This window comes from Sphingomonas glacialis (assembly GCF_014653575.1).
GTDB classification, from domain to species: Bacteria; Pseudomonadota; Alphaproteobacteria; order Sphingomonadales; family Sphingomonadaceae; genus Sphingomonas; species Sphingomonas glacialis.
In genome coordinates this window covers 223789-280308 of sequence record NZ_BNAQ01000005.1, presented here as the reverse complement: position 1 = coordinate 280308, position 56520 = coordinate 223789, and the positions used below count along the sequence as shown (strand labels likewise).

55 protein-coding genes (2 of these 55 cut by a window edge) are annotated in these 56520 nt (G+C 66.8%); 36 read left to right on the top strand and 19 right to left on the bottom strand.

The window, feature by feature from the left end:
• The 5 genes from queA to IE187_RS16685 all read right to left on the bottom strand — a co-directional run.
• Nucleotides 1-867 carry the 5' portion of a tRNA preQ1(34) S-adenosylmethionine ribosyltransferase-isomerase QueA gene (gene queA, locus IE187_RS16705; protein WP_189677156.1) on the bottom strand. 177 nt of this gene lie to the left of the window's left edge, so only the first 867 of its 1044 coding nucleotides appear in the window; the start codon lies at nucleotides 865-867; its stop codon lies beyond the left edge, outside the window.
• A gap of 32 nt (nucleotides 868-899) precedes the next feature.
• Complete coding sequence (locus tag IE187_RS16700; protein WP_133190235.1) at nucleotides 900-1664, bottom strand: peptidylprolyl isomerase; 765 nt, start codon at nucleotides 1662-1664, stop codon at nucleotides 900-902.
• A 92-nt stretch (nucleotides 1665-1756) separates the two neighbouring features.
• Entirely contained in the window at nucleotides 1757-2266 is a 510-nt protein-coding gene (coaD, locus tag IE187_RS16695; RefSeq protein WP_133190243.1) for a pantetheine-phosphate adenylyltransferase, read from the bottom strand.
• Nucleotides 2263-3162 (bottom strand): polyprenyl synthetase family protein, encoded by a 900-nt coding sequence (locus tag IE187_RS16690; RefSeq protein ID WP_133190245.1) that lies wholly within the window; start codon nucleotides 3160-3162, stop codon nucleotides 2263-2265. Before IE187_RS16690 ends, coaD begins: the two co-directional genes overlap by 4 nt.
• Before the next feature lie 4 nt (nucleotides 3163-3166).
• The gene (locus tag IE187_RS16685; protein ID WP_010185119.1) at nucleotides 3167-3406 is read right to left on the bottom strand and encodes an exodeoxyribonuclease VII small subunit; all 240 of its coding nucleotides are present in this window, start codon (nucleotides 3404-3406) and stop codon (nucleotides 3167-3169) included.
• 9 nt (nucleotides 3407-3415) lie between these two features.
• Here IE187_RS16685 and IE187_RS16680 point away from each other — a divergent pair, with 9 nt between their 5' ends.
• Nucleotides 3416-4843: an NAD-dependent succinate-semialdehyde dehydrogenase gene (locus IE187_RS16680; protein ID WP_268249523.1), complete on the top strand. Its 1428-nt coding sequence runs from the start codon at nucleotides 3416-3418 to the stop codon at nucleotides 4841-4843.
• Nucleotides 4844-5026: 183 nt separating this feature from the next.
• Here the strand turns inward: IE187_RS16680 and IE187_RS16675 are convergent, their stop codons facing one another.
• Nucleotides 5027-6007 carry an NAD(P)H-quinone oxidoreductase gene (locus IE187_RS16675; RefSeq protein ID WP_229839458.1) on the bottom strand — a complete coding sequence of 327 codons (981 nt, stop codon included), beginning with the start codon at nucleotides 6005-6007 and terminating at the stop codon, nucleotides 5027-5029.
• Nucleotides 6008-6096: 89 nt separating this feature from the next.
• On the opposite strand from IE187_RS16675, the gene IE187_RS16670 reads away from it, so the two are divergent.
• The 15 genes from IE187_RS16670 to IE187_RS16600 all read left to right on the top strand — a co-directional run bounded on the left by IE187_RS16670 (nucleotide 6097) and on the right by IE187_RS16600 (nucleotide 22162).
• Entirely contained in the window at nucleotides 6097-6294 is a 198-nt protein-coding gene (locus tag IE187_RS16670; RefSeq protein WP_133190251.1) for a DUF1192 domain-containing protein, read from the top strand.
• A gap of 141 nt (nucleotides 6295-6435) precedes the next feature.
• On the top strand, nucleotides 6436-8763 hold the full coding sequence (gene clpA / locus IE187_RS16665) for an ATP-dependent Clp protease ATP-binding subunit ClpA (RefSeq protein ID WP_133190253.1): 2328 nt from the start codon (nucleotides 6436-6438) through the stop codon (nucleotides 8761-8763).
• Between the two features lie 182 nt (nucleotides 8764-8945).
• Nucleotides 8946-10631 (top strand): GGDEF domain-containing protein, encoded by a 1686-nt coding sequence (locus IE187_RS16660; protein WP_189677153.1) that lies wholly within the window; start codon nucleotides 8946-8948, stop codon nucleotides 10629-10631.
• A 56-nt stretch (nucleotides 10632-10687) separates the two neighbouring features.
• Nucleotides 10688-10882 carry a hypothetical protein gene (locus IE187_RS16655; RefSeq protein WP_133190257.1) on the top strand — a complete coding sequence of 65 codons (195 nt, stop codon included), beginning with the start codon at nucleotides 10688-10690 and terminating at the stop codon, nucleotides 10880-10882.
• A 68-nt stretch (nucleotides 10883-10950) separates the two neighbouring features.
• Entirely contained in the window at nucleotides 10951-12645 is a 1695-nt protein-coding gene (locus IE187_RS16650; protein ID WP_189677152.1) for an AMP-binding protein, read from the top strand.
• Between the two features lie 76 nt (nucleotides 12646-12721).
• A complete protein-coding gene (locus IE187_RS16645; RefSeq protein WP_308435291.1) occupies nucleotides 12722-13084 on the top strand; it encodes a GIY-YIG nuclease family protein in 363 nt (120 codons plus the stop codon).
• 83 nt (nucleotides 13085-13167) lie between these two features.
• On the top strand, nucleotides 13168-14067 hold the full coding sequence (locus IE187_RS16640; RefSeq protein ID WP_189677151.1) for a UDP-2,3-diacylglucosamine diphosphatase: 900 nt from the start codon (nucleotides 13168-13170) through the stop codon (nucleotides 14065-14067).
• Between the two features lie 5 nt (nucleotides 14068-14072).
• Entirely contained in the window at nucleotides 14073-15110 is a 1038-nt protein-coding gene (locus IE187_RS16635; RefSeq protein WP_189677150.1) for a glycosyltransferase family 4 protein, read from the top strand.
• Nucleotides 15111-15161: 51 nt separating this feature from the next.
• On the top strand, nucleotides 15162-15407 hold the full coding sequence (locus IE187_RS16630; RefSeq protein ID WP_189677149.1) for a type II toxin-antitoxin system ParD family antitoxin: 246 nt from the start codon (nucleotides 15162-15164) through the stop codon (nucleotides 15405-15407).
• On the top strand, nucleotides 15407-15721 hold the full coding sequence (locus IE187_RS16625) for a type II toxin-antitoxin system RelE/ParE family toxin (RefSeq protein WP_189677148.1): 315 nt from the start codon (nucleotides 15407-15409) through the stop codon (nucleotides 15719-15721). The genes IE187_RS16630 and IE187_RS16625 overlap by 1 nt, the downstream gene beginning before the upstream one ends.
• Nucleotides 15722-15828: 107 nt before the next feature.
• A complete protein-coding gene (locus IE187_RS16620; RefSeq protein ID WP_133190267.1) occupies nucleotides 15829-16512 on the top strand; it encodes a DUF1013 domain-containing protein in 684 nt (227 codons plus the stop codon).
• A 112-nt stretch (nucleotides 16513-16624) separates the two neighbouring features.
• Nucleotides 16625-17782, top strand: a complete 1158-nt coding sequence (gene tgt / locus IE187_RS16615) for a tRNA guanosine(34) transglycosylase Tgt (protein ID WP_189677147.1) — start codon at nucleotides 16625-16627, stop codon at nucleotides 17780-17782.
• On the top strand, nucleotides 17782-17964 hold the full coding sequence (locus tag IE187_RS16610) for a hypothetical protein (RefSeq protein ID WP_133190271.1): 183 nt from the start codon (nucleotides 17782-17784) through the stop codon (nucleotides 17962-17964). Before tgt ends, IE187_RS16610 begins: the two co-directional genes overlap by 1 nt.
• Before the next feature lie 203 nt (nucleotides 17965-18167).
• The gene (locus tag IE187_RS16605) at nucleotides 18168-20999 is read left to right on the top strand and encodes a M16 family metallopeptidase (protein WP_189677146.1); all 2832 of its coding nucleotides are present in this window, start codon (nucleotides 18168-18170) and stop codon (nucleotides 20997-20999) included.
• 131 nt (nucleotides 21000-21130) lie between these two features.
• A complete protein-coding gene (locus tag IE187_RS16600) occupies nucleotides 21131-22162 on the top strand; it encodes a cell wall hydrolase (RefSeq protein WP_189677145.1) in 1032 nt (343 codons plus the stop codon).
• Nucleotides 22163-22316: 154 nt separating this feature from the next.
• Here IE187_RS16600 and IE187_RS16595 read toward each other — a convergent pair whose 3' ends face one another.
• Both IE187_RS16595 and IE187_RS16590 read right to left on the bottom strand, forming a co-directional pair.
• Nucleotides 22317-24215 carry a S9 family peptidase gene (locus IE187_RS16595; protein WP_189677144.1) on the bottom strand — a complete coding sequence of 633 codons (1899 nt, stop codon included), beginning with the start codon at nucleotides 24213-24215 and terminating at the stop codon, nucleotides 22317-22319.
• A 78-nt stretch (nucleotides 24216-24293) separates the two neighbouring features.
• Nucleotides 24294-27539, bottom strand: a complete 3246-nt coding sequence (locus IE187_RS16590) for a S41 family peptidase (protein WP_189677143.1) — start codon at nucleotides 27537-27539, stop codon at nucleotides 24294-24296.
• Nucleotides 27540-27670: 131 nt separating this feature from the next.
• Here IE187_RS16590 and IE187_RS16585 point away from each other — a divergent pair, with 131 nt between their 5' ends.
• Both IE187_RS16585 and IE187_RS16580 read left to right on the top strand, forming a co-directional pair.
• Nucleotides 27671-29050: a hypothetical protein gene (locus IE187_RS16585; RefSeq protein ID WP_229839457.1), complete on the top strand. Its 1380-nt coding sequence runs from the start codon at nucleotides 27671-27673 to the stop codon at nucleotides 29048-29050.
• Between the two features lie 49 nt (nucleotides 29051-29099).
• Nucleotides 29100-29783, top strand: coding sequence for an ATP12 family chaperone protein (locus IE187_RS16580; RefSeq protein WP_189677142.1), 684 nt, complete (start codon nucleotides 29100-29102; stop codon nucleotides 29781-29783).
• 134 nt (nucleotides 29784-29917) lie between these two features.
• Here the strand turns inward: IE187_RS16580 and gmk are convergent, their stop codons facing one another.
• The 4 genes from gmk to IE187_RS16560 form a co-directional block, all read right to left on the bottom strand.
• The gene (gene gmk, locus IE187_RS16575) at nucleotides 29918-30574 is read right to left on the bottom strand and encodes a guanylate kinase (RefSeq protein ID WP_189677141.1); all 657 of its coding nucleotides are present in this window, start codon (nucleotides 30572-30574) and stop codon (nucleotides 29918-29920) included.
• Between the two features lie 48 nt (nucleotides 30575-30622).
• Nucleotides 30623-30844: a hypothetical protein gene (locus IE187_RS16570; RefSeq protein ID WP_133190281.1), complete on the bottom strand. Its 222-nt coding sequence runs from the start codon at nucleotides 30842-30844 to the stop codon at nucleotides 30623-30625.
• Nucleotides 30845-30901: 57 nt separating this feature from the next.
• The gene (gene fumC, locus IE187_RS16565; protein ID WP_189677140.1) at nucleotides 30902-32290 is read right to left on the bottom strand and encodes a class II fumarate hydratase; all 1389 of its coding nucleotides are present in this window, start codon (nucleotides 32288-32290) and stop codon (nucleotides 30902-30904) included.
• 234 nt (nucleotides 32291-32524) lie between these two features.
• A complete protein-coding gene (locus tag IE187_RS16560) occupies nucleotides 32525-33007 on the bottom strand; it encodes an SspB family protein (RefSeq protein ID WP_133190285.1) in 483 nt (160 codons plus the stop codon).
• 71 nt (nucleotides 33008-33078) lie between these two features.
• Between IE187_RS16560 and hisB the strand changes: the two genes are divergently transcribed.
• The 8 genes from hisB to IE187_RS16520 all read left to right on the top strand — a co-directional run bounded on the left by hisB (nucleotide 33079) and on the right by IE187_RS16520 (nucleotide 38984).
• On the top strand, nucleotides 33079-33666 hold the full coding sequence (gene hisB / locus IE187_RS16555; protein ID WP_133190287.1) for an imidazoleglycerol-phosphate dehydratase HisB: 588 nt from the start codon (nucleotides 33079-33081) through the stop codon (nucleotides 33664-33666).
• Between the two features lie 109 nt (nucleotides 33667-33775).
• On the top strand, nucleotides 33776-34381 hold the full coding sequence (gene hisH / locus IE187_RS16550; protein WP_189677139.1) for an imidazole glycerol phosphate synthase subunit HisH: 606 nt from the start codon (nucleotides 33776-33778) through the stop codon (nucleotides 34379-34381).
• Nucleotides 34369-35106 carry a 1-(5-phosphoribosyl)-5-[(5-phosphoribosylamino)methylideneamino]imidazole-4-carboxamide isomerase gene (gene hisA, locus IE187_RS16545; RefSeq protein ID WP_189677138.1) on the top strand — a complete coding sequence of 246 codons (738 nt, stop codon included), beginning with the start codon at nucleotides 34369-34371 and terminating at the stop codon, nucleotides 35104-35106. Before hisH ends, hisA begins: the two co-directional genes overlap by 13 nt.
• A gap of 190 nt (nucleotides 35107-35296) precedes the next feature.
• Nucleotides 35297-36067, top strand: a complete 771-nt coding sequence (gene hisF / locus IE187_RS16540) for an imidazole glycerol phosphate synthase subunit HisF (RefSeq protein ID WP_133190293.1) — start codon at nucleotides 35297-35299, stop codon at nucleotides 36065-36067.
• Between the two features lie 208 nt (nucleotides 36068-36275).
• Complete coding sequence (locus tag IE187_RS16535) at nucleotides 36276-36464, top strand: hypothetical protein (protein WP_133190295.1); 189 nt, start codon at nucleotides 36276-36278, stop codon at nucleotides 36462-36464.
• A 31-nt stretch (nucleotides 36465-36495) separates the two neighbouring features.
• Nucleotides 36496-36819 (top strand): phosphoribosyl-ATP diphosphatase, encoded by a 324-nt coding sequence (locus IE187_RS16530; RefSeq protein WP_133190297.1) that lies wholly within the window; start codon nucleotides 36496-36498, stop codon nucleotides 36817-36819.
• Nucleotides 36820-36943: 124 nt separating this feature from the next.
• Nucleotides 36944-37321: an HIT domain-containing protein gene (locus tag IE187_RS16525; RefSeq protein WP_189677137.1), complete on the top strand. Its 378-nt coding sequence runs from the start codon at nucleotides 36944-36946 to the stop codon at nucleotides 37319-37321.
• Between the two features lie 124 nt (nucleotides 37322-37445).
• A complete protein-coding gene (locus tag IE187_RS16520) occupies nucleotides 37446-38984 on the top strand; it encodes an amino acid permease (RefSeq protein ID WP_133190301.1) in 1539 nt (512 codons plus the stop codon).
• 179 nt (nucleotides 38985-39163) lie between these two features.
• Here IE187_RS16520 and IE187_RS16515 read toward each other — a convergent pair whose 3' ends face one another.
• Nucleotides 39164-40162, bottom strand: coding sequence for an adenosine kinase (locus tag IE187_RS16515; protein WP_189677136.1), 999 nt, complete (start codon nucleotides 40160-40162; stop codon nucleotides 39164-39166).
• A 128-nt stretch (nucleotides 40163-40290) separates the two neighbouring features.
• On the opposite strand from IE187_RS16515, the gene IE187_RS16510 reads away from it, so the two are divergent.
• Together IE187_RS16510 and IE187_RS16505 are read left to right on the top strand one after the other, a co-directional pair.
• Nucleotides 40291-40971, top strand: a complete 681-nt coding sequence (locus IE187_RS16510; protein ID WP_189677135.1) for an EI24 domain-containing protein — start codon at nucleotides 40291-40293, stop codon at nucleotides 40969-40971.
• Nucleotides 40968-41333, top strand: a complete 366-nt coding sequence (locus IE187_RS16505; RefSeq protein WP_133190307.1) for a hypothetical protein — start codon at nucleotides 40968-40970, stop codon at nucleotides 41331-41333. The genes IE187_RS16510 and IE187_RS16505 overlap by 4 nt, the downstream gene beginning before the upstream one ends.
• A 183-nt stretch (nucleotides 41334-41516) precedes the next feature.
• Here the strand turns inward: IE187_RS16505 and queG are convergent, their stop codons facing one another.
• On the bottom strand, nucleotides 41517-42581 hold the full coding sequence (queG, locus tag IE187_RS16500; protein WP_229839456.1) for a tRNA epoxyqueuosine(34) reductase QueG: 1065 nt from the start codon (nucleotides 42579-42581) through the stop codon (nucleotides 41517-41519).
• 104 nt (nucleotides 42582-42685) lie between these two features.
• Between queG and IE187_RS16495 the strand changes: the two genes are divergently transcribed.
• Genes IE187_RS16495 through IE187_RS16485 form a run of 3 tightly spaced genes read left to right on the top strand, consistent with a single transcriptional unit; the run spans nucleotide 42686 to nucleotide 46133 of the window.
• Nucleotides 42686-43621 carry an ABC transporter ATP-binding protein gene (locus IE187_RS16495; RefSeq protein ID WP_189677133.1) on the top strand — a complete coding sequence of 312 codons (936 nt, stop codon included), beginning with the start codon at nucleotides 42686-42688 and terminating at the stop codon, nucleotides 43619-43621.
• Nucleotides 43618-44874 (top strand): ABC transporter permease, encoded by a 1257-nt coding sequence (locus IE187_RS16490; protein ID WP_189677132.1) that lies wholly within the window; start codon nucleotides 43618-43620, stop codon nucleotides 44872-44874. Before IE187_RS16495 ends, IE187_RS16490 begins: the two co-directional genes overlap by 4 nt.
• 29 nt (nucleotides 44875-44903) lie before the next feature.
• Nucleotides 44904-46133 carry a cytochrome P450 gene (locus tag IE187_RS16485; protein ID WP_189677131.1) on the top strand — a complete coding sequence of 410 codons (1230 nt, stop codon included), beginning with the start codon at nucleotides 44904-44906 and terminating at the stop codon, nucleotides 46131-46133.
• A 65-nt stretch (nucleotides 46134-46198) separates the two neighbouring features.
• On the opposite strand, the gene IE187_RS16480 is transcribed toward IE187_RS16485, so the two are convergent.
• The gene (locus IE187_RS16480) at nucleotides 46199-46483 is read right to left on the bottom strand and encodes a hypothetical protein (RefSeq protein WP_133190315.1); all 285 of its coding nucleotides are present in this window, start codon (nucleotides 46481-46483) and stop codon (nucleotides 46199-46201) included.
• A gap of 134 nt (nucleotides 46484-46617) precedes the next feature.
• Here IE187_RS16480 and msrB point away from each other — a divergent pair, with 134 nt between their 5' ends.
• Nucleotides 46618-47109, top strand: coding sequence for a peptide-methionine (R)-S-oxide reductase MsrB (msrB, locus tag IE187_RS16475; protein ID WP_189677130.1), 492 nt, complete (start codon nucleotides 46618-46620; stop codon nucleotides 47107-47109).
• Between the two features lie 32 nt (nucleotides 47110-47141).
• Here msrB and IE187_RS16470 read toward each other — a convergent pair whose 3' ends face one another.
• Nucleotides 47142-47669 (bottom strand): CHAP domain-containing protein, encoded by a 528-nt coding sequence (locus IE187_RS16470; protein ID WP_189677129.1) that lies wholly within the window; start codon nucleotides 47667-47669, stop codon nucleotides 47142-47144.
• 204 nt (nucleotides 47670-47873) lie between these two features.
• Between IE187_RS16470 and IE187_RS16465 the strand changes: the two genes are divergently transcribed.
• The 3 genes from IE187_RS16465 (at nucleotide 47874) to IE187_RS16455 (ending at nucleotide 50597) form a co-directional block, all read left to right on the top strand.
• Entirely contained in the window at nucleotides 47874-48353 is a 480-nt protein-coding gene (locus tag IE187_RS16465; protein WP_189677128.1) for a hypothetical protein, read from the top strand.
• Between the two features lie 142 nt (nucleotides 48354-48495).
• Nucleotides 48496-49641 carry an acyl-CoA dehydrogenase family protein gene (locus tag IE187_RS16460; protein ID WP_133190323.1) on the top strand — a complete coding sequence of 382 codons (1146 nt, stop codon included), beginning with the start codon at nucleotides 48496-48498 and terminating at the stop codon, nucleotides 49639-49641.
• A gap of 167 nt (nucleotides 49642-49808) precedes the next feature.
• Entirely contained in the window at nucleotides 49809-50597 is a 789-nt protein-coding gene (locus IE187_RS16455) for an SDR family NAD(P)-dependent oxidoreductase (protein ID WP_189677127.1), read from the top strand.
• Nucleotides 50598-50714: 117 nt separating this feature from the next.
• Here IE187_RS16455 and IE187_RS16450 read toward each other — a convergent pair whose 3' ends face one another.
• Complete coding sequence (locus IE187_RS16450; RefSeq protein WP_189677126.1) at nucleotides 50715-51338, bottom strand: retropepsin-like aspartic protease family protein; 624 nt, start codon at nucleotides 51336-51338, stop codon at nucleotides 50715-50717.
• A gap of 63 nt (nucleotides 51339-51401) precedes the next feature.
• A complete protein-coding gene (locus IE187_RS16445; protein ID WP_189677125.1) occupies nucleotides 51402-52697 on the bottom strand; it encodes a glycoside hydrolase family 130 protein in 1296 nt (431 codons plus the stop codon).
• Between the two features lie 201 nt (nucleotides 52698-52898).
• Between IE187_RS16445 and IE187_RS16440 the strand changes: the two genes are divergently transcribed.
• The gene (locus tag IE187_RS16440) at nucleotides 52899-54458 is read left to right on the top strand and encodes a hypothetical protein (protein ID WP_229839455.1); all 1560 of its coding nucleotides are present in this window, start codon (nucleotides 52899-52901) and stop codon (nucleotides 54456-54458) included.
• A gap of 9 nt (nucleotides 54459-54467) precedes the next feature.
• Here IE187_RS16440 and IE187_RS16435 read toward each other — a convergent pair whose 3' ends face one another.
• On the bottom strand, nucleotides 54468-56520 hold the 3' portion of the coding sequence (locus tag IE187_RS16435) for an NADP-dependent malic enzyme (protein WP_133190331.1). It continues 215 nt past the right edge of the window; 2053 of the gene's 2268 nt are visible here — the last part of the coding sequence; its start codon lies off the right edge, out of view; the stop codon is at nucleotides 54468-54470.

Genomic DNA, 56520 nt, shown 5'->3' with positions numbered 1-56520 from the left:
GATCCCGCGGAAACGATAGCCCGGCGTGATGAAGATCGCGGTATCGCCCTCGAACGGCCGGATCACCCCGTCCTCGCCCGTCGCGCTTTCGATCAGCCGCAGGCTCGTCGTGCCGACCGCGATCACCCTGCCCCCGGCCGCGCGGACCGCGTTGAGGCGGTCGGCGGTCGCCGCGTCGATCCGGCCCCATTCGGCGTGCATCTTGTGGTCGGCGGTGTCGGTCGCCTTGACCGGCAGGAAGGTGCCTGCGCCGACATGCAGCGTCAGCGTGGCATGCTCGATCCCGGCGGCGGCAAACCGCGCCATCAGGTCGGGGGTGAAGTGCAACGCCGCGGTGGGCGCTGCGACCGCGCCCTTTTCGGCGGCGAACATCGTCTGGTAATCGTCGGCGTCCTGCGCATCGGCGGCGCGGCGCGCGGCGATATAGGGCGGGAGCGGCATCCGCCCGGCGCGCTCGAGCAGCAATTCGACCGGCTCGTCGCCTTGGAATTCGAGCGCGAAACTGCCGTCTTCGCCGCGGTCGTGCGCGGTCGCGATGACGCCGCTGCCAAAATCGATCGCGTCGCCATCGCGCAGCCGCCGCGCGTTGCGGATGAACGCGCGCCAGCGACGCGGCCCCTCGCGCTTGTGCAGCGTCGCGCCGATCCGCGAATCGCCGCGCGTCCCCTCGAGCTGCGCCGGGATGACGCGCGTGTCGTTGAACACGAGCAGATCGCCCGCGCGTAACGCCCCCGGCAGATCGCCGACGCTGCGGTCGTGCAGCGCAGTGCCCGCGACCACGAGCAGCCGCGCCGAATCGCGCGGCGACGCCGGGCGCAGCGCGATCCGCTCGGGCGGCAGGACAAAGTCGAACAGGTCGACGTTCATTGACCGCATGCTCCCCGCCGCGAAGACCTGGCTTACGCGGCCTTCTTCTTCGGTGCAGCGGCCGGCTTGCCCTTGAGCATCGGCTTCACCGCCGGCTTGCTCGGAGCAAGCGTAGCAGGTGCGATCGTCGGCTCGGGCGCCGGCGGCGCAGGCACATAGGCCGGCGGGCTGTCGGCGGCGATATAAGCGTGGAGGATGCGCGACGGGCGCGTCGGCGGCTCGCCGCGCGCGATCGTGTCGACATATTCCATGCCCGATATCACGCGACCGAAGATCGTGTACTTCTTGTCGAGCTTCATGTTCGGGTTGAAGACGATGAAGAACTGGCTGTTGGCGCTGTTCTCCGCCTTGGTCACCTGCTCGACGGTCGCGCCTTCGGCCGAGCCTTCGCGCGCCGCCGAGACCGCGCCGCGGACGTGCGGCAACCAGTTGAACTCGGCGGGAACGTCCGGGAGCGTCGAACCGCCGGTGCCGTCGCCCTTGGGGTCGCCGGTCTGCGCCATGAAGCCTTCGATCACGCGGTGGAACAGCAGGCCGTCATAGAAATGCTGGCGCGTCAGCGTCTTGACACGCTCGACCATTTTCGGCGCGGCATCTGGACGCAGCCAGATGATGACGCGGCCGCCGGTCGACAGATCGAGATACAGCAAATTCTCGGGGTCGGTCGCCGACGGGATCGGCGGGCGGCCGGCAGTCGTCACGACCGCGGACTTGGCGTCGTCCTTCTTCTTGTTGGCAAGGGCGGGTCCGGCGAGAAACGCCAGGAGAAGGACAAACAGGCTGGCAACGAAACGCATTATTTCCCCGCGAAATATCTCGGAATGGAGTTGCGCTTAGACCATGTGCCGCTTTGCGCCAAACTGAACGTTGCCGGGCAAAGGCGACCGAATTAGGGCCGCATGCCCTTTCGGCCGATCTGCTCGACGCGGTCGACGACGTCTTGCGCCACGCTCGGCGTCACGAACCGCGTAACCGGCCCGCCATAGAAAGCGATTTCCTTGACCAGGCGGCTCGCGATCGGCTGGAGCGCAACGTCGGCCATCAGGAACACCGTCTCGACGCGGTCGTTGAGCGCGCGGTTCATGCCCGTCAACTGATACTCATATTCGAAATCGGTGACGCCGCGCACGCCGCGCAAGATGATGTTTGCCCCCTGGGCCTCGGCGAAATCCATCAGCAGCGAATCGAATGCTACGACGCTGACGCCCTCGATCTCAGCGGTTTCGCGCTCGATCATCGCGAGCCGCTCGTCGAGCGTGAACATCGGCGACTTGGACGCATTGGTCGTGACGCCGATAACGAGCCGGTCGACCAAGGTCGCGCCGCGCCGAATGATGTCCATATGCCCCAGCGTCACCGGGTCGAACGTCCCCGGATAGACGCCGATGCGATCGGTCAACGATCGCGCTCCAGCGTGAAGCGGGCGATATCGCGGAGCAAATCGGCTTCGGGGCCGAAATGCTGGAGATGCTGGATCGCCTGGTCGACCAGCATCCGCGCCTGCGCGCGCGCGCGGTCGAGACCGAGCAGCGAGAGGAAGGTCTCCTTCCCCGCGCCTTCGTCCTTGCCGAGCTTCTTGCCGACTGCGGCCTCATCGCCCTCGACGTCGAGAATGTCGTCGGCGATCTGGAAGGCGAGCCCCATGTCGCGCGCATAGCCGCGCAGGCCCACGCGCCCCTCGGGCGGCACCTTGCCGAGGATCGCGCCCGCCTCGACCGAGCAGGCGATCAGCGCGCCGGTCTTCATCGCCTGGAGGCGCGTGACGGTCGGCAGGTCGAACGTCGATTTCTCGGCCTCCAGATCCATCGCCTGCCCGCCCGCCATGCCCGACGGGCCGGCCGAGCGCGCGAGATCGAGCACCAGCTCGCTGCGCACGAACGGATCGGGATGCGTCGCGGGATCGGCGAGAATCTCGAACGCCAGCGCATGGAGGCAATCCCCCGCGAGAATCGCGGTCGCTTCGTCGAACGCCTTGTGCACCGTCGGCTTGCCGCGCCGCATGTCGTCATCGTCCATCGCGGGGAGATCGTCATGGATCAGCGAATAGACGTGGATGCATTCGATCGCGGTGGCGACGCGCCCGGCGCAATCGCGATCGACCGCGAACAGCCGCGCCGTCGCGAAAACGAGCAGCGGTCGCAACCGCTTGCCCCCGCCGATCGCGGCATGGCGCATCGCGCGATACAAATCGGCGCGCGGGTCATTGGGGATGGTGAGGAAGGTGTCGAGCCGGCGATCGACGTCGGCGCCGACCTGAGACAAGGCCGCCTTGAGCGACAGGGACGCTGCGGTCATGCCATCAACCTGCGGCAAAGGGCTGCGTGCCGACGGCACGCCCCTCGCTGTCGGTACGGATCGCTTCGATCCGCGCCTGTGCCGCCGTCAGACGGTCGTCGCAACGACGCCGCAATTTATCGCCGCGCTCATAGAGCGCGATCGCCTGGTCGAGCGGCGCATCGCCGCTCTCGAGCCTCGACACGATCCCCTCCAGTTCCTTGAGCGCCGCTTCGAACGTCAACTCTTCGATCGGTGTATCCATTTGGCAGCTATGCGGCACGCGAGCGTTTGGGGTCAAGGATACGCGAGGCCTCGGTTGCGTTTGTTGTTCGTCCCCAATGAGGAATACCCCATGTTTACCAGCATCGACCCCGCCACCGGCGCGCCGGGCCAATCCTATGCCGAGCTGACCGGCGCAGAAATCGAGATCAAGCTCCAGCGCGCGCACGACACCTTCCGCGAATGGCGGCTGACCGATCTCGCGACCCGCACCGCCCTGCTCGAGCGAATCGCCGAGCAATTCGACGCCAATACCCAGCGCCTTGCCGAAACCGCGACGCGCGAAATGGGCAAGACGCTCAAGTCCGCCATCGCCGAGGTGCAGAAATGCGCGCAGGCGTTCCGCCATTATGCGCAGGAAGGCGCGGCCATGCTCGAACCGCGCAGCTTCCCCGGCGCGACCGCGACGTGGCATCCGATGGGTCCGGTGCTCGCGGTGATGCCGTGGAATTTCCCGTATTGGCAGGTCGTGCGCTTCATGGCGCCGACGATCCTGGCGGGCAATGTCGGGCTGCTGAAGCACGCGTCGAGCGTGCAGGGTTGTGGAGCGGCGCTCGAGGAGATGGTGATCGCCGCGGGCGGTCCAGCGGGGCTGTTCCAGAATCTGGCGATCAAGTCGGACAAGGTCGATGCGCTGATTGCCGATGATCGGATCGTCGCGGTAACGCTGACGGGCAGCGAAGGCGCGGGGATGAAGGTGGCGGAAGCTGCCGGACGCGCGCTGAAGAAGGTCGTGCTCGAACTTGGCGGTTCGGATCCCTTCATCGTGATGCCCTCGGCCGATCTCGATGCGGCGGCCAAGGCCGCGGTGACCGCGCGCGTGCAGAATACGGGCCAGTCGTGCATCTGCGCCAAGCGGATGATCGTTCATGCCGATGTCTATGATGCCTTCTTCGAGAAATTCTCGGCGGGGATGCAGGCGGTCGTCGCCGGCGACCCGATGGATGCGGCGAGCGACATGGGCCCGCTGTCGAGCGAGGAACAGCGCGCGACGGTACTCGGCCAGCTCAAGCTGTTCGAGCAGGCGGGCGCGAAGCTGCTGTTCGGCGGCGAGGCGCTTCCTGGCAAGGGCGCGTATATGTCGGCCGGCATTCTGGTCGACGTGCCGACTGATCACGAAGTCGCGAACGAGGAACTGTTCGGGCCGATCGCGATGCTGTTCAAGGCGGCGGATATCGACGAGGCAATCGGTATCGCCAATGCCGTTCCGTTCGGACTGGGCTCGTCGGTGTGGACGCAGGATGCCGACGAGCGCGCGCGTTTCGAGCGCGATATCGAGGCGGGGATGATCGCGGTCAACAAGATGCTGGCAAGCGCGCCCGAGGCGCCGTTCGGCGGGGTGAAGCGCTCGGGACACGGGCGCGAGTTGGGGCCATACGGGCTGCACGAGTTCATGAACCTGAAGACCGTGCTGGGGTAAGGTGCCTCCCGCCCTCTCCCGCGAGCGGGAGAGGCTACGGAGACTTGGGTCGCGCTTCTTCAGCGCGGCCCTGGTCGTCGTCGGTGAGGGTCTTCCTTTTTTACGAGCGTCGAGAATCAGAAGAAAAAGACCCTCACCCAACCCTCTCCCGCAAAAGCGGGGGAGGGCTTTGAAGGCTTGCATTCAGTCCATCGTCAGCACGATCTTCCCGATATGATCCCCCGCCTCCATCCGCGCATGCGCAGCGGGGGCTTCGGCGAGCGGGAAGCTGCGGTCGAGGATCGGCTTTAGCCGGCCCGCTTCGACATGCGGCCACACCGTGCGGTGGAGTTCGTCGGCGACGAGGCTCTTGAACGCCGAATCGCGCGGACGCAGCGTCGATCCGGTCAGCGTCAGGCGGCGGCGCATGATGTCGAAGATCGGGATGGTGGCGGTCGCCCCGCCCTGCACCGCGATCGACACGTGCCGACCGTCTTCGGCCAGGCATTGGAGGTTGCGCGGCAAATAGTCGCCGCCGACCATGTCGAGCACGACCGCGCAGCCCTGGCCGTCGGTGATCTTGGCGACCCGTTCGACGAAATCCTCGGTCTTGTAATTGATCGCATGCGCCGCGCCGAGCTTTAGCGCCGAGGCGCATTTGTCGTCGGAGCCCGCGGTGATGATCACGCTCAGCCCGAAGATCGCGCCGAGGCTGATCGCCATCGTCCCGATCCCGCTCGTCCCGCCATGCACCAGCACGGTGTCGCCTTCGGTCGCATAGCCGCGCTCGAACAAATTGGTCCACACGGTGAAGAGCGTTTCGGGCAAAGCCGCTGCCTCGATCATCGACAAGGCATGCGGCACGGGCAGCACTTGCCCCGCCGCAACCGCGACATATTCGGCATAGCCACCACCCGCGAGCAAGGCGCAGACGGGCTGCCCCATCATCTCGAAATCGACGTCAGCGCCTTGCGCGACGACGATTCCCGACACCTCGAGCCCCGGGATCGACGGCGCGCCCGGCGGCGGCGCGTAGCCGCCCTTGCGCTGGAGCACGTCGGGCCGGTTGACCCCGGCCGCGGCCACACGGATCAGCACTTCATCGGGGCGCAGCGTCGGAACGGGCCGTTCGACCACGCGCAGGACTTCGGGTCCGCCCGGACCATCGGGGTCGATTGCGCGCATGGTATCCGGAATTCCGTCCATCGATCTTATGCCCCGTTTTGCCTGCGCGCCTTATTGACATGGCCGCTCGCCGGGTCAACGATCCCGCAATGGACTTGGACGAGATTCTCCCGAAACGCGCGGGCGATCCGCTCGCGGCGCTGCTCGCGCAGGACCTCGACCCGTTGTCGGTCGCGGAACTTGAGGCGCGGGTTGCCGCGCTGCAAACCGAGATCGCGCGCACAACCGCGAAGATGGAACACGCCGCCAGCCATCGCGTTGAAGCCGATAATCTGTTCAAGTCTTGACGCCAGACAGCCCTCCCATCCGCTATAAGATGGCAGTAAGGGCGGCGAACGATTTTCAAGTGCTTGCAGTGGCGGATACGCCTTCCAACATAGGCGCAAAGGGCTGCGCTTTCGCCGCAGCCCGCAAGGAGTGAAGACCAGATGCCATCCTTTGCCTCCGCGCTTGAAACCACGCTTCACAAGGCGTTGGAAGCCGCGTCGTCACGTCGCCACGAATATGCGACGCTCGAACACTTGCTGCTTGCGCTGATCGATGACGAGCATGCCTCGAAGGTGATGCAGTCGTGCAACGTCGATACCGCCGAGCTGACCGCGACCGTCAAACATTATCTCGATACCGAGCTCGAGGCGTTGAAGGTCGATGCGGCGACCGACCCCTCGCCGACCAGCGGCTTCCAGCGCGTCGTCCAGCGCGCGATCCTGCACGTCCAGTCGTCGGGCCGCGACGAAGTGACCGGCGCGAACGTGCTCGTCGCTCTGTTCAGCGAGCGCGAGAGCTATGCCGTCTATTTCCTGCAGCAGCAGGACATGAGCCGGCTCGATGCGGTGAGCTTCATCAGCCACGGCGTCGGCAAGGGCGGCGCGGCACCCGAAGCGTCAACTCCCAAGGGCGTCGAGGAAGAGAAGCCGCAAAAGCCCGGCGAGAAGGGCAAGAGCGAGTCTGCGCTCAAGCAGTTCTGCGTCGATCTCAACGAGAAGGCCAAGAAGGGCAAGGTCGATCCGCTGATCGGTCGCGGCCCCGAGGTCGATCGCACCGTGCAGATCCTGTGCCGTCGTTCGAAGAACAACCCGCTTTATGTCGGCGATCCCGGTGTCGGGAAAACCGCGATCGCGGAAGGCCTCGCGCGGAAAATCGTCGAGGGGAATGTTCCCGAGGTGCTGCTGCCGGCGGTGATTTACTCGCTCGACATGGGCGCGCTGCTGGCGGGCACGCGCTATCGCGGTGACTTCGAGGAACGCCTCAAGGCGGTCGTCACCGAGCTCGAGAAGATGCCGGACGCGATCCTGTTCATCGACGAGATCCACACCGTGATCGGTGCCGGCGCGACCAGCGGCGGCGCGATGGACGCGTCGAACCTGTTGAAGCCGGCGCTGTCGGGCGGGACGATCCGCTGCATCGGCTCGACGACGTACAAGGAGTTCCGCAACCACTTCGAGAAGGACCGCGCATTGCTGCGGCGCTTCCAGAAGATCGACGTCAACGAGCCGACGATCGAGGACACGATCAAGATCCTGGCGGGCCTGCGCTCGGCGTTCGAGGACCATCACAAGGTCAAGTACACCCCCGACGCGATCAAGTCGGCGGTGGAACTCAGCGCGCGCTACATCAACGACCGCAAGCTGCCCGACAAGGCGATCGACGTGATCGACGAAGTCGGCGCGATGCAGATGCTGGTGCCGCTCGCCAAGCGCAAGAAGACGATCACCAGCCGCGAGATCGAGCAGGTCATCGCGACGATGGCGCGCATCCCGCCAAAGTCGGTCTCGACCGACGACACCAAGGCGCTCGAATCGCTCGAGACCGATCTCAAGCGCGTGGTGTTCGGGCAGAATGCGGCGATCGAGAAGCTGGCGTCGGCGATCAAACTGTCGCGCGCTGGCTTGCGCGATCCCGAGAAGCCGATCGGCAACTATCTGTTCACCGGCCCCACCGGCGTCGGCAAGACCGAAGTCGCCAAGCAGCTCGCGACGATCATGGGGATTCCGCTCCAGCGGTTCGACATGTCCGAATATATGGAACGCCACTCGGTCTCGCGACTGATCGGTGCGCCCCCGGGCTATGTCGGGTTTGACCAGGGTGGTTTGCTCACCGATGCGATCGACCAGCAGCCGCATTCGGTGCTGTTGCTCGACGAGATCGAGAAGGCGCATCCCGATTTGTTCAACATCCTGTTGCAGGTGATGGACAACGGGCGTCTGACCGACCAGCACGGCAAGACGGTCGACTTCCGCAACGTCATCTTGATCATGACGACCAATGCGGGTGCCAGCGACATGGCGCGCGAAACGCTCGGCTTCGGCAACCTCACCCGTGAGGGCGAGGACGAGCAGGCGGTGCAGAAGATGTTCACGCCCGAGTTTCGCAACCGCCTCGATGCGATCGTGCCGTTCGGCTATCTGCCGACCGAAGTTGTCGCGCGCGTGGTCGACAAGTTCATCCTGCAGCTCGAGCTGCAGCTGGCTGACCGCAACGTCCACATCAAGCTCGACGACGAATCGAAGACGTGGCTCACCACCAAGGGCTATGACAAGCTCTACGGTGCCCGCCCGATGGGCCGTTTGATCCAGGAAAAGATCAAGCAGCCGCTCGCCGAGGAATTGCTGTTCGGCAAGCTGGTCCATGGCGGCGAGGTGACGGTCAAGCTGAAGGACAACGCGCTTGCGTTCGAGATCACTTCGGCCCCACCCAAGAAGCCCAAGAAGAAGCCGGTGAGCCGCACCGACAAGGACACGACCACGGTAAAGTGACCGATACGACCGCTGGGCGCGAACACCGCGTTCGCGCCCGGCGGTCCTGTTTGCCGTAGAGACCGCTGGCCCGGCAATCGAGATTGTGCCCAGCGCCAATTCCTCCAGCCGCAATCCCTTCCGCCGCAATCCCTCCCGTCGCATTAACGGTCTTTTCGTCAAAGGCGCTCTATGGCGCCGCTATGCAAAGTGCGCCGCACTACCGTCTTTTGAGCCTTGTCGCCGCTTTTCTGCTGGCGCTTGGCTGGTCGCGCCCCGTCACTGCGCAGACCGACCGATCCGGCCAGCCGGTCTCTGTCTGTGTCGTCCGCGCCCAGCCTGGGATGACGCCGTTGTCGCTGTTTGTCGGCACGACACGCTTCGACTGCAATCCGCAACAGACGACGCTTGGCGGCGGCGATTATTGGGTCCGCTCGGTTCCGGTGCAGCGATCGGGTGCGGTCGAAATCCGCGTCGCCAGCCTGTGGCAGCGCGCCGTGACGCTCTACGCGCTCTACGCCGATGGCACGATCGTATCGCAACGGCTCGATCAACAAGGCACGATGCGGCATATCCAGCTCGGCGCGATCGTCGGCCAGCCGCTGCCCGCGCGCGGTGCACCGCTGGTTCGATTGCTCTGGCATGTCGAGGGTGCTGCCAATCTGCGCGGCATCCTGCGCGATGCGCGGATCGCGACGCCTGAACAAGCCGTGCGATCGAACCTGCTGCTGGCCGCGCTGTATGGCGGGTTCGCCGGCCTGTGCATCGCGCTGTTCACCTATAATCTGGCGCTGTGGGCGACGCTGCGACATCGATTCCAGCTTGCGTATTGCGCAATGGTGCTGGGCTTGTTGTGCTACGCCATTTCCTCCTCGGGGGCGCTCGCCTGGGCTTGGCCCGAGCTTGCCAATAACGACCGGATGCGCATCAACTACCTTACGCTCGGCGTATCGGCGGTGGCGGCCCTGCTGTTTGCGCGGACCTTCTTCGAGCCGCGCGTCTTTGCAGGCGGGCTGGGGCGACTGTTCACCGTTGCCGCCGCGACGATGCTCGCGGCGACGCTCGGCTATGCGCTGTTCGGGCCGAGCAATGTCTGGCTGCTCGACCGCTGCTTTACCTTGGCGTTTGCCGGCCAATTGCTCGTCGTCGGACCGATGCTGTGGCGCGCGTGGCGGACGCGGAGCAACTATCTGTGGCTGTTCGCACTCGCCTGGGGCGCGCCCGTATTCGTCGCCTGCTTCCGCGTGGCGAGCGGACTCAGCCTCATCCAGTGGAACTTCTGGATCGACAATTCGACGATCGTGATGATGACGCTCGAAGCCTTGCTGTCGAGCTTCGCGATTGCCTATCGCGTGCGCGTGCTCAGTCTCGAGCGCGATGCCGCGCGCGAAGGCGAGCTCGCCGCGCTGTTGCTCGCCGAGATCGATCCGCTGACCGGCCTGCTCAACCGCCGTGCCTTTCTGGCGGCCGTGATCGGGCGCACGGGCGAGCAAATGCTGCTCATCCTCGATCTCGACCATTTCAAGCTGATCAACGAAACGATCGGCCATGACGGCGGCGACGACGTGCTCCGCGCGGTCGCGCGCACGCTGCAACTGTCGGTTCCCGACGCGGCGCTCATCGCGCGGATCGGCGGCGAGGAATTTGCGATCGTGCTTCCCGCCGACACCCCGATCGAACCCCGCGACATTCTCGACCGATTGCGCGCGACGCGGATGCCGTACGACGTCGCGGTGACCGCGAGCATCGGCAAATGCATTGGCCCATTGCAGCGTGAAGTCGATTGGAAGGCGCTCTACGGAGCCGCCGACCGGGCCTTGTACGACGCCAAGAGCGCCGGGCGCGATCGCGCGCGGATCCGCGCGCTGCCCGACCGCATCGCCGCGTGAGACGCCTTGCCGCGAATCGGCACTGAGCGTACAAGCGCAGCCCAAGGGGATATGCTGTGCGCAACCGTCGCATCATGGTCGGGTTCGTCGCAGTCGTCGCGCTGATCGCGGTGGCGCGCCATCCGAGCGCCGATATCCAGATCCTCACCCACGATTCAACCGACCCCGCGCCGCATCGGATGAAGGCCGCGATCGATCTCGGTCTCGTCGGCATCTCGGTGCTGGTGACCTGGACGGGAAACCATTTGTAATCCGCTGACTATCCGAGGACGGCGCCGGTGGGTTGCCGGGAACGGAAGGCTTGCTTACACACGTGTCAATGAGCGATCCTGAAGCCGTTTGGCACGAATCCTATCGTCACCCCACTGCCTGGGACAGCGTCTATCCGCCGCTTTCGGTGGTGGATATGTTCGATCAATCGGCCGCCAGCGCGGGCAAGGCGCCGCTGATCGATTTTCTCGGGCGGCATTACAGCTATGCCGAGACGCTCGACGGCGCCAATCGCGTCGCGGCGGGGTTGCAGGCGCTGGGCTATGGTCCGGGCGACCGGATCGGGCTGTTCCTGCCCAATGCGCCGCATTACCTCGCGGCCTATTACGGCATCCTCAAGCTCGGCGCGACGGTGGTCAATTTCTCGCCGCTCTACACCGTTGCCGAGCTCGCACATCAAGTCGAGGATTCGGGGACGCGCGTGCTGTTCACGCTGTCGGCCAGCGCGCTGCTCCCGACCGCGCTGAAAGTGCTCGAGACCAGCCAGCTCGAGCGGCTGATCGTCGGGTCGATCGCGGGTGCGCTGCCCGCCTCGAAATCGATCCTCTACCGGCTGTTCAAGCGCAAGGAAGTCACGCCGCGCCCGAACGATCCGCGCATCCTGAGCTTTTCGGGGCTGATCGCCAATGATGGCAAGCACGCACCCGCGACGATCGATCCGATGACAGACGTCGCGTTGATCCAATATACCGGCGGCACCACCGGCACCCCCAAGGGCGCGATGCTGACGCACCAGAATCTGTCGGCCAATGCGCGGCAGGTAATGGGGATCGACCCGCACCCGAACGAACCCGACCGTATTCTCGGCGTGCTGCCGCTGTTCCACGTCTTCGCCAATACCTGCGTGCTCAACCGTACCGTGCTCAATCGCGGATGCATCGTGATGCTGCCGCGCTTCGAGGCTGGCGCGGTGCTCGGCGCGATCACGCGGACCAAGGCGACCGCGCTCCCCGGCGTGCCGACGATGTACCAGGCGCTGCTCGACCATCCCGACATCACCAAGACCGATTTCTCGTCGTTGCGCGTCTGCATCTCGGGCGGCGCACCGCTCGCCGCCGAGTTGAAGGCGAAGTTCGAAGCGGCGACCGGGGCGACCGTGGTCGAGGGCTATGGCCTGTCGGAAAGCTCGGGCGTGCTGTCGGCCAATCCGTATGAGCGGCCCGGCAAGACCGGCAGCATCGGCCAGCCGATCCCGTCGACGCATCTGCGGCTCGTCGACAAAGCCGATCCGACCCAGCCCCCGCCCCCCGGCGAGCCGGGCGAGATCGTCGCGATGGGGCCGCAGATCATGAAGGGCTATTGGAACCGGCCCGACGCCGATGGCGAAGTGTTCGTCACCAATGGCGCAGGGCGCTGGCTGCGCACCGGCGATGTCGGCACGATCGACGAAGACGGCTTCGTGCGGATCGTCGATCGGTTGAAGGACATGCTGTCGGTATCGGGCTTCAAGGTCTTCCCGAGCCAGATCGAGGCGATCCTGCACCATCATCCTGCGGTCAAGGAAGCGATGGTGATCGGCCTTCCCGATCCGTATCGCGGCGAGCAGCCGCGCGCCTATGTCACGCTCAACGAGGAGGTCGCGGCGACCGGCGCGGAGTTGCGCGACTGGCTCAACCCGCAGCTCGGGCGGCACGAAAGGGTGGACGACGTGGTGATCCGCCTGACGATGCCCAAGACAATGATCGGCAAGCTCAGCCGCAAGGATCTGATCGCAGAAGTGATGGCGGAGACGCCTCCGGCATGACCGCCGCCCCCTCCGTCACCCCCGCGAAAGCAGAGGTGACGGAGGGGGCAGTTCGCGGTCGGTAGGCGCTAGCACGATGCGCGGCGGTTGGGTCTACATCATGTCCAACCGTTACCGCGGGACGCTTTATATCGGTGTGACGTCCCACATCGCTGGCCGCAGTTTCCAGCATCGCGACAAAACCGGTTCGGACTTTTGCCGACGGTATGACCTTACGCGCCTCGTCTACGCCGACTTTGCCGAGACCAGCGCCGACGCCATCGCGCGCGAGAAAGCGATGAAGAAATGGCGTCGCGCTTGGAAGATCGAGTATCGAAGCCGCCAATCCGAATTGGCTCGACCTGTTCGAGACCCTCAACGGCGCAGCAGAAGAAGAAGCGGGATCCCCGCTTTCGCGGGGATGACGGGTACAGGCGCGGTGAATTCACGCACCGTATGACAGTTGCGTGAAGGTCAACGATTCCGATTGTAACAATCTGTCTGCATAGACCCAAGACCAGTAAGGCTTCGGGGTTGTCGACGATGGACGCTGTGACCAAGATCGCAATGAATGGTCTGTCGGGCGGCACGATCGCCGATCTGGCGGACTTCGCGCACTCGCAACCGTCGATCCCCGAGCGGACGATCAGCGAGCGTCGGCGCTATCGCACGATCTGGATCTCCGACATCCATCTCGGCACGCGCGGCTGCAATGCCGATCTGCTGATCGACTTTCTCGACCATGTCGACAGCGAGACGCTCTATCTCGTCGGCGACATCATCGACGGCTGGCGGCTCAAGAAGAAATTCTACTGGCCCGCCGCACATAACGACGTCGTCTGGCGCCTGCTCAAGCGCGCCAAGCGGGGCGCGCATGTCGTGTACATTCCCGGCAATCACGACGAAGTCGTTCGCCAGTTCTGCGGGCTCGATTTCGGCGGCATCGCGATCCGCCGCAACGCGGTGCATGAAACCGCCGACGGGCGTCGGTTGTTGGTACTGCATGGCGACGAATTCGATGCAATCACCCTCGCGCACCGCTGGCTCGCGCATGTCGGCGATGCGGCGTACGAATTCATGATGGCGCTCAATCGCTGGGTGAACGCCTATCGCCGCGCTTTCAGCCTGCCCTATTGGTCGTTGTCGAAGCATGCCAAGGCCAAGGTCAAGAACGCGGTGCAGTTCATCTCCAATTACGAAGAAATTGTCGCGCAGGCGGCTGGCGCGCGTGGTGTCGACGGGGTCGTTTGCGGCCATATCCACACCGCCGAGTTCCGTGATATCAACGGCATTGCCTATTATAACGACGGCGACTGGGTGGAAGGCTGCACGGCCTTGGTCGAGCATTTCGACGGGAGAATGGAATTGCTGCACTGGGCCGACGAGATTGCCGCGCGGGAAACGTCCCGGCCGACGGCGCAGATCGAGATGTTGGCGGCCTGACCCGCGTGCGGATCGCCATCGCCACCGATGCATGGAGCCCCCAGGTCAACGGGGTCGTGCGCACCTTGCAAGCGGTGCGTGCCGAACTCGAGCGCCAGGGCCATGAGGTGCTGATCGTCTCGCCCGATCTCTTCTATTCGATGCCGTGCCCCACCTATCCCGAGATCCGCCTGGCCTTTGCCAGCACCGCGAGCGTCGGCAAGATGCTCGCCGATTTCGCACCCAACGCGATCCATCTCGCGACCGAGGGACCGGTCTGCCTTGCCGCGCGGCGCTGGTGCCTGACGCGCGGGTTTCCCTTCACCACCGCGTATCACACGCAGTTCCCCGATTACGTCTCGGCGCGGACCGGCGTGAATCCCGAATGGGTGTGGCGCTACATTCGCTGGTTCCACTGGCCCGCCCAGTCGATCCTCGCCTCGACGCCGTCGATCGCGGCGACACTCAAGTCGCATGACCTCACCAAGATCCGCCATTGGGGCCGCGGCGTCGATCTCGGGACGTTTGGTCCGCAAGTTGCCCCGCTTGCAGCGATCGAAGCGCTCAAGGCGACGAGCGACGGGCCGATCCAGCTCTATGTCGGGCGCGTCGCGGTCGAGAAGAATATCGAGGCGTTCCTCACCGCCAAGCATCCCGGCACCAAGGTGATCGTCGGCGACGGCCCGGCGCGCGCCACGCTCGTCGCGCGCTACCCCGACGCGCATTTCCTGGGGCCATTGTTCGGCGCCGATCTCGCCGGCGCCTATGCCGCCGCCGACGTCTTCGTTTTCCCGAGCCGCACCGACACGTTCGGCCTGGTGATGATCGAAGCGCTCGCCAGCGGCACCCCCGTCGCGGCCTACCCGGTGACGGGGCCAGTCGATGTGCTCACCCCGCAGGTCGGCGCGATGGACGAGGATCTCGACACTGCGATCGCCACCGCGCTCACCCGCGATCGTGCCGCCTGCGCGGCTTATGGCCAGACCTTCACCTGGGAAGCGAGCGCGCGCCAGTTCCTCGGTGCGCTCGTTCCCGTCGAGCATCCCGAGGCGATCGCGGCTTGAGCGACTAGCGACGATGCGGTAAATTGTGGCGCTGCTGTTGGAGGTCGCACGATGGACGTACCTGTTGGGCCGCACTGGGAAAGCTTCGTCGAGACAAGTGTCGCCGAGGGCCGCTATGCGTCCGCGGTCGATGTCGTGAACGAAGGTCTGCGGTTGGTCGAAGAGCGCGATGCGAAGATCAAGGCGCTGCGCGAGACGCTGCAGGCGTCGATCGCCGAGAATGTCTGGCACTCTGCCGACGACGTATTTCGCAGGCTCCATGAAGATCTCGATGCTTGGGAGCGCGAGCGCGGCTGATGCGCCGCCTCAAAATGAGTCAGGCGGCGCAGCGCGACCTTAAGGCCATCGCGCGCTACATCGCAGACCAGAGCGGCAGCGACATAGCGCGCGGCTTGATAGACGGGGTGCGCGAGCATTGCGACCGCATCGCCGCGCTTCCCGGTTCGCTCGGGACTGCGCGGCCGGAGCTGGGCGCAGACCTGCGCAGTACGCCGCATCGTCGCTACATCATCTATTTTCGCTACACCGAGGACGCGCTTGAAGTGATCAACGTGCGAGACGCGCGTCGGGATACCGTCGCATATCTCGCCGAGCTCGACGCCGATCTCTAACGGACCGCAACCGCGCTTGCCCTCCCCTGCCATTCGCTCTACATTGCATGTCAGCATAAGTGGCCGCTCCGAAAGGGGCGGCCCTTTCCGTTTTTGAGGAGTATCCCGTGGCCCAGCCGCTCATGCCGCACGCGACCGCCGCTTGGCTCGTCGACAATACCGCGCTCAGCTTCGAGCAGATCGCCGAGTTCTGCGGTCTCCACATCCTCGAGGTCCAGGCGATCGCCGATGACACCGCCGCGACCAAGCTGACCGGCCGCGACCCGATCCGTGCGCACGAGCTGACGCAGGACGAGATCGACAAGGGTCAGGCCGATCCGGAGTACACGCTCAAGATCCTCAAGGGGCCTGAGCAGGTCCGCCGCACCAAGGGCCCGCGCTACACGCCGGTGTCGAAGCGGTCGGACAAGCCCGACGGCATTTCGTGGATCATCCGCAACCATCCCGAGATCAGCGACGGCGCGATCGGCCTGCTGATCGGCACGACGCGCACGACGATCGCGGCGATCCGCGACCGCAGCCACTGGAACATCGCCAACATCACCCCGAAGGATCCGGTGACGCTCGGCCTGACGACGCAGCGCGAGCTCGATGCCGCGGTCGCCAAGGCCGCCAAGGCGGCTGGCCTCGAAGCTCCGGTCGACACGCGGCTCGAGGGTGACCGCGAAGCGCTGATCACCGAGCTGCGCGCGCAGCGCGACCAGCTTGCGCGCGACGCCGAAGCCGCCGAGAATGGCGAAGTCGTCGCCCCGCGCGCCGAGCCGACCGCCGAGACGCTGTTCAAGCGCTGATGTAATCTGTCACCCCCGCGAAAGCGGGGGTCCCGCTTCTACCGCCGGCCCGGAGAAGAAGCGGGATTTCCGCTTTTGCGGGAATGACGGCAGAAGGGGTCCGGGAAGTAAGATGACCCAGCCTCCTCGCTTCGATTTCACCATCCACGCCACCGACGGCAAGGCGCGGACCGGCGAAATCGCGATGCGCCGTGGCACGATCCGCACGCCGGCGTTCATGCCCGTCGGCACCGCCGCGACGGTCAAGGGCGTCAAGCCCGCCGACGTCCGCGCAACCGGCGCCGACATCCTGCTCGGTAACACCTATCACCTGATGCTCCGCCCCGGCGCCGAACGCGTCGCGCGATTGGGGGGCTTGCACGATTTCATGGGCTGGGACCGCCCGATCCTCACCGATAGCGGCGGCTATCAGGTGATGAGCCTCAGCGACCTGACCAAGCGCGACGAGAATGGCGTGACCTTCAAGTCGCACCTCGACGGTTCGCGCCACACGCTCAGCCCGGAGCGCTCGATCGAAATCCAGCGGCTGCTCGGCTCGGACATCGTGATGGCGTTCGACGAGCTCGTGCCGACCACCTCGACGCCCGAAGTGCAGGCAGCCGCAATGGCGCGCTCGATGCGCTGGGCCAAGCGCTCGCGCGATGCGTTCGACGGCGGCGGCGCGCATGCCGAGGGCGCGGCGATCTTCGGGATCCAGCAGGGCGCGCTCGATCAGACGCTGCGCGGCGACAGCGCAGCCGCGCTGATCGACATCGGCTTTGACGGCTATGCGGTCGGCGGCCTCGCGGTCGGCGAAGGGCAGGAGGCGATGTTCGCGTGTCTCGACTTCGCGCCGGGCCAGCTCCCCGTCGACAAGCCGCGCTACCTGATGGGCGTCGGCAAACCGACCGACATCGTCGGCGCGGTCGAGCGCGGAATCGATATGTTCGATTGCGTGCTGCCGACGCGGTCGGGGCGTACGGGGCAGGCGTTCACGCGGCACGGCCCGATCAACATCCGCAACGCGAAATTCGCCGAGGACCAGGGGCCGCTCGATCCCGCGTGCGGCTGCCCGACCTGCGAGCATCCCGAGCACGGTGGGAGCCGCGCCTATCTGCACCATTTGGTCCGATCCGGGGAAATCCTCGGCGCAATGTTGATGACCGAGCACAATCTGTGGTTCTATCAGGCGATGATGGCCGACCTGAGGGCAGCAATCGCGGCGGGGCGGCTCAAAGCCTTCGCCGATGCGTTCCGACAGGCATATGAGAGCCACGCAGAGAGGGTGTAATGTCCAAGATCAACGAAATCGAAGCCGCCGCGCTCGAACACAAGCGCGTCCGTGATGCCGCCGAAGCGAAGGGTGAGAAGCACGGCAACTGGCCGGTCGCGCCGATCGCGATCGGGGTGGGTGTCGGATCGGCCGCACTGGCGGCGGCGCTACTCTACGTGAACCGCTCGAAGAAGCCGTAAGCGCCGTCACCCCGGCCTTGTGCCGGGGTGCACCGTGCCGCGCGGTCACCGTGCGATCAACGAACGCTGCGCAAGCATCGGAGTGGCCCCCCCGGCACAAGGCCGGGGTGACGATGTATCGGGTGGTGTGCCATCTGATTGACACAGCCCCTGCCGCCGCGCGACACAGTGGCGCAACACCGCCCCCATCCGGAGCCTCCCTTATGCTGTCCCGTGCCGCCCTCCTGCTGGGCGCCGCCCTGCTCCCGCTCACCGCCGCCACCGCGCAACCCGCCCCGACCACACCCGCCCCCGCGATCAAGCCAATCGCCTTTACCGAGCGCACGCTCGCCAATGGCCTGCGCGTCTATGCGATTCGCGACACGACCACGCCCAACGTCTCGGTGCAGGTCTGGTACGATGTCGGCTCGAAGGACGATCCCGCTGGCCGCTCGGGCTTCGCGCACATGTTCGAACATCTGATGTTCAAGGCGACGCGCAACCTCGTCTCCGAACAGTTCGACCGGCTGACCGAGGATGTCGGCGGCAACAACAACGCCTCGACCAATGACGATTACACCGAATATCACGAGACGATCCCGGCGAACCACCTCCAGCGGCTGCTGTTCGCCGAGGCCGACCGCATGGCCGCGCTCGTCGTCGAGCCCAAGAGCTTCGCCTCCGAACGCGACGTGGTGAAGGAGGAGCTGCGCCAGAACACCAATGCGCGGCCCTACGGCAAGCTGTTCTCGCTTTATTTCCCCGCCGTGTCCTACACGCGCCATCCATACGCGCGCGGTACGATCGGCAGCCTCGACAATCTCGAGAGCGCGCAGATCGACGATGTCCGCGCGTTCCACGCGACCTATTACCGGCCCGACAACGCCGTGCTCGTCGTCTCGGGCAATTTCGATGCGGCGCAGCTCGATGGCTGGGTCGACCAGTATTTCGCCAAGATCAAGCACCCGACATCGCCGATCCCGCGCGTCACCGTGCCCGAACCCGAGCGCACCAAGGCAACGCATTACGTCGTTCACGAAGCCAATACGCCGCTGCCTGCGGTGATGATCAGCTATCCGATTCCCGCCGACAACCATCCCGACGGCCCCGCGCTGAGCGTGCTCAACGCGGTGCTGTCGCAGGGCGAGAGCTCGCGGTTGTACGAATCGCTCGTCTATCGCGACCAGCTCGCGCAGAGCGCCGAGAGCGTACTCGATTCGAAGCAGGGCCCGGGCAACCTCGCGGTGTTCGCGATCCTCGCGGGCGGCAAGACTGCAGCAGCGGGCGAGACGGCGCTGCGCCGCGAAGTCGCGCGGCTGCGCGATACGCCGGTGAGCGCCGCCGAACTCGCCGAGGCGAAGAACGAGATCCTGACGGGCGCACTGCAGGCGCGCGAGACTGCCGAGGGCAAGGGCCGCACGATCGCCTCGTCGGTGATCATCGACGGCGACGCGCGCGCCGCCGATCGCCAGCTCGCCGCGATCGGCCGCGTTACCGCTGCCGACGTCCAGCGCGTCGCAGCGAAGTATCTGCGCGACCAGCGTTCGGCGACGATCCAGTATCTCCCCGAGGACGCGACCGCCAAGGCACCGCAGAACGACCGGATCGACGTCGCCGATACCGTGGTGGTCTCGCCATTGGTCGCGCCCGGCAAGGTCGAGGTGGTGACGCCCGCCAGCGCCGCCGATCGGATCGCCCCGCCGCCGCCCGCCGCCGCGATTGCCGCGGCCGCACCGCTGACGCACGAATTCGCGCTCGCCAACGGGATGCGTGTCGTCGTGGTCGAGAAGCACGATCTGCCGCTGCTCACCGCGTTGCTCGTCGCGCAGGGTGGGGCGGCCGACGACCGGCCCGATCGCGCCGGGGTCAACAGCCTCGCCGCGGACTTGCTGACCAAGGGCACCACGACGCGCTCGGCGACGCAGATCGCGCGGCAGATCGAGGCGCTTGGCGGTTCGATCTCGAGCGATGCGAGTTGGGACGGCAGCTCGATCGAGGTGACCGTCAAGTCTGACCAGGCGACGCCGGCACTGGCGATCCTCGCCGATGTCGCGCGCAACCCAGTCTTCGCGCCCGCCGAGATCGAGCGCGCGCGCGCGCAGACGCTCGACGGCGTCCAGGTCGCGATCAAGGATCCGAGCCAGCTCGCCGGGCTCGTCGCCGCGCGCGCGGCGCTCGGTGCTTCGCCGTACGGGCATCCGCGCTCGGGCACGCCGATGTCGCTCAAGGCGATCACGGCGAGCGACATCCGCGCCGCCTATGCCAAGGCCTGGGCGCCCGCACAGGCGACGCTGGTGCTCGTCGGCGACGTGACCCCGGCACGCGCCAAGGCGCTTGCCGAAGCCAATTTCGCGAACTGGAAGGCGAGCGCGCCGGTCGGTCCCGACGGTCCGCGGCAGATCTACCCCGCGCCGCGCGTCGTCGTGGTCGACATGCCGGGCGCGGGCCAGGCCGGCGTCGTGGTGGCGCGCCCGGGAATCGCGCGCAGCGATCCGGCTTATTATCCTGCGGCGGTCGCCAATACGGTGCTCGGCGGCGGTTTCTCGTCGCGGCTCAACCAGGAGATCCGCATCAAGCGCGGGCTCGCTTATGGCGCCGGGAGCAGCCTGCAGGCCGGTCGCCTGCCGGGCGTCGTCGCCGCGCGCACCTCGACCAAGAATCCGAGCGCGCCCGAGACGGTGTCGATCATCCTCGCCGAGATGAAGCGGCTCGGTGCCGAGCCCGTCAGCCCGGGCGAGCTCGACACGCGCAAGGCGGTCCTTGTCGGCAATTTCGGCCGCGCGACCGAGACGACGGGCGGGATCGCCGGGACGGTCGGCGGCTATGTCGTCCAGGGCCTGCCGCTCAGCGAGCTCGGGCAGTACACGCAGCGCGTGTCGGCGGTCGATCCGGCGGCGGTGCAGGCGGCAGCGGCAAAGCTGCTCGATCCAGCGGCGGCGAGCGTCGTCGTGGTCGGCGATGCGAAGCTCTTCCTGCCCGAACTTCGCAAGGCCTATCCGAACGTCGAGGTGATCGGCGCGGACGTGCTCAAGCTCGACAGCGCGGCGCTGCGCTGAGCGATCCCTGCAACCGTCACCCCGGCCGCGCCGGGGTGACCGAACCCCTGCATTAACCACCAATCGTATCGTCGCGAGACACCCCTAAATCAGCAGCATCGCAGCGCGCCAAAATCGGCTACAGCGCGCGCGTGTATTTGCAGGCGGTCCTTGGCTGGGTGAAGATGCGGCGGCTGAGCAAGCTCGGTGCCGTCGGCCTGTGCGCGCTCGTGCTCGCGGGCGTATCGGCGCACGCGGCACTTCGCGCGATCATCCTCCAGCACGCCAGGGCGGCGCAGCACGCCCCTGCGCCGAGCGGTTATGAGATCGAGGATCATTTCCCCGGCGCCGCGTATTTCAACGCGGCCGACGATGCGGTGCAGAGCGACAGCGCCCCGGCGCGCGGCGCGACCGGGACGATCGCACTCCCCGACCTGCCGCTCCCGGTCGGCGCGGCGGCGCTCGCGGGGGATACATCGGTCCGTCCCGCCCTCCCCTTTTCGATGGCGCGCGCGAGCGCGATCGACCGTGGCCGCGCGCTGCAATGCCTGACCACCGCGATCTATTACGAAGCCGCAAGCGAGCCCGATGCCGGGCAGCAGGCGGTCGCGCAGGTGATCCTCAACCGCGTGCGGCAGCCGGCCTTCCCGGCGACGGTATGCGGCGTGGTGTTCCAGGGCTCCGAACATACCGGCTGTCAGTTCAGCTTCGCGTGCGACGGCGCGCTCCAGCGTGGGAGCCCGTCGCAAGCCTATTGGCTGCGCGCGTTGAAGGTCGCCGCCGCGGCGCTCAACGGGCATGTCATGCCGCAAGTCGGGCTCGCGACGCATTACCACACCTATGCCGTCACCCCGGCGTGGAACCGGAGCCTCGTGATGACGGCCGCGATCGGCGCGCATTTCTTCCACCGCTGGCAGGGTGGCTGGGGCACGCCGGCGGCGTTCCGCCAGCCGTATCTGGGCGGCGAGCCGATCCCGGGCCCGCATCCGCGGCTCGATCCGCCCGCACTGGTGAGCGCAACGGCAGTCGTCCCGGTGTCGCCGATCGCCAAACCTGCGACGATTCAGCCTGCCTATGCGCAAAGCGGCACGCCGATCGCCCTTGCAACCCCGGCCGCGGATACGCTGCCGGGTGACTCACAGATCCTCGACCGCTGGAAAGACTCGGGCAAGCCGCTGCGCTGAACTCGACTCTCGGTAGCGCCTCGACCTCCCCAAGCTCGCCCTGAGCTCGTCGAAGGGCCGCTCTCCGCTTGCGCACGGTGCGCGAGCGGAGCGTGGGGCTTCGACAGGCTCAGCCCGAACGGAGCGCGGTATCTACCGTTCGCGACGAACCGCCCTACTTCTTCACCGCCAGATACGTGTCGAACCACGCCCGCGTGCGCGCGACGACGTCGGCCGAATTGGCCGGCGCGCGGATGCCGTGGCCTTCTTCCGGATAGATCACCAGGCTCGTCGGTACGCCCATGTCCTTCAGCCCATGCCAATATTCGATCGACTGCGTCGGCGGTACTTCGATGTCGCGCTCGCCGACATAGATGAAGGTCGGCGTCTTGGCGTTCTTGATGAAATTGACCGCCGAGACGTCCTCATAGGCCTTGCGATCCTCGTACAGCGTCTTGCCGAAGAACGGCAGCATCCACTGGTCGATGCCGTTGGTGCCGTAATAGCTCACCCAGTTCGACAGCCCTGCCCCCGCGACGATCGCCTTGAAGCGGTTGGTCTGCGTGTTTGCCCACATCGCCATGAAGCCGCCATAGCTGCCGCCGGTCAGGCCGAGCCGCGCGTCGTCGACCGGGGCGACCTTCTCGACCGCGTCGATCCCGGTAAGGATGTCGCGCAGATCGCCACCGCCGAAATCGCGCTTGTTGGCGGCGGTGAAGGCCTCGCCCTGGCCGTAGCTGCCGCGCGGATTGGGCAGGAAGATGTAATAGCCGGCATCGAGCATGGCGCCGTAGCCACCGCCGAAATACGGCACGTTCGCCGCCGACGGGCCGCCATGGACGATCGTGATCATCGGCGCCTTCGCCTTGGGATCGGCGCCGAGCGGCGCGAGCAGCCAGCCCTGGACGTGGAAGCCGTCATTCTTCCAGCTGATGCTGCGCGCGGTCATCTTGGCCGGGATCGCATCATTGTCGTGCGTGATCTGGACGGGCGCATCGACCGGGCCGGCGAAGATCGCTGGGGCATGCGTGAAGTCCTGCACCACCGTGGCGACGGTCTTGCCATCGGCGCTCCATGCGGCCTTGGCATCGCCCGCGGCGAGGTTCGACGGGCGGCTCCAGCCGAGGCCGTCGGTGCTTGCGCGCTCGGCATAGAGCCCCATCCGGTCGCCGCGCAGCGCGGTGCCGCGGATGGCAGCGTCGCGCCAGACGAGCGACGTGACCGTCAGCTTGCTGTTGGGCTGCGTGTTGCGCGGTTCGCCGCCAGCGAAGGGCACCGTCCAGACATCGCCACCGACCGAGCCGAAGTCGCTCATCAACCCGCCGATATAGGCGACGGTCTTGCCGTCGGGGGAAACGCGCGGGAAGTTGAGCTGCGTCTTGGGGCGGGCGATGGTGCGCACCGCGCCGGTCTTGGCATCGACCGCGTCGAGCGTCGCGACCCACCAATTGTTGTCGCCATTGCCGAGCGCCGAGGTGACGACGAAGCCGCTGCCATCGGGCGTCCAGTCATATTCGTAAATGTAGCGATCGGCGGGTGAAAGCGGCTGAACCTTGTCCGCCGTCACGCTGCCGCTCACGTCGAACACGGCGAGCCGCTGCTCGTCGCTCTTCTCGCCGATCTCGCCGATCTGGCGCACGCCGGCCTGCGCAGCGCCCGCTTCCTTCGCCGCGCCGATCGTGACGAGCAAGGCGATGCGCGACCCGTCGGGCGAGAAACGCGGCGTCTGGGCGATGCCGCTGACCGTCGCGACCGTATGCGGCTTGCCGTCATGGTCGACGAACAGCGTGACGAGCCCGGCCTTCTTGTCGCGCGTGAGATAGGCGAGGCTGCCGTTTGGCGCGAAGGTCAGACCCGACACCGAACACAGGGCGCCGCACGGATCGAAGCTGCGCAGCACCTTGCCGCTCGTCGCGCGAATCGTGATGCTGGTCTTGCTGCCCTCGCCGTCAATCGTCGCGATCCGGTCGCCCTGCGCCGACAGCGCGAGCCCGCCATAGGAATGCACCGTGGGTGCGGCGAGCGCCGGGCTGGCGGAAGCGGCGAGCAGAAAAGCGAACAGGCTGAGGCGCATGGCAGGGAAGCTCCGTCGAGTGATGGAGCGGGATAGCACAGTGCGGCGGCGGAGCAATCGCGTCGCTGCGCCGATCGATTACGGCTTCCCCACCTGCGCGAGCAGCACGTCGACCGCCGCGCTCAACTGCGCATCGGTGCCGGGGCCTTCGCCGAGCGGCCGCGTCACCGTGACGTCGACCGGGCGCGGGTGCATTTCCATGTCCTGGCCGCGGCCGTCCTGGATTCGCGTGCCGGGCGTGCGCACCGACGACCCGTCGATCAGCGGCTCGCCGCCGGTGAAGATGATCCACCCTGCGGTCGGCTGCCCCACCACTTTGCCGAGGCCGAGCGCGCGATAGCCCTCGGTGAAATCCTCGGCGTCCGACAGCGACGATTCGTTGGTGACGAGCACGGTCGGCTTGCCGAGCGCACGCTGGCCGAGCGCCTGGCGGCCGGGCAGCGGGAACAGGTCGCGCGGCGTCATCGTCAGATAATTGGCGCGCGCGAACACGTCGATCGCATAGCCGTTGATGAAGCCGCCATTGTTGTTGCGGATGTCGACGACGACGCCTTGCCGCCGCTGATTCTCGGCATCGAGATCGAGATAGAGCTGGTCGAGCGATTCGGACGACATGTCGGCGATGTGGACATAGCCGAGCTTGCCGCCCGACAGCCGATCGACCAGCGCGCGGCGGTCATCGACCCATTGGCGGTAGGCGAGCCCCGCTGCCGCGCCGACCGAGATCGGCCGGACGACGACGCTGCGCTGACCAGTCGCGCCAACGACGCCGAGCGCGACGCGGCGGCCGACGCTGTTCTCGAGCAGCGCATCGATATTGCCATGCGCGCCGATCGCGACCCCGCCGACGCTGACGATCCGGTCGCCGGGAGCGATCTTTTCGATCGCCGCGGGCCCGAGCCGCACCACGTCGCGCACGATCAGACCGCGTCCCGCATCATAGGCGGCGCGATCGAAGCGCAGCCCGAGATCGCCGACGCGATTGGGCCGCGCGCTACCCGGTGCGCCGGGGCTGAGCGAAATGCCCGAATGCGAGGCGTTGAGCTCGCCGATCATCAGATTGATGATCCGCCGCTCCTCGTCGGGCGTGCGGGCCCCGGCGATATAGGGCTGGAAGCGCGCGCGCAGCGCCTTCCAGTCCTGGCCGTTGAACTTCGCATCGAAGAACTTGCGGTCGAGGATGCTCCACGCCTCGTCGAACACGATCTGTTTCTCGGTCGCGAAGTCGACGTCCATTTCGGCGCCGACCGGAATCGGCTTGGGCTTGGGGCTGTCGAGCGGCGTCGAAATCACGCGGCCGCCGTCGAGATAGAAGAGCGTCTTGCCGTCGCCCGCGAGCGCGAAATCGCCCTTCGGCCGATCGCTCTGCGTGAGTTGCTGCGCGACCGGCGGCTCGTCGGCGAGTTCGTCGAGATTGTAGCTGTAGAGGTTGGCGCGGCCCTTCTCGCGTGCGCGGAAGACGAGCGTCTTGCCATCGGGGCTGATCACCGGCGTATCGGCATTGAGCCCGAGCGGCAGGATCGTCGCGCGCGCGCGCAGGCCCTCCCACACGATCGACACCGGCTTCACCTTCGGCGCGGGGGTCGGCGGCGCGGCCCCCTTCTTCGCTGCGACGGGCAGCGGCTTGGGCGTCGGCGGCGTGGGCGTGTCAGACGGCGTGTCGGGCGTGCCGGGCTGCTTGCCGGGCTTGAACAGGTCGCTGAACTTGTCTTCCTTGAACTTCGGCACGTGCGGCAGCAGATCGATCCGCACGATCCGCGAATCCTCGCTGCGCTGCGCGGTATCGAAGAGGATGTAGGTGCCGTCGGGCGACCAAGCGATCCCGCCCATCTGTCCGTTGGCGAGGAAACTGACCGGCCGCGCCGCGCCACCTGCGGCGGCGACGACATGGACGTTCACGAACGAGCGCGAATCGAGCAACGGGAAGGCGATATACTGGCCATCGGGCGACCAGGTCGGGCGCGGGCCATCGCGCTCGTCGGTCGCGATCGCGCCGGTGAACAGCGTACGATCGGCGCCGCCCGCGAGTGTCACGACGTGGAGCTCGCGATCGTCGAGGACATAGGCCGCCGACTTGCCGTCGGGCGCGTAGGTGGGCGCGGACGCGATCCCCTGGCGCGTCAGCACGGTCTCGCGCCCGCTTGCGACGTCATATTCGACGAGGCAATGCGCGAGCCCGCGCTCCGAAATGACGAGCGCGCGGCGGCTGTCGGGCGACCAGATCACTTCGCGCTCGGCACCCGGCGTATTGGTCACGCGCTGCGCCGTCCCGCCGTCCTTGGCCGACGTCGCGAACACTTCGCCGTGCCCGATCACCGCGATCTTCTGCCCGTCGCTCGAAAGCGCCAAGCGCGAGAAGCTCTGCAGCTGTTCGTGGCGGCGCGGCGTCGTGCTCGCAGCCCCGCGCAGCGTGATCGGCACCGCAGCGGCCTGCGCCGTCGCGGGATCGTAGCGCCACACACCGAAATCGCGTTCGAACACGACCGCCGACCCGTTTGCCGCCATCGACGGGTACAGAACGCGGCCGCTCGTGAAGTGCGTCAGCTGCTCGGGCGCCGCCCCTGCGCCGACGCCGACGCGCCAGAGATTCTCGGGCCCGCCCTTCGCGCTCATATAGACGAGGCTGGCACCGTCGCGGCTCCACATCGGCCAGGCGTGTTTCTCGCCATCGGCGAGGAGACGGCGATACGCGCCGCCCTCCGCCACCGGCTTGAGCCACAATTCGGTCTGGTCGATGTGCGAGGTGCCGTTGCGCCACCACTGCCCCGCACTGATCCCGCGCGTGTTGATCGCAAGCGTGCTGCCATCGGGCGACGGCGCGGCCTGGAACTCGGCGAGATAGGTCTCGCGGCTGACCTGCATCGGCGTGCCGCCGTCGAGCGCAATGCGGAAGATATCGGCCTGGCGGCCGACATCGGCGACGCCCGAGGCGAAGTACAGATATTTGCCGTCGGGCGACCAGGCGTCGAGCTCCTCGCCCGCCTCGGCATAGGTCAGCCGAGTCACTGCGCCGCTCGCGAGATCGAGCACATAGATGTTGGCGTTGCCGCCGCGCGTCGAGGTGAAGGCGAGCTTGGTTCCGTCGGGCGAATAGAGCGGGCGCGCCTCGGTCGCCGCATCGGTGACGAGCGGGCGCGCGACACCGCCGTTCGCCGCGACCTCCCAGATGTCGCCGCCCGAGGCGAAGGCGATCAGCGCGCCGTCGGGGGAGAGCGTCGGCTCGGCGAAGGCGGGCCTGGCCTCCTGCGCCTGCGCGCGCGGTGCGGCCAGAGTGGTCGAGGCGAGCAGGCCCGCAGCCGCCAGCGCAAGGCGTTGAAATGTCATGAAGGAGCCCCGTTTCGTCGTTATCCCCGGCAATGAAGCGCAAAAGCCGAACGATCACAAGCCACACGCGTTTGCGCGGCTGGGACGCAATCGCGGATGGTATTGCAGGATCAGCATGCTAGCGCGGCGTCGTGAAGAATTCGACCGACAGACGCGCGATCCTGATGGGCGGCGGCGCGATCGTGCTGCTGGCGCTGCTGCATGGCGCGCTGTTCTGGCCGGGGATCATGACGTGGGACGCGATCCGGCAATATGGCCAGGCGCTGAGCGGCCAGTATGACGATTGGCACCCACCGGCGATGAACTGGCTGTGGCGGCAGCTCGGGCTGTTCGGCGCGGGGCCCGCGCCGATGCTGGTGCTGCAGCTTGCGCTCTATTGGAGCGGCACCGCCTTGTGGATGCAGGCGGCATGGGCGCGCGGACAGCGGGCGGCGGCGGGGGCGATCGGCTTGCTCGCACTGTCGCCGATCGTGCTGGTGCTGGTGGGCACGATCCTCAAGGACAGCCTGTTCGCAGGCACGCTGCTGCTCGCGAGCGGCTTGCTCGTCGCGCGACCGGGGAGCCGCGCAGCGCGGGTCGTGGCCGCGCTGTTGCTCGTCGCGGCGGCGACGCTGCGCTTCAATGCGGTTCCGGCATGCCTGCCGCTGCTGTTGCTTGCCCTGCCGACCGCATGGCGGCGAACGTGGCCGCGGCTCGGCGCGACTGCGGTGCTTGCGGCGATCCCGCTGGTGCTCGCTTTGCCGCTCGCCAATGCAGCGCTTCACGCCAAACGCAGCGGCGTCGAACTGTCGCTGGTGATCTACGATCTTGGTGGGATCGGCGCGTTCGCCAAGACCGACGTTTTCCCGCGCACCAGCGTGGCGAACCCGGTTGCGGTCAATGCTGATTGCTATTCGCCGATCTCGTGGGATCGCTACGCCTGGTGGGGGGCGGCACCCTGCGCGATCGGCTTCACCACGCTCGCCGCGCCGCTCAAGACCGGGCACGGCCCCTATGGCTGGTGGGCCGCCGCCGTCGCCGCGCATCCGCTCGCCTATGCGGGGCACCGCCTCGCGCATTTCGACCGCAACACACGCTTTCTGGTCCACGACGCCGATCTGCCCGGCCTGTCGCGGCAGTCCGATCCCAACCGCTGGGGCTTCACCGTCGCGCCGAACGGCTGGCGCAGCGCGCTCCAGCACGCCGCCGACGCGCTGCTGACGACGCCGCCGGGCTGGCCGGTCTGCTGGCTGGCGCTCGGCCTCGGCTTGCTCGTGCTGCGCCCACGGCTCGGCGATGGCGATCCGGCGGTCGCGCTGGCATGGTCGGCGGTGCTCTACGGCTTCAGCTATCTGCCGCTGAGCGTCGCGTCCGAGGTGCGCTACCACTTCTGGACGATGACCGCGGTCGGGATCGCCGCCGCGCTATTGCTGTCGCAGCGCGCAACGTGGCGGTTACCGCGCTGGCGGCTCGCGCTCGCGGCGGCACCGCTGCTCGTCGTCGTCGCGGCCGGGGTCGTCGCGCGCGCGTGACGTCTGGAAGCGGTTTGAAGCGGCGCGTTCCTGCTCTAGGGCTGCGGGCATGAAGCGTTTCTGGACCCACGTCACCCTCGACGACACCCGCGCCGTCTTTCTCGACGGCAAGCCCGTGCGCACCCCCGGCCGCATGCCGCTCGCCTTGCCGAGCGATGCGCTGGCCGAGGCCGTCGCCGATGAATGGCGCGCGGTCGAGGGCGAGATCGACCCGCGCGCGATGGCTTTGACGGGGCTCGCCAACGCCGCGATCGACCGGATCTCGCCCTACCCGGCATTGTTCGCGCAAGGGCTCGCCGCGTACGCCGAGAGCGACTTGCTCTGTTACCGCGCCGATTCGCCCGAGGATCTGGTCGCGCGGCAGGCCGAGGCGTGGGATCCGCTGATCGACTGGGCGCGGCTGCGCTACGATGTGCATGTCGAGGTCGTCACCGGCATCCTCCACCGCGCGCAGCCAGCGGCAACGCTGCAACGACTCGGCGATGCGATCGCCGTTCGCGGGCCCTACGAGCTGGCGGCGCTGTCGCCGATCGTGACGATCGGCGGCTCGCTGATCGCCGCGCTGGCGCTCGCCGAACAGGCCGCGACGCCCGAACAGGTGTGGGACGCGGTGACGCTCGACGAGGACTATCAGGCCGAACGCTGGGGCCGCGATCCGCTCGCCGAGGCGGGGATTGCGACGCGGCGGCGCGATTTCGGCGCGGGCGTGCGGATGCTGGAATTGCTGCGGTAGACGCTCGGCACAGACACCGCCCTCTTCGTCACCCCGGCCCTGTGCCGGGGTCCACCGGGATACGCGTCCTGCCCGCGAATACCGCGTGGCACGGTGGACCCCGGAACAAGGCCGGGGTGACGGCTAAGAAGCGTTTATTTCTCAGGCAGCCGCCGGATGAAGCCGATCATCCCGCGCTGGCGCGAGCGCTTGAGGCGCTCGGCCGTCAGGATCGTCTCGACGCACTCGTAACAATCGTCGAGATCGTCGTTGACCAGGACATAGTCATAGCCGTCCCAATGGCTGACCTCGGCCTGCGCGCGGTCCATGCGGCGGTCGATCACTTCCTGCGTATCGGTCGCGCGATCCTCGAGTCGCTGGCGCAGCGTCTTGAGACCGGGCGGCAGGATGAAGACGCGGACGACGTCGCCGCCAGCCAGCTGGAACAGCTGCTGCGCACCCTGCCAGTCGATATCGAACAAGATGTCCTGTCCGTGCTCGAGATCCTTGAACACGGTGTCGCGCGGCGTGCCGTAGCGCTCGTCGAACACGCGCGCCCATTCGAGGAACTGGTCGTCCTCCGCCATCGCGCGGAAGGTTTCCTTGTCGACGAAGTGATAGTCCTTGCCGTCGACCTCGCCCTTGCGTGGCGCGCGCGTCGTATACGACACCGACATCTTGATGCGGTTGCGCTCTTCCTTGAGCAGGCGGTTGGCAATCGTGGACTTGCCCGCGCCCGACGGCGAGGACAGCACGAACATCAGCCCGCGACGCTTGAAGTTCTTGGGCTGGGAGGAGCGATGATCGACCATGCGCGCTAGTGGCGCGCACCTGCCCCTCCCGTCAAGGTTTGGCGTGACTCAGCTGCGCGGCGCATCCTCGCCGAACACGCGCGTCTTGATCTGGCCGAGGCCGCGCAGCACGAGCCACCCAGTCGCGAAGGTCAGCGCGAGCGGGATCACCGCCTTGACGACATTGGCGACGATCACACCCTCGATCGCGCCGTCGATCGTGCTGTCGTCACCGTCGGAACCATCGATCGCAGCACCGATTGCAGCGCCGATCATCGTCGTAAAACTCATCGTCTTTCTCCAATTCGTTACGCTTAGCGCACGAAACGGGCGATGGTTCCGGTCGTGTCAGACCATCGTCTCGGGACGGACCAAGCGATCGAAGGTCGCCGCATCGACGAGGCCGAGCGCGAGCCCCGCTTCCTTGAGCGTCAGGCCTTCATGGTGTGCGTGCTTGGCGATCGTGGCGGCATTGTCATAGCCGATCTCGGGCGCAAGCGCGGTGACGAGCATTAGCGAGCGATCGACCAGTTCGGCGATTCGCGCGCGATTCGGCTCGATCCCCGCGACGCAGCGCTCGGCGAAGCTCGCCGTGCCGACGGCGAGCAGATCGATCGAGCGCAGCAGCGCCGCGCCGAGCATCGGCTTGAACACGTTGAGCTCGAGATGGCCTTGCAAGCCGCCGATCGTGATCGCCTGGTGATTGCCGATCACTTGGGCGGCGACCATCGTCAGCATCTCGCACTGCGTCGGGTTGACCTTGCCCGGCATGATCGAGCTGCCTGGCTCGTTTTCGGGGAGGTGGAGTTCGCCAAGCCCCGAGCGCGGGCCGGAACCCAGCAAGCGGATATCGTTGGCGATCTTGGTCAGCGCGACGGCGAGCGTGTTGAGCGTTCCCGAGACATGGACGATCGGGTCGTTCGACGCGAGCGCCTCGAACTTGTTGGGCATCGTCTCGAAAGCGAGCCCGGTGAGCCGCGCGATCTCGGCGGCGATCGCGACGTCGAAGCCGGCGGGCGCGTTGAGCCCGGTGCCGACCGCGGTGCCCCCTTGCGCGAGCAACAGCATGTTGTGCGTGATCGCGGGTTCGATGCGGTGGTAGCACCGATAGAGCTGCACCGCGTACCCCGAGAATTCCTGGCCGAGCGTGATCGGCGTCGCGTCCTGCAGATGCGTGCGGCCGATCTTTACGATATCGTGCCACGCGTCCGACTTCGCTTTCACCGCGCGGTTGAGCCGGTCGAGCGCAGGGAGCAGCCGCTGTGTCGCGCCGATCGCCGCGGCGATGTGGAGCGCTGTCGGGAAGCTGTCGTTCGACGACTGGCTCATATTGACGTGGTCATTGGGGTGGACCGGGGTCTTGCCGCCGCGCTTCCCCGTCAACATTTCGTTCGCACGGCCGGCGATGACTTCGTTGACGTTCATGTTCGACTGCGTGCCGCTGCCGGTCTGCCAGATGACGAGCGGGAACTGGTCATCGAGCGCGCCCGCGGCGACTTCGGCGGCGGCCGATTCGATCGCGTCGGCGATTTCGGGCGCTAAGCCGTGCGCGCGGTTCACGCGGGCAGCGGCCTGCTTGACGATCGCGAGCGCGTGGATGATCGCGATCGGCATTCGCTCGGTCGCGGGGAAGGGAAAATTCTCGATCGAGCGCTGCGTCTGCGCGCCCCAATAGGCGGCGGCAGGGACTTCGACGGCCCCAAGCGAATCGGTTTCGGTGCGGGTGTTTTCAGCCATGCCAGACTCCGTCATGCCGGGCCCGTCCCGGCATCCACCGGGCCGCAAGACCGGACGGGTGGCATGTGCGGCACGGTAGACCCCGGGACAAGCCCGGGGTGACGGAAATGGCTCGCGATTTTGGTGAGACAGCCGTCACCGGAGTAAATCCCGTGACGTCGGACGCGGCGGGCCGCGCCGGCCGGCGGTTCGCGTCGCTTGCGCGACCGCCGCGCAGTTCGCGCGGCTCGCTCCCTACTTCTTCCGCTTGAAATCCACTGCGACGACGTTCGAACCATCCTCGACCGGCTTGTGCACCGGCTCGTCGTTTTCCGCGGTGTCGTGCGGCTCGGGGCCGTCGGGAATATCCTGCGCCTGGAAGCGCAGTTCGAAATTGACCGCAGGATCGTGGAAACCGGTGATCGCCGAATAGGGAATGACCAGCTTCGAGGCGACCTGGTTGAAGCTCAGGCCGACCGAGAAGCGCTCGTCATCGACGACCAGATCCCAATAGCGGTTCTGCATCACGATCGTCATCTCGTCGGGAAAGCGCTCGAGCAGCCGCTGCGGAATGTCGACGCCGGGTGCCTGCGTCTTGAAGGTGATGTAGAAATGGTGCTCGCCGGGCAGGCCACCATTGGTCGCCACCGACCCAAGGACGCGGCCGACCACGGCACGCAGGGCTTCCTGTACGATATCATCGTAGGGAATCAGGCTATCGGGCATGCCATCGCTCATGCGTCCTTGGGTAGCGCGGTTTGATGGCGGGTCAAGATTGCATGCGTCCCTAACGGCGCTATGGGAAGCAAATGCGCACCGCCACGATCACCCGCCGGACCAGCGAGACCTCCATCGACGTCTCGGTCAACCTCGATGGAACGGGGGCGTTCCAGATTTCGACCGGGATCGGCTTCTTCGATCACATGCTCGAACAACTGAGCCGCCACTCGCTGATCGACTTGGACGTAAAGACCGTCGGCGATCTGCATATCGACCAGCACCACACCGTCGAGGACACCGGCCTCGCGATCGGCGCGGCGATCCTCGAGGCGCTCGGCGAAAAGCGCGGCATCCGCCGCTACGCCGACGCGCATTCGCCGATGGACGAGACGCTCACCCGCGTCGCGATCGACATTTCGGGGCGGCCGTATCTCGTGTGGAAGACCGAATTCTCGCAGAAGAAACTTGGCGAGATGGACACCGAAATGTTCGAGCATTTCTTCCACTCGTTCGCGCAGACCGCCGGCATCACGCTGCACATCGAGACGCTCTACGGGTCGAACAACCACCACATCGCCGAGGCGGCGTTCAAGGGCGTCGCGCGGGCGTTGCGCGAAGCGGTCGAGCTCGATCCGCGGAAAGCGGGCGTGATCCCCAGCACCAAGGGGACGTTGTGATGCTCCCCTCCCGCTTGCGGGAGGGGCCGGGGGAGGGAACGACCTGGATCCCCGCGCTGCGCTTGCGGCACGCCCCTCCCCTAACCCCTCCCGCAAGCGGGAGGGGGATTTGACGCTTGCCCTCATCGATTACGGCGCGGGCAATCTGCATTCGGTCGCCAATGCGCTGAAGGCCGCGGGCGGTACCGACGTGCTCGTCACCGCCGACGCCGACGCGGTGCTCAAGGCCGACCGTATCGTCCTTCCCGGCGTCGGTGCGTTCGGCGCCTGCGCCGCGGCGTTGCGCGCCGTCCCCGGCATGGTCGAGGCGCTCGAGCAGCGCGTCCGGCGCGACGGCGTGCCGTTCCTCGGCATCTGCGTCGGGATGCAATTGATGGCCGACACCGGCGAGGAGCATGGCGTCCATGCCGGGCTCGGCTGGATCCGCGGCAGCGTCCGGCACCTCACGCCGACCGACGCAACCGCCAAGGTCCCGCACATGGGTTGGAACGACGTCGTCCCGACCACCCCGCACGCCCTGATCGTGCCGGGCGAAGCGTATTTCCTGCACAGCTACGCCTTTGACGGGGCCGACACGCTGGCAACGACCGAGCATGCCGGCCCGGTCACCGCGGCGATCGGCCGCGACAATCTGCTCGGCGTGCAATTCCATCCCGAAAAGAGCCAGCGCTACGGTCTTGCGCTGCTGGAGAGGTTCCTGACGTGGCGTCCTTGATCATCTTCCCCGCGATCGACCTCAAGGGCGGCCAAGTCGTCCGCCTCGCCGAGGGCGATATGGACCGCGCGACCGTCTATGGCGACGATCCCGCAGCACAGGCGATGCTGTTCGCCGAGCAGGGTGCCGAATATCTCCACGTCGTCGACCTCGACGGCGCGTTCGCCGGCAAGTCGGTCAATGGCGAGGCGGTCGCCGAGATCGTCAAGCGCTTCCCCGGCCATGTGCAATTGGGCGGCGGGATCCGTGACCGCGCCGGGATCGAGCGCTGGTTCGACATGGGCGTGTCGCGCGTCGTGATCGGCACGGCCGCGCTTGAGAACCCGGAGCTGGTGCGCGAAGCGGCGCGCGATTTCCCCGGCGGGATCGTCGTTGCGGTCGATGCCAAGGACGGTTTCGTCGCAACGAAGGGATGGGCCGATGTCTCGACGGTCGAGGTCGCCGATATGGCGCGGCAGTTCGAGGATGCGGGTGTCGCGGCGCTGTTGTTCACTGACGTCGGCCGCGACGGGATGCTTAAGGGCGCCAACGTCCAGGCGACCGTCGATCTGGCGCGCGCGGTGAAGATTCCGGTGATCGCCAGCGGCGGCGTGAAGGGGATTGCCGAGATCCATGTGCTCGCGCTCCATGCGCGTGACGGGATCGAGGGCGTGATTACCGGGCGCGCGCTGTATGACGGCCGGCTCGATCTGGCGGCGGCGCTCGCCGTGGCGGCGGCGGCGTGAAAAGCATGTTCGCGCGGAGACGCGGAGGCGCGGAGATGGTGCGCGCGTCGCGACCGTCCCGAGTGATCCGCGAATGCAGAATGCGCTTCGCCCGACGCGGATGCCAGAGACTTGGCGACCCGTCTTCTTTCCTCCGCGTCTCCGCGCCTCCGCGCGAACCCATCTTCTTTTTCTTCAAAGTCGCTCGCCCATGACCGTCCGCGCTCGTGTCATCCCGTGCCTCGACGTCGCCAACGGTCGCGTCGTCAAGGGCGTCAATTTCGTCGACCTCAAGGACGCCGGCGATCCGGTCGAGCAAGCGCGCGCCTATGACGCCGCTGGGGCCGACGAACTCTGCTTCCTCGATATCGGTGCGAGCCATGAGGCGCGCGGCACGATCCTCGACGTCGTGCGTCGCACCGCCGAAGTGTGCTTCATGCCGCTGACCGTCGGCGGCGGGGTGCGCTCGGTCGAGGATGCGCGCGCGCTGCTGCTCGCGGGCGCCGACAAGGTCGCGGTCAATTCCGCCGCGGTCGCGCGGCCCGAGCTCGTCGCCGAGCTCGCCGACAAGTTCGGCAGCCAGTGCGTCGTCGCCTCGGTCGATGCGCGGCAGGTCGATGGCGGCTGGGAAGTGTTCACGCATGGCGGCCGGCGGGCGACCGGGATCGACGCCGTCGCACATGCGCTGCGCCTTGCCGAGCTCGGCGCGGGCGAACTGCTCATCACCTCGATGGACCGCGACGGGACCAAGAGCGGGTTCGACCTGGCGCTGACGCGGACGATCGCCGACCAGGTGCGCGTGCCGGTGGTCGCGTCGGGCGGCGTGGGCGGGCTGGCCGATCTCGTCGCGGGGATCAGCGAGGGACATGCGAGCGCAGTGCTGGCGGCGTCGATTTTCCACTTCGGCGAAGTCAGCATCGCCGAGGCGCATGCCGCGCTTGCGGCGGCGGGGATACCGGTGCGGCGGCCGGTTACCAGCTGACCGCGGGACTTTCTTCCTTCCTTCTTTCTATATTTCTTCCCCGGCGGAGGCCGGGGCCCAGTCGCGAGCCGTTCGTTGGAGAGCGCTGCGCGTGCTGGCATGGGCCTTCGCGACTGGGCCCCGGCCTTCGCCGGGGAAGATAGAAGAACGGGAAAGCAAGGGGAGCGAAAGAAGCGGAAATTTAACAGCGCGATGCTACACACCCCGCATGCGCTTCCTCTTCGCCCTGCTGATCGCAAACCCCGCGCTCGCCGCGCCGCATAGCGGTGTCGTCAAGGTTCGCACCGGACCCGAACTCTCCGACATCGTCCTGTTCGTCGTCGCGGCGCTCGGCGTTTGGTTCGTGCGGCGGGCGATGCGCGCGCGCTTCGCCAAGCGCGGCACGCCCAAGGATTGACCTGCGCGCCCGCTTGGGCCAGCCCGCTTTGATGGCCGAAGATACACTCGACACGTTAGAGGCAACGATCCGCGCACGCCGCGGCGCCGACCCGACCACCTCCTACACCGCCAAGCTGTTCGCGAAGGGGCGCGGCAAGATCGCGCAGAAGGTCGGCGAGGAAGCCGTCGAGACCGTCATCGCCGCGCTGACCGAGGACAAGGCCGCGCTCGTCGGCGAGGCGACCGACCTGATGTTCCACCTGCTCGTGCTGCTCGCCGAGTGCGACGTGTCGCTCGACGACATCCGCGCCGAGATCCGCCAGCGCGAAGGCGTGTCGGGAATCGACGAGAAGGCCGCGCGGACGAAGGACTGACGCGCTCTTTCTTGCTCCCCTCCCGCTTGCGGGAGGGGCTGGGGGAGGGCATGTCGCACGCACTGGCGGGAGGCATGGGAGGACAGCCCCTCCCCTAACCCCTCCCGCAAGCGGGAGGGGAACTATGCCGATCGACGCGACGCAAGCCTATGACGACCAGAACATCTTCGCCAAGATCCTGCGCGGTGAGATTCCCGCGACGCGGCTCTACGACGACGACTACGCCATCGCCTTCCCCGACATCGCCCCGCAGGCGCCGACGCATATCCTGGTGATCCCCAAGGGCGCCTATGTGTCGTGGGATGATTTCAGCGCGAGAGCGTCGGACGCCGAGATCGCCGGGTTCGTTCGCGCGGTCGGCACGGTCGCGCGCGATGCCGGGCTGGTCGCGCCGGGCTATCGCTTGCTGGCCAATACCGGACACGATTCGCACCAGGAGGTGCCGCACCTCCACGTCCATATCTTCGCCGGCCGCGCGCTCGGGCCGATGCTGGCGCGCTAAGGGGATTGCGCGCCCACGTTTTGCGGTTAGGTTTCCCGCCAACCAAAACTTTCGCGCCGGCAACGATCCGGCCCAGGGGACTTATCGAATGGCGACACAGCCCACTACGGGTATTCTGAACCGCATGCTGCTCCGAAAAACCGTGGAGCAAGTTCAACGCGAGACACAGACCAGCCAACTCAAACGCACGCTCGGCCCCTGGAACCTCGTGTTCCTCGGCATCGGCTGCATCATCGGCGCGGGCATCTTCGTGCGGACCGGCAACGCCGCTGCGCTCCATGCCGGCCCCGCCGTCCTCATCTCGTTCCTGATCGCGGGCTTCGTCTGCGCGCTCGCCGGCCTGTGCTACGCCGAGCTGTCCTCCACCCTGCCCGTCTCGGGCTCGGCCTATACCTATAGCTACACCACGATCGGCGAGTTCGCCGCGTGGATCATGGGCGCGCTGCTGCTGCTCGAATACGGTCTCGCGGCGTCGGTCGTCGCGGTCGGCTGGGCGGGCTATGTCGTCAGCCTTCTCGGCGACTTCGGCCTCGTCATCCCGGTCGAACTGACTGGTCCGACCGGCCATGTCATCAAGCATGCGGTCGGCGGCGAGCTCGTCCCCGTAATCGTCAACGGTGCGCCGCTGACCTACCTCTTCAACTTGCCCGCCTTCCTGATCTGCGGCGCGATGACCGCATTGCTGATCATCGGCGTGTCGGAGAGCGCCAAGGTCAACAACGTCATCGTCGCGATCAAGCTGACCGTGATCATCGCCTTCATCGTCATCTGCGGCGCGTTCGTGATCGCGCATTTCGACACGCTCAAGTCCAACTGGCAGCCGTTCATCCCGCCGGCGAGCGGCGACAAGGGCGAGTTCGGCTGGGGCGGCATCCTGCGTGCCGCCTCGATCGTGTTCTTCGCCTATATCGGCTTCGAGGCGGTCTCGACCGCGGGCCAGGAAGCCAAGAACCCCGCCAAGGACATGCCGATCGGCCTGCTCGGCTCGCTGTTCGTGTGCACCGCGATCTACATCCTCGTCTCGATCGTGATGACGCTGATCGTCAACTACAAGACGCTCGACGTGCCGGATCCCGTCGCGGTCGCGGTCGACGCGCTGGGCCCGCAATGGGCGTGGTTCGCAAAGCTGGTGAAGGCTGGCGCGATCGTCGGGCTGACCTCGGTCGTGCTCGTGCTGATGTACGGCCAGACGCGCATCTTCTACACGATGGCGCGTGACGGCCTGCTGCCGCGCGTGTTCGCGACGGTCCACAAGAAGTTCCAGACGCCGTGGGTCAACACGCTGCTCGTCGGTCTGATCACCGCAGTCGCCGCGGCGTTCTTCGACATCAACACGCTCGGCGACATGACCTCGGTCGGCACGCTCGCGGCCTTCGCGATCGTCTGCCTGTCGGTGATCTGGCTGCGGCGCACCCACCCGGAGATCCCGCGCGGCTTCCGCGTACCGCTCTATCCGGTGGTGCCGGCGGTCGGCATCCTCACTTGCATCGCGTTGATCTTCACGGTCGAATCGCGCGTGCTGGTGTTCTTTGCCTGGTACACGCTGGCGGCGATCATCCTCTATTTCGCCTACGGTATGCACAACAGCCGGCTGGCAAAGGGCCTCGACGAGGAAGACGGCCCCGAGCTCGGCGAATATGTCGCGCCGGTGCATCGCCCGTAAGGGCAGGCGCCACGTAGGACACGAAAAAGGCCGGGGATCGCTCCCCGGCCTTTTTTGTGTCTGAGACCCTCCGAGGGGGAGGGTTTGGGGGTGGGGACGTGCCTCGCAGAGACTAAAGCGCGCGATCGCGGCACGGCCCCACCCCAACCCCTCCCCTGAAGGGGAGGGGCTAGGCGGGATCAACCCAGCTTCGACGCCACCAGCGCCTTCAAATCGACCTGCGCACGCGCGCCGTAATGCGAGATGATCTCGGCGGCGCAGACCGCGCCCATCTTGAGCGAATCGGCGATGCTCTTGCCCTGTGCCTGGCCGCGCAGGAACCCCGCGGCGAACAGGTCGCCCGCGCCGGTCGTATCGACGACGCGCTCGATCGGCTCGGCAGCGACGCTGACGGTCTCCCCGCCCGACACGGCGATCGCACCCTTCTCGCTGCGCGTGACCACCAGCATCGGCACCTGCGTCGCGGCCTCGGCCACCGCCGCGTCGAAATCCTGCGAGTCCATCAGCGCGGTGATCTCGGCTTCGTTGGCGAACATGATGTCGATCAGGCCATCGGCCATCAGCTGGCGGAAATCGCCGCCGTGGCGCGAGATGCAGAACACGTCGCTGAGCGTGAAGGCGACCTTGCGGCCCGCTGCCCGCGCCACGTCGATCGCAGCGCGCATCGCCTGGCGTGGTTCCTCGGGATCCCACAGATAGCCCTCGAGATAGAGGATCGCGGCATTGGCGATCAGGTCACGGTCGAGTGCTGCCTCGGGCAGGAACTGCGACGCGCCGAGGAAGGTGTTCATCGTGCGCTGGCCGTCGGGCGTGACGAAGATCAGGCAGCGCGCCGTCGTCGGATCGCCGTCGCGCGCAGCCGTCGTAAAGTCGATCCCCACCGCGCGGATGTCGTGCGCGAAGATGTCGCCGAGCTCGTCCTTCGCCACCTGGCCGATGAAACCGCACTTGCCGCCCATCGCCGCGATGCCGGCGACGGTGTTCGCCGCCGAGCCGCCGCTCGCCTCGATCCCCGGGCCCATCTTGGCGTAGAGCGCATCGGCTTCCTCGGGCGAGAACATCAGCTGCATCGAGCCCTTGGTCATCGCGGCTTCGGCGAGGAAGGCATCGGTCGACTGCGACAGCACGTCGACGATGGCATTGCCGATCGCGACGACGTCATAAGTGGGCTCGGTCACGGGAATCTCCGATTTCTGAAAAAATAGCGTTGCCGCGCCGTACCGGGGGGGTGCGGCGCGCGCAACTCTCCGTCGCCGGGAGCAAGCGCGGGGTGACGGGCCCGTGGGAGGCGGCTAGGACCAGCCCCATGTTGCGTGCGCTCCTCCTCTCGCTCGGCCAGCTCGGCGATCGCAAGATCGTCGGGGTGTTCCTCAAGTCGCTCGCGCTGACCGTGGTGCTGATCGCCGCGCTCGGCGTCGCGCTGTGGTATGGCGCGACGGAAGCGGCGGCGGAGCGAGGGTGGGATCCGGCGGCCGGCGGCGTGCTGGGCGCGGTCGCGCTGCTCGCCGCGTTCGGGATCAGCTGGCTGCTGTTCCGCGCGATCGCGATCGCGGTGATGATGGCGTTTGCCGACGATGTCGTCGTCGCGGTCGAGGCGCGGCACTACCCGCAAGCGCTCGAGACCGCGCGCAGCGTCTCGCCTCTGCGCGGTGCCGGGCTCGGCCTGCGTTCGGCGGCGCGCGCGATCCTGATCAATCTCGCGCTCGCGCCAGTCTATATCGCCTTGCTCGTCACCGGCGTCGGCACATGGCTGCTGTTCTTCCTGGTCAATGGCTGGCTGCTCGGGCGCGATCTCGGCGAGCTCGTCGCGGCGCGCCACGTGCCGCCTGCGCTGATGCGAGACTGGCGCAAGGCGGGCGCGGTCGACCGCTTCGCGCTGGGGGTTGCGGGGACCGCCCTGTTCATGGTTCCGATTGCGAACCTCTTCGTGCCGATCCTCGGCGCGGCGATGGCGACGCATCTGTTCCATTCGGGGCGAACGACATGAAGCTTTTTGGTGCAATTCTGGTGGGGCTGGCGCTGTCGGGCTGCGCCGCGAGCACAGCGACGACACCCGCCGCGCGGCCCGCGATGGTGCCGATCCCAACGGGCACGGCGGGGCTCGGCGGCGTGATCGGCGCGACGGCGGCGCACCTCACCGGGTTGTTCGGCGCACCCGTCGCCGATGTCCGCGAGGGGACAGCGCGCAAGCTGCAGTTCAACAACGCGACCTGCGTGCTCGACGCCTATCTCTACCCGAGCGGCAAGTCCGAGCCGGTCGTCACCTATCTCGACGCGCGCCAGACCGACGGCTCGCCGATCGACCGCGCGAGCTGCGTCGGGGCGTTGCAAGTCGGGCGGCGGAAGTAAGGCTCAAGCGAGCGGGAGGTACGTCGATCGCGCCTACTTCATCCGTGCGTCCCCCCACGCCCCGGTTGGCGCGCGTTACCCCATCCCGTTCGTGCTGAGCTTGTCGAAGCACTATTCTCTCTTTCCACGGTGGCAAGAAGGTCAGCCCTTCGATAAGCTCAGTGCGAACGGTGGGGGAGCGCGCTATGACGCGGTGGCTAGCGCCGCGAATGCCCACTCCGCCGCCTCCGCCACGACGGGGTTTGGATCGTCGCGCAGTCCAGCGACCTGCGCGCGCAATCCCGCATCGCCGCTATTGCCCGCCGCGATCAGACAGTTGCGCACCATTCGGTCGCGCCCGATGCGCTTGATCGGCGAGCCGGCGAACACCTGGCGAAACCCCGCATCGTCGAGCGCAAGCAGGTCGGCGAGTTCGGGCGCGACCAGTTCGGCGCGCGGCAGGAAGGCGCGGTTGGCGTGCGCAGCGGCGGCGAACTTGTTCCACGGGCAGACCGCGAGACAATCGTCGCAGCCGTAGATGCGGTTGCCGATACCCTTGCGGAATTCGAGCGGGATCGGCCCGGCATGTTCGATCGTCAGGTACGAAATGCAGCGTCGCGCATCGAGCCGGTAGGGCGCGGGGAAGGCATCGGTCGGGCACGCGCGCTGGCAGGCGTCGCACGATCCGCAGTGATCGGCGACCGGTGGCGGAAGCGCCCCGAAGGCGGCGATGTCGAGCGTCGTGTAGATCGCGCCGAGGAACAGCCAGCTGCCCTCGCTACGGCTCACCAGATTGGTATGCTTGCCCTGCCACCCCAGCCCCGCCGCCTCGGCGAGCGGCTTTTCCATGACAGGCGCGGTATCGACGAACACCTTGAGGTCGATCCCCGGTTCTTCCGCCACCAGCCAGCGCGCGAGGGCCTTCAACGCGCGCTTCACCACGTCGTGATAATCGCCGCCCTGCGCATAGGTCGAGATTCGCCCCACCCCGCCCTCGCCCGCCAATGCGAGCGGATCGGTCGCCGGGGCATAGCTCATCCCGAGCGCGATCACGCTCTTCACCTCGGGCCACAGCCCGGCGGGGGATTCGCGGTGGTGCGCGCGCTCCTCCATCCAGATCATCCCGCCGTGCAGCCCCTCGCGCAGCCATTGCTGCAACCGCTCGGCGGTCCGCGGCGCAGCGTCCGCCGCGGCGACCCCGCACGCGACGAAACCGAATTCGCGCGCTTTTGCCGCAAGGCGCTGTTCGAGGGGCAAAGCGTCAACCATTGTCGCCCACATAGCGTGTTCGCGCCGCGCTTGTCGAAGCCCGGCGCGCTATACTACACAGCTAACACAGCGCTCCGTATCGGGGCCACGCGGCGGGGGTCTTCTTGGACAATCATCTGGCGGTCAGCGCCTCCGGCCTGATCAAGAATTTCGGCGGGCGGCGCGTTGTCGACGGCGTCGACATCGCGGTGCCCAAGGGCGCGATCTACGGCGTGCTCGGCCCCAATGGCGCGGGCAAGACGACGACGCTGCGGATGCTGCTCGGCATCATCGAGCCCGATGGCGGCAGCCGCACGCTGCTCGGCCACGATCGCCCGCGCGATGCGAGCGACCGCGTCGGCTATCTCCCCGAAGAACGCGGGCTCTACCCGGCGATGCGCGCCAAGGAGGCGGTCGCCTTCATGGGTGCTTTACGCGGGCTCGATCTCAGGACCGGACGCAAGCGCGCGGTCGAACTGCTCGAGGCGGCGGGGCTCGGCCATGCGGTCGACACCAAGATCCGCAAACTGTCGAAGGGCATGGCGCAGCTCGTCCAGCTGCTCGGCTCGGTCGTCCACCAGCCCGATCTGCTCGTGCTCGACGAACCCTTTTCGGGGCTCGATCCGGTCAATCAGGAACGCTTGGAAGCGCTGATCCTCGCCGAGCGCGACCGCGGCGCGACGGTGCTCTTCTCGACCCACGTGATGGCGCACGCCGAGCGGCTGTGCGACCGGCTCGCGATCATCGCCGGCGGCAAGCGTCGCTTCGAGGGCACCGTCGCCGACGCGCGCGGGATGCTCCCGATGCGCGCGCACTATGTGCCGGAGCGCGACGATCCGACGATCGCACAGCATTTGCCCGCCGACGCGCGCCATGACGAACACGGCTGGTCGTTCGAAGTCCCCGATGGCGGGGTCGAGCAAGCGCTCAGCCGTTTGATCGGTGCGGGCCACGGGATCGCCGGCCTGTCGATCGAACGCCCCGGCTTGCACGACGCGTTCGTGCGGATCGTCGGCGCTGCAGGACACACCGCCAAGGCCGCGACGGAGCACACCGCATGAGCGCGCACCCGATAAGCAACACGCGCCGCACCATCCGCCAGGCGATGACGATCGCACGGCGCGATTTCGTCGCGACGGTGTTCACGCCGACCTTCCTGCTGTTCCTGCTCTCGCCGCTGTTCACGATCGGCTTCGGTCTCGTCGGCGGGATGGGGGCGTCGACCGTGGCGAGCGGATCGAGCGAGAAGACGCGGATCGTCGCGATTGTCCCCTCGGCGCAACAGGACGCGATGCGATCCGCCGATGCGCGCCTGCGCGATGCCTTCGCGCGCGGTGACCGCCCGCCCCTGCTGGCGATCGAGGCGCCCGGTACCGATCCAGAGGCGCAGGCGCGCGCCGCGTTCAAGAGCCGCAAGGGCATCGATGCGTCTGCGACGCTGTTCGGCGACCTGACCCATCCGACGATTCTGTATGACGGCCAGGGCCGCGCCGATGCGCGCTATCTCGCCTCGCTCGCCGAGGCGACGTTGCGCACCGACCCGGCGCAGACCAAGCCGCTCAGCACCGCGACGCTCAGCTCGATCGCGCGCGCCGCACCGACCGAGAGCGGCCACAAGCAAGCCGCCTTCATCGCCGTGTTCGGCATCTTCTTCCTCGCCCTGCTGCTCGCCGGCCAGGTCGTCGGTACGATGATGGAAGAGCGCAGCAACAAGGTGGTCGAAGTGCTCGCCGCAGCGGTCCCGCTCGAAGCGGTGTTCTTCGGCAAGTTGCTCGGGATGTTCGGCTCGGCGATCCTCTTCGTCGGTTTCTGGACGACGCTCGTCACGCAGATCGGCGGCATCCTGCCCCCGCGCTACGCCACCGCGATCGGCGAGATCGGCCCCGCGGTCGGCGCGCCGATGTTCTTCCTGTTGTTCTTTGCCTATTTCGCGATGGCGTATCTGCTGCTCGGCGCGGTGTTCCTCGGCGTCGGCGCGCAAGCCTCGACCGCGCGCGAACTGCAGATGATGTCGTTGCCGATCACGATCATCCAGGTCGCGATGTTCGGGCTTGCGTTGAAGGCCAGCGCCGCCCCCGATTCGATGCTCGCCAAGGTCGTCGAAATCTTCCCGCTCAGCTCACCCTATGCGATGGCGGCGCATGCCGCGAACCAGCCCGAGCTGTGGCCGCATGTCGCAGCCCTCGCCTGGCAAGCGCTATGGGTCGCGATCGCGATCACCGTCGGCGCGCGGGCTTTCCGGCGCGGCGTGCTGCAATCGGGGAGCGGCCGGCTGTTCGGTCGGCGCAAGACTGTTGACATGAGTGTCAGTTAGACGTTCACTCCCCCAAAAGGAGAGGGACTATGGCGACTTTGGCGCAGGACGTGATCGATCGGCTCGACGTCAGTCGACCCGAACTCTACCGGGACGATGTCTGGCAGGCGCCGTTCCGCGAGCTGCGCGCGACCGCGCCAGTGCACCGCGTCGAGCATTCGGACTTCGGGCCGTATTGGTCGGTGTCGACCTACAAGCCGATCGTCACGGTCGAATCGCTGCCCGATCTCTACTCGTCGCAGGCCGGCGGCATAACGCTCGCCGATTTCATCGAGAACAACCCGACCGACGTGCGCATGCCGATGTTCATCGCGATGGACCGGCCAAAGCATACCGGCCAGCGCCGCACCGTCGCGCCCGCCTTCACGCCGTCCGAGATGGTGCGGATGAGCGACAATATCCGCATGCGCACCGCCGAAGTGCTCGATTCGCTCAGCTGGAACACGCCGTTCGACTGGGTCGACACCGTCTCGGTCGAACTCACCACGCAAATGCTCGCGATCCTGTTCGATTTTCCGTGGGAGGATCGCCGCAAGCTGACCTTCTGGTCGGACTGGGCGGGCGATATCGAGCTCGTCAAGAATGAGGAACTCCGGATCGAGCGGCTCAAGCACATGTACGAGTGCGGCGGCTACTTCCAGAACCTCTGGAACGCCAAGATCGGCAAGCCGCCGACGCCCGACCTGATCTCGATGATGATCCATTCCGACGCGATGGCGGAAATGGACCAGATGGAATTCCTGGGGAACCTGATCCTGCTGATCGTCGGCGGCAACGACACCACGCGCAACACGATGAGCGCGGTCGCGTATGGGCTCGACCTGTTCCCCGACCAGCGGGCGAAGCTCGAAGCCGATCCGTCGCTCATCGCGAACACGGTTCAGGAAGTGATTCGCTGGCAGACGCCGCTCGCGCACATGCGCCGCACCGCGACGGTCGATTCCGAGCTCGATGGGCAGCAGATCAAGGCGGGCGACAAGCTTGCGCTCTGGTATATCTCGGCCAATCGCGACGAGAGCGTGTTCGAGGATCCCGACACGATCATCGTCGACCGCCCCAACGCACGACGCCATCTGGCGTTCGGTCACGGTATCCATCGGTGCGTCGGAGCGCGGCTTGCCGAGATGCAGATCGCGATCCTGCTCGAGGAAATGGCGAAGCGGCGGATGCGGGTGAATGTGCTGGGCGAACCCGAGCGAGTCGCGGCGTGCTTCGTCCACGGGTATCGCAAGCTGCCGGTGGAAATCAGCCGCTACTGACCCTACCCTGCCGTCACCCCGGCCCCGTCCCGGGGTGACGGCTTAGCGAGGGACGATTGCCCACCTCAGTTCGGCTTGGCAATCGCCTCGGCACGCACCGGCTCGGCATCGCCGGAGCAATCGCCATTCTGCCGCGCAACGACTGCGGGCGGTGCCTTGCGGCCCATCGTCCAGTTCGCTTGCATGCGGACCTTGGGATTGGGCGCACACCAGATCTCGCCGGTCTCGTTGATCGCGGTGACCCAGATGAGGTTATGCTCCTGGCCGTAATCGATCACGGCAAAGGCAAAGCCTGGCCCCTTGTCGAGCACGTGAACCGGAAGCGGCGGATCGAGCTGTTGCATCGTCATACGGCTTGAAGCGCGCGAAACCGTTTGGGGTTCCCCTATCCGCGCGTCACCCGATGCGTCCGGGGACCGCAAAATCGCGTAACTATCCCGCAGTCCGAGCGTATAAGGACTGTGACGCCAAGAGGATCCGACCGATGCACGACCGCCGCCATTTCCTCACCCTCGCCGGCACCGGTGCCGCCGCCTTCGCGCTGTTCGGCTGCAAGGGCGCGAGCGCTGGCCCGCCCGAGAAGTTCGAACTGACGCTGAGCGATGCGCAGTGGAAGGCCAAGCTCTCGCCCGCCGCGTATACCGTGCTGCGGCATGAAGGCACCGAAGCGCCGTATAGCAGCCCGCTCAACAAGGAGCATCGCGCCGGGATCTTCTCGTGCGCAGGATGCGCGCTGCCGGCTTTTTCGTCGAAGACCAAGTTCGAGAGCGGCACGGGCTGGCCGAGCTTCTGGGCACCGCTCGCCAATGCGGTCAAGTCGCGCACCGACAGTTCGCTCGGCATGGCGCGGACCGAAGTGCATTGCCGCCGCTGCGGCGGGCATCTCGGCCATGTGTTCGATGATGGCCCGAAGCCGACGGGCCTGCGCTATTGCATGAATGGCGTGGCGATGACCTTCACGCCGGGCAAGGCCTGACCCCCGCTCCCCGGCTACGGCCGGGGGGTCGATCAGCCGTGACGATCGTTCGACAGCGATGCCATGATCATCGGCGCGGCGTGGTCCTGCGTGTCGTCGCCGGTCGACTTGGCCGAATAGATGAAGCCCTTGGTCGGATAGGCCGAGGTGCCGAGGCCACCCTGCGGGCCGTACCACACCTTGACTTCGCTCCAGTCGCCATTGGCCGAGACGTCGATCGCGCGGACGTCATGCTCGACGCCGCCGCGGCGCGACCAATTGGCGTGGGTCAGCAGGACTTCGCGGTCGTTCACGACTTCGCTGACCATTGCGACATGGCCCATGCGCATCCGGCTGGTCGCCGAGAAAGCGAGCACTGCGCCGACCTTGGGGGCATGGCCACGCGTGTAACGACCAGCGGCCTGGCCCCACCAGGTGTTCGCGTTGCCGTGCAGGTCGATCCCCGACACTTCGCGCGCGAACGGCGCACACTGCCAGAACTGCGCCATTGCAGGGGTCGCCGTCAGCAGGGCGCACGATACCACCAGCGCAAAACGCGCTGCCAAAGCCTTGAATGTCATGTGACCCCCCAAAGGTCGTTTGAACTCGTTGAGTGTCTCAAAGCAGGTCGCCGCGCCGCTGGAAACCCTGTCTCCCCGATGAACGGAACCTTTTCCGACGAAGCGAGTTGACTGCACGATGACTGCCCGTTTCGGCATCCGCCGACGGTCGGGAGCAGCGGTGCGCGCTCGCCAAGTCACGCGATCCCGGCTAAGAATCGCACGATGAAACCAACCACTGCCCGCCCGCGCCTCGTGCTTGCCTTGCTGATGGTTGGCGCCTCGCTGACAGGATGCTCGCGCGAGGCTGTGCCCGATGACGACGCTGCGCTCTACCAGTCGAACGCCGCGACGCTCACGCCGGGCGTCCAGCCGGTGCGTGTCGGCGAAGGCGGACCGGCATTTCGCGCCTGCGCCAGTGTCGGACAGGTGGTGAACTTGTCCCCTGCCGGAGAGCGCTATCTTGCGGTACGCACCGCCCCTTTCGCCGAAGCCGACGAAGTCGTCCGGCTCGGCGACGGCGCAAAGATGTATCTGTGCTCGCGCTCGCTCGATCAGCGCTGGCAAGGCGTCGTGATACCGCCCGCCGACTCGCCAACCAGCGATTGCGGGGTCACCGCCTCGCTCGCGGGTCCGCGCGCTTATGCCGGGCCGTGCCAATCGGGCTGGGTGTTGAGCGGCTTCGTCCAGCCATCGGCGAGCTGACGCCCAACGATCGTTTGGTAGCCTAGTATGGCGCTTCACAGCTACGAAACGCGCGACACGCCGCGCTTTTGAATTTCGGGTTTGCGAGCCGCGCCGGGATCGGGCATCGCGTCCCTGCACAGAAACGGCAGATGGCGGACCCATGGCACTCGACCCCGAAACCTTCGACGCATTGATCGACACGGTACGCCGTTTCGTCGCCGAACGGCTCCGCCCGCTCGAAGCCGCGGTCGAGGAAGCCGATGCGATCCCGGCCGACGTCGTGCAGGACATGCGCGAGATGGGGCTGTTCGGCCTGTCGATCGACGAGGAATATGGCGGTCTCGGCCTGACGATGCTCGAGGAGGCCAAGGTCGCGATCGAGCTCGGTCGCACCACGCCTGCCTTCCGCTCGACCTTCGGCACCAATGTCGGGATCGGCTCGCAGGGGCTCGTGATGGCGGGCAATGCCGAGCAGAAAGCGGCGTGGCTGCCGCGCATCGCGAGCGGCGAGATCATCACCAGCTTCGCGCTGACCGAACCCGATGTCGGATCGGATTCGGGCGCGGTGAAGACGCGCGCGACCTTCGACGGGCAGTCGTACCGGCTGAACGGCACCAAGCGCTACATCACCAATGCCGACAAGGCCGACTTGTTCACCGTGATGGCGCGGACCAGCGACACACCCGGCGCGCGCGGCGTCTCGGCCTTCCTTGTGCCGCGCGATCTGGCGGGCGTGTCGATCGGCCATCCTGAGAAGAAGATGGGGCAGAAGGGTGCCAAGGTCGCCGACGTGGTTTTCGACGATGTCGTCGTCCCCGCCGAGAACCGCTTGGGCGCCGAGGGCGAGGGCTTCAAGATCGCGATGCGCGTGCTCGACCGCGGGCGGCTGCATATCTCGGCGGTGTGCGTTGGCGTCGCCGAACGGTTGATCGCCGATTGCGTTGCCTATGCCACGACGCGCACGCAGTTCGGCAAGCCGATCGCGGAGCACCAGTTGATCCAGGGGATGCTCGCCGATTCGAAGACCGAGGCGCTGGTTGCGCGCGCGATGGTGCTCGAGACTGCGGCCGCCAAGGACGCCGGCAAGGACGTCGTGATGGAATCGGCCGCCGCCAAATATTATGCGAGCGAGATGGTCGGCCGCGTCGCCGATCGCGCGGTGCAGATCTTCGGCGGGGCGGGCTACATCGCCGATTACGGGATCGAGCGGCTGTACCGCGACGTGCGGTTGTTCCGGATCTACGAGGGCACCAGCCAGATCCAGCAGATCATCATCGCGCGCGAGACGATCAAGCGCGGGGGGTGAGCTCGTCGCAAGCCGCCGCCGTGTAAGGCGCACAACCAAATCCCCCTCCCGCCTGCGGGAGGGGTTAGGGGAGGGCAGCGCCGGCAAGCGCCGCGCTTGAGGCACGCCCCTCCCCCAGCCCCTCCCGCAAGCGGGAGGGGAGCAAGAAAAAATCAGGAGAGAAGATGATGGACACCACTACCCTGTTCCGCCTCGACGGACGCGTCGCGCTCGTCACCGGGGGCTCGCGCGGCATCGGCAAGATGATCGCGGCCGGCTTCATCGCGCAAGGCGCGACCGTCTACATCTCGGCGCGCAAGGCCGATGCCTGTTTCGAGACCGCCAAGGAGCTCGGCGAGAAGTGCATCGCGCTACCGCAGGACGTGTCGACCGTCGCGGGCTGCAAGGCGCTCGCCGCGCAATTGGCCGAGCACACCGACAAGCTCGACATCCTCGTCAACAATGCCGGCGCCGCCTGGGGCGAACCGTTCGAGGCGTTCCCGGAAAAAGGCTGGGACAAGGTGATGGACCTCAACGTCAAGTCGCCCTTCTTCCTGACGCAGGCGCTGTTCGAACCGCTCAAGGCCGCCGCGAGCGCAGGGCAACCCGCCAAGGTCATCAACATCACTTCGATCGACGGCCAGCGGCTCAATCCGTGGGAGACGTACAGCTATCAGGCATCGAAGGCGGCGTTGATCTATCTCACCAAGCGGATGGCGGCGCGGCTCGTCACCGATCATATCAACGTCACCTCGATCGCGCCGGGCGCGTTTGCCAGCGAGATGAACAAGGCCGCGCGCGACCACGGCTCGGCGATCGCGCAGAGCATTCCGGCCAAGCGCATCGGCGTCGACGAAGACATGGCGGGCGCGGCGATCTACCTCGCGTCGCGCGCCGGGGATTATGTGATCGGCGATACGATCACGGTCGACGGCGGGCTGGTGCATGCCGCATTGGGGACAAGCATCGACGCGTAAGGCGTCGTCACCCCGGCCTTGTGCCGGGGTCCACCGTGCAGCGCCGCCAGCCTTTGACATGGATCGGCACGCCCGCGGCCTGGTGGACCCCGGCACAAGGCCGGGGTGACGATTGACCTACGTCGTCTCCTGCGGATGATGCGGCTGGAGGATCAGCACGCCCTCCTCCACCCGCCATGATTTCAGTCGCGACAGGAAGTTCATCCCGACCACGTTCATGTCGCCGAACGCTGGCGACACCACCACCGGCAGGTCGCGCGCGACGACGTTGCCGATCCGCAGCACAGGCACCGTCGCGGTCTGCGCGGCGACGTTGCCGTTCGCGGTCTGCATCACCACCGGCATGAGTGAATCGTTCGGCTCGATCCCGGCGGCGGCGGCGGTATCCGCCGAGATCGCGGTCACCGTCGCGCCGCTGTCGACCAGCATCCGCCGCTCGATCCCGCCGAGCTTCACCCGCACCCAGAAATGCCCGTCGCTCGCCATCGGCACGCGCATTTCCTTGCCGACGACTTGCTGCCCGCCGATCTGGAAGCGCTGCGCCATCCGCGCGAACATCGGATCAAACTGCGCGCGCTCGGCGAACAGCAGCGCGACCACGACGACCGCGCCGACGGTCATGGCGAACGACAGCACGCGCCCGAACACCGGCACGCGCCGCGCCAGGAAGAGTATCGCCACGACGCCGGCAATCAGCAGGTACAGCGGCGCGTGCGGGCCAAGACGGGAGAGATCGATCACGATCGCAATATAATATGCGGGCCTGCGTTTATGAAGGCTGACCGCTGCATATGTCCGCCCGCGTCACTCCATCGCAGACAGCAGCCGATCGACCGTCGTCGTCGCAAAGGCGGTGAAATTGTCGGCGACGCCATAGGGCAACAGAATATCACGCCCGAGCGCGAGCGCGCCGCAGCTGTACACCACATTGGGCACATAACCGTCGCGCTCATCGGGGCTCGGGCGAAGGATCGGCTCGGGCGTGCGCGCGAGCAGCTTCGACGGATCGGCCTTGTCGAGCAGACACGCCCCGACGCAGTAATTGCGCACCGTCCCGACGCCGTGCGTGAACACCAGCCAGCCTTCGTCGACCTCGATCGGCGAGCCGCAATTGCCCATCTGGACGTATTCCCACGGATATCGCGGGCTGACGATCTTGCCGCCGCCTTCCCAGTGCAGGATGTCGTCGGAGCGATGCAGCCAGATGCTCTCGCTGTCCTGTCGCCCGAGCATGATATATTGCCCGCCCACGCGCCGCGGGAACAGCGCCATGCCCTTGGCTCCCGCCGCATCGCCGGTCAGCGCGCGCATGATAAAGGTTTCGGATCCGTCGCCCGACAGCAATTCGGGCCGCGCGGTCGAGCCGCTGAACGCGGTGTAGGTCCCGTGATAGGTCGTCGTGCCATCGTCTTCGGTGAAGCGCACCAGCCGCAGATCCTCGATCCCCTGATGCTGGCTCGGCAGCACGGGAAACAGCACGGTTTCCGAAATGTCACGGCTGCGATCGACGCGGAGCGTCACCACGGCGCCCGCGGCGACGCTGTCGCCCTCGATGATCGGCGGTACCGCGACGAGGCTCGGCGGGTCGATCGCGATCCGCCCGCCAGGGACCCAGCTGCCCGACCGGAACGCCACCGACGAGACATGGCCCTCGCCGATCCCGCGCAGCGACACGATGAACCGCACGCCCCCCTCCGGTGCGGTCGATTGATCGTGCGCGAGGACCGCGCTCGGGTTGAACAAGGCGGCGGCTTCGTACGAATATTCTTCGCTGAAATAGGCACCGATCAAGCGCTGCTGCGCGGTGTTCGCAGTCGGCCGCGCGGCCAGCGTTGCGGCGATTTCCTCATAGCGCCGCACCAGCATCGCATCGACATCGCGGTGCCGCTCGTCGAGCGAATCGGTGGTGATGGCCAGCTCGGCAGCGAGCCCCGCAGCGTCGAGCGTCATCACGCGGTCGACGATCGCCTGCGTGCGGCTTTGCCCCTCGACCTGGAATGCCTTGGGATATTCGAGGCTGAACGGCCGCACCACCGTTCGCGACGGATCGGGACGGAGGATTACATCGGCATGGTCGAGAATCGGGTGTGCGTCCGGCATGGCAACTCCCTTGGAGGAAACGGCAGACTATCCCACCAGAACCGCGCCAACGTGCGAGGATCACGGTTGATCCAGATCAGCGGAGAATCAAAATACTACGCTGTGCAGCGGTACTTAGCCCGGATTCGGATCTTGTGATGCATCCGCGTGCCATGCCACCATCGCGTCGCTCGTAAAATGCCGGGCGTTGGGGGCAGCCGGATGATCATCTACCGAATCGTTGCAGCGGGTATCGGTCTCGTCGCACTGTCCGCCCCATTGTATGCGCAACTGGCCGAGCCGGCACCGCTCGTCGCCGAGCAGCCCGCTTTGACGGTGCTCAATCAGCTCGGCGCAGCGCCGAACGATGCCGCGCGCCTCATCCTGTTCGATCGCGCGCTGGCGCTTCTCCCACAGCCGACCCCGCTTCGCGGGCACGTGCTGTGCGGCCGCGCCGCGGTGCTCGGTCAATTGCACCGTGAAGACGAAGCTCGCCTCGGTTTTGACCAGTGCCGCCAATTGCTGCCCGACGAACCCAATGTGCTGCTGCCGATCGCCTTCGACGAATCGCACCGCCAGCGCCCGGTCGAGGCCGCGCAGCTGATCATCCGCGCCGCCAAGCTCAAGGCGTCCGCGCTGGACCAGATCGATGCCGATTCAATGGCCACGGTGTTGCGCCAATTGGCCTATGCCGGGAAGGGCGATCTCGCCGACACGATGATCGACGCGTTGGTCGGCGCGGGCTATCCGCGCGACAATCCGGGCGTGTTTTCGCACTATACCCAGACCGCCATCCTGTACCGTTTGCGAACCGGCGATGCAGCGACCGCGATGCAACTGCTGCCCTCGGTGCTGAGCCCGCACGCTGGCGTCGCGATGCTCGTCGATCGCCGCTATGCGCCGATCTGGCCCGCGATCGGGGAGTGGGCGGGCAATGATCTGTCGGTCCAGCGCGGCGCGTTGCTGGCGGCGGCGCGCGCGACTTTCGAAACCAGCGAAACCCCGGAAACCCGGCTCGCCTACGCGCAAGCGCTGGTCGACACGGGTCACCGCGGCGAGGCGATCACGCTGATCGAGCAATGGCTGCAGACCGACGCGGCGAACACGGACATGTGGGTGCGCAGCATGGCGGTGCTCAAACAGGGCCGCTGGCTGGCGGAAGAGGGGGATCGCGCCGAAGGCATCCGACGGATGCGCGCCGCGGTCGATGCCCCGGCGCAACCCGAATCGGGGATCGAGAACATCGTCCCCAATCTGGTCATGCAATTGCTGCTGGCGCAGGACTTTGGCGGCGCAATCGCGATGCTCGACCGCCATCCGCCAAGCGCAGACACGCTCGAAAGCCCGGTCGCGGCAGGCTATTTCGTCGCCCTGCGTGCGTGCGCGTTGCAGGGGCTCGGCAAGCACGAGCAGGCCGCGGCGCAGCTCGCGCGGCTCCGCAGCGTCTATCCCACCGCCAAAACCGCAGGCGACTATGCCGTCGCCTGCGTCGCGCCGATTGACGAGCAAGCCGCCCGTTGGATCGCCACCGTCCGTGATCCGGACACGCGGAACGATGCACTCGTCGCACTCGAAACCGCGCGCTATCGTGCGAAGCAGGCGCTGCCCGCGCTGACGCTCACCGAGCAAATGCTGCGCCGGATCGAATCGCGCACCGACGTCCGTCGCAGCTTCACCGAATTCGGGCGCCCGCTGCCCGACAGCTACGCGCCCGCGCTCGACGATTTCAACGTGCGCCCCGCCGCCACGCCGCGCGGCCCATCTCCGACGCCAGTCGCCTGACGCCGCGCCTCAGCGCGCGATGCCGCCCGCGGCGAGCACCGCCAACGTCACCAGCTCGCTCGCCGTGCTCGTCATCGGGGCGATCTGCACCGACTTTTCCATGCCGACGAGCATCGGCCCGATCACCGCATCGCCGCCGAGCTCGCGCAGCAGTTTGGCCGAGATGTTGGCCGATTGCAGCCCCGGCAGGATCAGCACGTTGGCCGGCCCCGACAGCCGCGCGAACGGATAATTGGCGAGCTGCCGGGGGTTGAGCGCAACGTCGGGCGCCATTTCGCCTTCATATTCAAAGCTGACCTTGCGCGCGTCGAGCACCTTCACCGCGGCGCGGATATCGTCGAGCCAATTGCCCTCGGGATTGCCGAAGGTCGAATAGCTGAGGAAGGCGACGCGCGGCTCGTGGCCCATCCGCTTGGCGACCAGCGCGGTGCCCTCGGCGATGTCGGCGAGTTCCTCGGCATTGGGGCGTTCGTTGACCGTGGTATCGGCCATGAACACCGTGTGGCTCTGCCCGACCATCAGATGGATGCCGAACGGCGTGCGGCCCGCCTCGGGATCGATCACGCGGCGGACTTCGCGCATCGTGTGCGCATAGGTGCGCGTGATGCCGGTGATCATCGCGTCGGCTTCGCCGAGCTGGAGCATCACCGCGCCGAAGATGTTGCGATCCTGGTTGATCATCCGCTCGCAATCGCGACGCAGATAGCCGCGGCGCTGGAGCCGGCCATAAAGGAAGTCGACCATCCGCGGCACCAGCGGCGACTTGCGGCTGTTGTGGAGCTCATAGCTATCAGGATCGGTGACGCCCAATGCGCGCAACCGCTCGGGCACGTCGTCGCGCCCGACGAGTACCGGCGTGCCGTAGCCGCCATCCTTGAACGCGATCGCGGCGCGCAGCACGACTTCTTCCTCGCCCTCGGCGAACAGCACGCGCTTGGGATGCGCCTTGGCGCCTTCGTAAGCGAGCGTCAGCACCGAGGTGGTCGGGTTGAGGCGCGCCTTCAATTTCTCGCGATACGCGTCGAGGTCGAGGATCGGCTTGGTCGCCACGCCCGAATCCATCGCCGCCTTGGCGACCGCGACGGGGACGATCTCCATCAGCCGCGGATCGAACGGCGCGGGGATGATGTAATCGGGGCCGAAGGTGTGGCGCACGCCGTAGGCGACCGCGACTTCCTCGGGTACCTGCTGGCGCGCGAGCGCCGCCAGCGCATGCGCCGCGGCGAGCTTCATCTCGTCGTTGATCGTCGTCGCGCGCACGTCGAGCGCGCCGCGGAAGATGAACGGGAAGCAGAGCACGTTGTTGATCTGGTTGGGATAATCCGATCGCCCGGTCGCGATGATCGCATCGGGCCGCGCCGCCTTGGCTTCCGGCGGGGTGATCTCGGGATCGGGATTGGCCATTGCGAAGATGATCGGCTTTGGCGCCATCTTCATCAGGTCGGCGGCGGGCAGCGCACCCGCGGCGGACACGCCGATGAACACGTCGGCACCGTCGAGCGCCTCGGCGCGGGTGCGCTTTTCGGTGACGACGGCGTGCGCCGACTGCCACTGGTTCACGTCGTCGCGACCCTGATAGATAATGCCCCCCAGATCGACCATCGTCAGATGATCGCTCGGCAGGCCCATCGCCTTGATCAGCTCGGCACAGGCGATCGCCGCCGCGCCCGCGCCGTTCATCACCACCTTGGTGGTCTTGATGTCGCGGCCCGTCAGGAACAGCGCGTTGATCAGGCCGGCGGCGCAGATGATCGCGGTGCCGTGCTGGTCGTCATGGAACACCGGGATGTTCATCTTGGCGCGCAGCGTCTGCTCAATGATGAAGCATTCGGGCGACTTGATGTCCTCGAGATTGATGCCGCCAAAGCTCGGTTCCATCAATTCGATCGCGTCGATCAGCCGGTCGGGGTCCTCGGTCTTCAATTCGATGTCGATCGCATCGACATCGGCAAAGCGCTTGAACAGCACCGCCTTGCCTTCCATCACCGGCTTCGACGCGAGCGCGCCAAGATTGCCGAGCCCGAGGATCGCAGTGCCGTTCGAGATGACCGCAACGAGGTTG

Excerpts from the sequence above, each read along its gene's own strand:
- IE187_RS16505 (WP_133190307.1), top strand. The coding sequence starts at position 40,968 with ATGAAGCTTTTTGGTGCAATTCTGGTGGGGCTGGCGCTGTCGGGCTGC.
- hisB (WP_133190287.1), top strand. The coding sequence starts at position 33,079 with ATGCGCACCGCCACGATCACCCGCCGGACCAGCGAGACCTCCATCGAC.
- gmk (WP_189677141.1), bottom strand. The coding sequence starts at position 30,574 with ATGGTCGATCATCGCTCCTCCCAGCCCAAGAACTTCAAGCGTCGCGGG.
- IE187_RS16520 (WP_133190301.1), top strand. The coding sequence starts at position 37,446 with ATGCTGCTCCGAAAAACCGTGGAGCAAGTTCAACGCGAGACACAGACC.
- queG (WP_229839456.1), bottom strand. The coding sequence starts at position 42,581 with ATGGTTGACGCTTTGCCCCTCGAACAGCGCCTTGCGGCAAAAGCGCGC.
- IE187_RS16570 (WP_133190281.1), bottom strand. The coding sequence starts at position 30,844 with ATGAGTTTTACGACGATGATCGGCGCTGCAATCGGTGCTGCGATCGAT.
- IE187_RS16535 (WP_133190295.1), top strand. The coding sequence starts at position 36,276 with ATGCGCTTCCTCTTCGCCCTGCTGATCGCAAACCCCGCGCTCGCCGCG.
- IE187_RS16455 (WP_189677127.1), top strand. The coding sequence starts at position 49,809 with ATGGACACCACTACCCTGTTCCGCCTCGACGGACGCGTCGCGCTCGTC.
- IE187_RS16530 (WP_133190297.1), top strand. The coding sequence starts at position 36,496 with ATGGCCGAAGATACACTCGACACGTTAGAGGCAACGATCCGCGCACGC.
- IE187_RS16625 (WP_189677148.1), top strand. The coding sequence starts at position 15,407 with ATGCGCCGCCTCAAAATGAGTCAGGCGGCGCAGCGCGACCTTAAGGCC.
- IE187_RS16460 (WP_133190323.1), top strand. The coding sequence starts at position 48,496 with ATGGCACTCGACCCCGAAACCTTCGACGCATTGATCGACACGGTACGC.
- IE187_RS16610 (WP_133190271.1), top strand. The coding sequence starts at position 17,782 with ATGTCCAAGATCAACGAAATCGAAGCCGCCGCGCTCGAACACAAGCGC.
- IE187_RS16630 (WP_189677149.1), top strand. The coding sequence starts at position 15,162 with ATGGACGTACCTGTTGGGCCGCACTGGGAAAGCTTCGTCGAGACAAGT.
- tgt (WP_189677147.1), top strand. The coding sequence starts at position 16,625 with ATGACCCAGCCTCCTCGCTTCGATTTCACCATCCACGCCACCGACGGC.
- IE187_RS16700 (WP_133190235.1), bottom strand. The coding sequence starts at position 1,664 with ATGCGTTTCGTTGCCAGCCTGTTTGTCCTTCTCCTGGCGTTTCTCGCC.
- IE187_RS16580 (WP_189677142.1), top strand. The coding sequence starts at position 29,100 with ATGAAGCGTTTCTGGACCCACGTCACCCTCGACGACACCCGCGCCGTC.
- IE187_RS16685 (WP_010185119.1), bottom strand. The coding sequence starts at position 3,406 with ATGGATACACCGATCGAAGAGTTGACGTTCGAAGCGGCGCTCAAGGAA.
- IE187_RS16490 (WP_189677132.1), top strand. The coding sequence starts at position 43,618 with ATGAGCGCGCACCCGATAAGCAACACGCGCCGCACCATCCGCCAGGCG.
- msrB (WP_189677130.1), top strand. The coding sequence starts at position 46,618 with ATGCACGACCGCCGCCATTTCCTCACCCTCGCCGGCACCGGTGCCGCC.
- IE187_RS16560 (WP_133190285.1), bottom strand. The coding sequence starts at position 33,007 with ATGAGCGATGGCATGCCCGATAGCCTGATTCCCTACGATGATATCGTA.
- IE187_RS16465 (WP_189677128.1), top strand. The coding sequence starts at position 47,874 with ATGAAACCAACCACTGCCCGCCCGCGCCTCGTGCTTGCCTTGCTGATG.
- IE187_RS16680 (WP_268249523.1), top strand. The coding sequence starts at position 3,416 with ATGCGGCACGCGAGCGTTTGGGGTCAAGGATACGCGAGGCCTCGGTTG.
- IE187_RS16605 (WP_189677146.1), top strand. The coding sequence starts at position 18,168 with ATGCTGTCCCGTGCCGCCCTCCTGCTGGGCGCCGCCCTGCTCCCGCTC.
- IE187_RS16590 (WP_189677143.1), bottom strand. The coding sequence starts at position 27,539 with ATGACATTTCAACGCCTTGCGCTGGCGGCTGCGGGCCTGCTCGCCTCG.
- fumC (WP_189677140.1), bottom strand. The coding sequence starts at position 32,290 with ATGGCTGAAAACACCCGCACCGAAACCGATTCGCTTGGGGCCGTCGAA.
- IE187_RS16525 (WP_189677137.1), top strand. The coding sequence starts at position 36,944 with ATGCCGATCGACGCGACGCAAGCCTATGACGACCAGAACATCTTCGCC.
- IE187_RS16440 (WP_229839455.1), top strand. The coding sequence starts at position 52,899 with ATGATCATCTACCGAATCGTTGCAGCGGGTATCGGTCTCGTCGCACTG.
- IE187_RS16640 (WP_189677151.1), top strand. The coding sequence starts at position 13,168 with ATGGACGCTGTGACCAAGATCGCAATGAATGGTCTGTCGGGCGGCACG.
- IE187_RS16670 (WP_133190251.1), top strand. The coding sequence starts at position 6,097 with ATGGACTTGGACGAGATTCTCCCGAAACGCGCGGGCGATCCGCTCGCG.
- IE187_RS16445 (WP_189677125.1), bottom strand. The coding sequence starts at position 52,697 with ATGCCGGACGCACACCCGATTCTCGACCATGCCGATGTAATCCTCCGT.
- IE187_RS16470 (WP_189677129.1), bottom strand. The coding sequence starts at position 47,669 with ATGACATTCAAGGCTTTGGCAGCGCGTTTTGCGCTGGTGGTATCGTGC.
- IE187_RS16485 (WP_189677131.1), top strand. The coding sequence starts at position 44,904 with ATGGCGACTTTGGCGCAGGACGTGATCGATCGGCTCGACGTCAGTCGA.
- IE187_RS16660 (WP_189677153.1), top strand. The coding sequence starts at position 8,946 with ATGCAAAGTGCGCCGCACTACCGTCTTTTGAGCCTTGTCGCCGCTTTT.
- IE187_RS16510 (WP_189677135.1), top strand. The coding sequence starts at position 40,291 with ATGTTGCGTGCGCTCCTCCTCTCGCTCGGCCAGCTCGGCGATCGCAAG.
- IE187_RS16690 (WP_133190245.1), bottom strand. The coding sequence starts at position 3,162 with ATGACCGCAGCGTCCCTGTCGCTCAAGGCGGCCTTGTCTCAGGTCGGC.
- hisF (WP_133190293.1), top strand. The coding sequence starts at position 35,297 with ATGACCGTCCGCGCTCGTGTCATCCCGTGCCTCGACGTCGCCAACGGT.
- IE187_RS16645 (WP_308435291.1), top strand. The coding sequence starts at position 12,722 with ATGCGCGGCGGTTGGGTCTACATCATGTCCAACCGTTACCGCGGGACG.
- IE187_RS16675 (WP_229839458.1), bottom strand. The coding sequence starts at position 6,007 with ATGCGCGCAATCGACCCCGATGGTCCGGGCGGACCCGAAGTCCTGCGC.
- clpA (WP_133190253.1), top strand. The coding sequence starts at position 6,436 with ATGCCATCCTTTGCCTCCGCGCTTGAAACCACGCTTCACAAGGCGTTG.
- IE187_RS16595 (WP_189677144.1), bottom strand. The coding sequence starts at position 24,215 with ATGCGCCTCAGCCTGTTCGCTTTTCTGCTCGCCGCTTCCGCCAGCCCG.
- IE187_RS16480 (WP_133190315.1), bottom strand. The coding sequence starts at position 46,483 with ATGACGATGCAACAGCTCGATCCGCCGCTTCCGGTTCACGTGCTCGAC.
- IE187_RS16650 (WP_189677152.1), top strand. The coding sequence starts at position 10,951 with ATGAGCGATCCTGAAGCCGTTTGGCACGAATCCTATCGTCACCCCACT.